At 51.7% G+C, this 53,123-nt stretch carries 74 protein-coding genes and 1 other annotated feature (2 of these 75 running past the window's edge); of the genes, 55 read left to right on the forward strand and 19 right to left on the reverse strand.

The genetic code is table 11. The annotated features are described in order from the left end of the window. On the forward strand, positions 1–370 hold the 3' portion of the coding sequence (locus WFM45_RS06400) for a hypothetical protein (protein ID WP_336954921.1). 254 nt of this gene lie to the left of the window's left edge; 370 of the gene's 624 nt are visible here — the last part of the coding sequence; the start codon falls outside the window, past its left edge; the stop codon is at positions 368–370. A gap of 349 nt (positions 371–719) precedes the next feature. Further along, positions 720–1,922 (forward strand): tyrosine-type recombinase/integrase, encoded by a 1,203-nt coding sequence (locus WFM45_RS06405; RefSeq protein WP_072274560.1) that lies wholly within the window; start codon positions 720–722, stop codon positions 1,920–1,922. Positions 1,923–2,316: 394 nt separating this feature from the next. Here WFM45_RS06405 and WFM45_RS06410 read toward each other — a convergent pair whose 3' ends face one another. The 17 genes from WFM45_RS06410 to WFM45_RS06485 all read right to left on the reverse strand — a co-directional run bounded on the left by WFM45_RS06410 (position 2,317) and on the right by WFM45_RS06485 (position 10,679). Then, entirely contained in the window at positions 2,317–2,964 is a 648-nt protein-coding gene (locus tag WFM45_RS06410) for an MT-A70 family methyltransferase (protein ID WP_336954922.1), read from the reverse strand. Continuing rightward, positions 2,961–3,149 (reverse strand): ANR family transcriptional regulator, encoded by a 189-nt coding sequence (locus WFM45_RS06415; RefSeq protein ID WP_085337251.1) that lies wholly within the window; start codon positions 3,147–3,149, stop codon positions 2,961–2,963. The genes WFM45_RS06410 and WFM45_RS06415 overlap by 4 nt, the downstream gene beginning before the upstream one ends. 14 nt (positions 3,150–3,163) lie before the next feature. Continuing rightward, positions 3,164–3,541 carry a hypothetical protein gene (locus WFM45_RS06420; protein ID WP_336954923.1) on the reverse strand — a complete coding sequence of 126 codons (378 nt, stop codon included), beginning with the start codon at positions 3,539–3,541 and terminating at the stop codon, positions 3,164–3,166. A gap of 2 nt (positions 3,542–3,543) precedes the next feature. Next, positions 3,544–3,753, reverse strand: a complete 210-nt coding sequence (locus tag WFM45_RS24640) for a ParE family toxin-like protein (protein WP_422663487.1) — start codon at positions 3,751–3,753, stop codon at positions 3,544–3,546. 12 nt (positions 3,754–3,765) lie between these two features. Then, positions 3,766–3,984, reverse strand: coding sequence for a hypothetical protein (locus WFM45_RS06425; RefSeq protein ID WP_336954924.1), 219 nt, complete (start codon positions 3,982–3,984; stop codon positions 3,766–3,768). Beyond that, a complete protein-coding gene (locus tag WFM45_RS06430) occupies positions 3,962–4,558 on the reverse strand; it encodes a hypothetical protein (protein ID WP_336954925.1) in 597 nt (198 codons plus the stop codon). Before WFM45_RS06430 ends, WFM45_RS06425 begins: the two co-directional genes overlap by 23 nt. Beyond that, the gene (locus WFM45_RS06435) at positions 4,555–4,857 is read right to left on the reverse strand and encodes a hypothetical protein (RefSeq protein ID WP_160204044.1); all 303 of its coding nucleotides are present in this window, start codon (positions 4,855–4,857) and stop codon (positions 4,555–4,557) included. Before WFM45_RS06435 ends, WFM45_RS06430 begins: the two co-directional genes overlap by 4 nt. 1 nt (position 4,858) lies before the next feature. Beyond that, entirely contained in the window at positions 4,859–5,542 is a 684-nt protein-coding gene (locus WFM45_RS06440; protein WP_336954926.1) for a hypothetical protein, read from the reverse strand. A gap of 285 nt (positions 5,543–5,827) precedes the next feature. Then, on the reverse strand, positions 5,828–6,073 hold the full coding sequence (locus tag WFM45_RS06445; RefSeq protein WP_336954927.1) for a Lar family restriction alleviation protein: 246 nt from the start codon (positions 6,071–6,073) through the stop codon (positions 5,828–5,830). Further along, complete coding sequence (locus tag WFM45_RS06450; RefSeq protein WP_336954928.1) at positions 6,070–6,603, reverse strand: hypothetical protein; 534 nt, start codon at positions 6,601–6,603, stop codon at positions 6,070–6,072. Before WFM45_RS06450 ends, WFM45_RS06445 begins: the two co-directional genes overlap by 4 nt. Beyond that, positions 6,600–7,385, reverse strand: a complete 786-nt coding sequence (locus WFM45_RS06455; RefSeq protein ID WP_336954929.1) for a ParB/RepB/Spo0J family partition protein — start codon at positions 7,383–7,385, stop codon at positions 6,600–6,602. The genes WFM45_RS06450 and WFM45_RS06455 overlap by 4 nt, the downstream gene beginning before the upstream one ends. A gap of 774 nt (positions 7,386–8,159) precedes the next feature. Continuing rightward, positions 8,160–8,348 (reverse strand): hypothetical protein, encoded by a 189-nt coding sequence (locus WFM45_RS06460; RefSeq protein ID WP_154635461.1) that lies wholly within the window; start codon positions 8,346–8,348, stop codon positions 8,160–8,162. 17 nt (positions 8,349–8,365) lie between these two features. Next, positions 8,366–8,524, reverse strand: coding sequence for a DUF1391 family protein (locus WFM45_RS06465; RefSeq protein ID WP_197763150.1), 159 nt, complete (start codon positions 8,522–8,524; stop codon positions 8,366–8,368). A 483-nt stretch (positions 8,525–9,007) separates the two neighbouring features. Beyond that, positions 9,008–9,352, reverse strand: coding sequence for a hypothetical protein (locus WFM45_RS06470; RefSeq protein WP_336954930.1), 345 nt, complete (start codon positions 9,350–9,352; stop codon positions 9,008–9,010). Between the two features lie 2 nt (positions 9,353–9,354). Beyond that, positions 9,355–9,795 (reverse strand): hypothetical protein, encoded by a 441-nt coding sequence (locus tag WFM45_RS06475; protein ID WP_336954931.1) that lies wholly within the window; start codon positions 9,793–9,795, stop codon positions 9,355–9,357. A 33-nt stretch (positions 9,796–9,828) separates the two neighbouring features. Further along, positions 9,829–9,933 carry a YoaK family small membrane protein gene (locus WFM45_RS06480; RefSeq protein ID WP_336954932.1) on the reverse strand — a complete coding sequence of 35 codons (105 nt, stop codon included), beginning with the start codon at positions 9,931–9,933 and terminating at the stop codon, positions 9,829–9,831. Positions 9,934–9,962: 29 nt separating this feature from the next. Next, positions 9,963–10,679 (reverse strand): XRE family transcriptional regulator, encoded by a 717-nt coding sequence (locus WFM45_RS06485; RefSeq protein WP_308383266.1) that lies wholly within the window; start codon positions 10,677–10,679, stop codon positions 9,963–9,965. Positions 10,680–10,783: 104 nt separating this feature from the next. On the opposite strand from WFM45_RS06485, the gene WFM45_RS06490 reads away from it, so the two are divergent. From WFM45_RS06490 to WFM45_RS06665, 36 genes are all read left to right on the forward strand, one after another. Then, positions 10,784–11,002, forward strand: coding sequence for a transcriptional regulator (locus tag WFM45_RS06490; protein ID WP_075686570.1), 219 nt, complete (start codon positions 10,784–10,786; stop codon positions 11,000–11,002). A 26-nt stretch (positions 11,003–11,028) separates the two neighbouring features. Next, on the forward strand, positions 11,029–11,322 hold the full coding sequence (locus WFM45_RS06495; RefSeq protein ID WP_060441680.1) for a CII family transcriptional regulator: 294 nt from the start codon (positions 11,029–11,031) through the stop codon (positions 11,320–11,322). Between the two features lie 8 nt (positions 11,323–11,330). Beyond that, positions 11,331–11,480, forward strand: a complete 150-nt coding sequence (locus tag WFM45_RS06500; protein ID WP_336954933.1) for a hypothetical protein — start codon at positions 11,331–11,333, stop codon at positions 11,478–11,480. A 144-nt stretch (positions 11,481–11,624) separates the two neighbouring features. Continuing rightward, positions 11,625–12,305: a phage antirepressor KilAC domain-containing protein gene (locus tag WFM45_RS06505; protein ID WP_197828892.1), complete on the forward strand. Its 681-nt coding sequence runs from the start codon at positions 11,625–11,627 to the stop codon at positions 12,303–12,305. 2 nt (positions 12,306–12,307) lie between these two features. Beyond that, a complete protein-coding gene (locus WFM45_RS06510; protein WP_065426409.1) occupies positions 12,308–12,484 on the forward strand; it encodes a DUF4222 domain-containing protein in 177 nt (58 codons plus the stop codon). Between the two features lie 8 nt (positions 12,485–12,492). Continuing rightward, complete coding sequence (locus WFM45_RS06515; protein ID WP_336954934.1) at positions 12,493–13,563, forward strand: hypothetical protein; 1,071 nt, start codon at positions 12,493–12,495, stop codon at positions 13,561–13,563. After that, positions 13,563–14,537, forward strand: a complete 975-nt coding sequence (locus WFM45_RS06520; RefSeq protein WP_336954935.1) for a DUF968 domain-containing protein — start codon at positions 13,563–13,565, stop codon at positions 14,535–14,537. Before WFM45_RS06515 ends, WFM45_RS06520 begins: the two co-directional genes overlap by 1 nt. Beyond that, positions 14,534–14,890 (forward strand): RusA family crossover junction endodeoxyribonuclease, encoded by a 357-nt coding sequence (locus WFM45_RS06525; RefSeq protein ID WP_336954936.1) that lies wholly within the window; start codon positions 14,534–14,536, stop codon positions 14,888–14,890. The genes WFM45_RS06520 and WFM45_RS06525 overlap by 4 nt, the downstream gene beginning before the upstream one ends. Continuing rightward, the gene (locus WFM45_RS06530; RefSeq protein ID WP_060706489.1) at positions 14,887–15,285 is read left to right on the forward strand and encodes an antiterminator Q family protein; all 399 of its coding nucleotides are present in this window, start codon (positions 14,887–14,889) and stop codon (positions 15,283–15,285) included. The genes WFM45_RS06525 and WFM45_RS06530 overlap by 4 nt, the downstream gene beginning before the upstream one ends. 252 nt (positions 15,286–15,537) lie before the next feature. Then, a complete protein-coding gene (locus tag WFM45_RS06535) occupies positions 15,538–16,617 on the forward strand; it encodes an XRE family transcriptional regulator (RefSeq protein WP_250601961.1) in 1,080 nt (359 codons plus the stop codon). Continuing rightward, a complete protein-coding gene (locus WFM45_RS06540) occupies positions 16,614–17,117 on the forward strand; it encodes a DUF4411 family protein (RefSeq protein ID WP_336954937.1) in 504 nt (167 codons plus the stop codon). Before WFM45_RS06535 ends, WFM45_RS06540 begins: the two co-directional genes overlap by 4 nt. Before the next feature lie 1,167 nt (positions 17,118–18,284). Further along, positions 18,285–18,512, forward strand: coding sequence for an HP1 family phage holin (locus tag WFM45_RS06545; protein WP_060424656.1), 228 nt, complete (start codon positions 18,285–18,287; stop codon positions 18,510–18,512). Positions 18,513–18,516: 4 nt separating this feature from the next. Then, positions 18,517–19,011, forward strand: a complete 495-nt coding sequence (locus WFM45_RS06550) for a lysozyme (protein WP_336954938.1) — start codon at positions 18,517–18,519, stop codon at positions 19,009–19,011. Continuing rightward, positions 19,008–19,391, forward strand: coding sequence for a hypothetical protein (locus tag WFM45_RS06555; protein WP_336954939.1), 384 nt, complete (start codon positions 19,008–19,010; stop codon positions 19,389–19,391). The genes WFM45_RS06550 and WFM45_RS06555 overlap by 4 nt, the downstream gene beginning before the upstream one ends. Next, the gene (gene lysC, locus WFM45_RS06560; protein ID WP_336954940.1) at positions 19,282–19,557 is read left to right on the forward strand and encodes an Rz1-like lysis system protein LysC; all 276 of its coding nucleotides are present in this window, start codon (positions 19,282–19,284) and stop codon (positions 19,555–19,557) included. Before WFM45_RS06555 ends, lysC begins: the two co-directional genes overlap by 110 nt. Before the next feature lie 857 nt (positions 19,558–20,414). After that, positions 20,415–20,672, forward strand: a complete 258-nt coding sequence (locus WFM45_RS06565) for a DNA polymerase III subunit theta (RefSeq protein ID WP_336954941.1) — start codon at positions 20,415–20,417, stop codon at positions 20,670–20,672. After that, positions 20,669–20,857: a hypothetical protein gene (locus WFM45_RS06570; RefSeq protein WP_336954942.1), complete on the forward strand. Its 189-nt coding sequence runs from the start codon at positions 20,669–20,671 to the stop codon at positions 20,855–20,857. Before WFM45_RS06565 ends, WFM45_RS06570 begins: the two co-directional genes overlap by 4 nt. Before the next feature lie 55 nt (positions 20,858–20,912). Next, entirely contained in the window at positions 20,913–21,563 is a 651-nt protein-coding gene (locus tag WFM45_RS06575) for a putative metallopeptidase (RefSeq protein ID WP_336954943.1), read from the forward strand. A gap of 31 nt (positions 21,564–21,594) precedes the next feature. After that, positions 21,595–22,050: a DUF2280 domain-containing protein gene (locus tag WFM45_RS06580; protein ID WP_336954944.1), complete on the forward strand. Its 456-nt coding sequence runs from the start codon at positions 21,595–21,597 to the stop codon at positions 22,048–22,050. Then, on the forward strand, positions 22,047–23,294 hold the full coding sequence (locus WFM45_RS06585) for a PBSX family phage terminase large subunit (RefSeq protein WP_336954945.1): 1,248 nt from the start codon (positions 22,047–22,049) through the stop codon (positions 23,292–23,294). The genes WFM45_RS06580 and WFM45_RS06585 overlap by 4 nt, the downstream gene beginning before the upstream one ends. A 21-nt stretch (positions 23,295–23,315) precedes the next feature. Further along, positions 23,316–24,644 (forward strand): anti-CBASS protein Acb1 family protein, encoded by a 1,329-nt coding sequence (locus WFM45_RS06590; protein ID WP_336954946.1) that lies wholly within the window; start codon positions 23,316–23,318, stop codon positions 24,642–24,644. After that, positions 24,628–25,554, forward strand: coding sequence for a phage minor head protein (locus WFM45_RS06595; protein WP_336954947.1), 927 nt, complete (start codon positions 24,628–24,630; stop codon positions 25,552–25,554). The genes WFM45_RS06590 and WFM45_RS06595 overlap by 17 nt, the downstream gene beginning before the upstream one ends. Positions 25,555–25,557: 3 nt before the next feature. Further along, a complete protein-coding gene (locus tag WFM45_RS06600) occupies positions 25,558–26,823 on the forward strand; it encodes a hypothetical protein (RefSeq protein WP_336954948.1) in 1,266 nt (421 codons plus the stop codon). Positions 26,824–26,835: 12 nt separating this feature from the next. Further along, positions 26,836–27,282, forward strand: coding sequence for a gp53 minor capsid family protein (locus tag WFM45_RS06605; protein ID WP_336954949.1), 447 nt, complete (start codon positions 26,836–26,838; stop codon positions 27,280–27,282). A 17-nt stretch (positions 27,283–27,299) separates the two neighbouring features. After that, positions 27,300–28,376: a major capsid protein gene (locus tag WFM45_RS06610; RefSeq protein ID WP_336954950.1), complete on the forward strand. Its 1,077-nt coding sequence runs from the start codon at positions 27,300–27,302 to the stop codon at positions 28,374–28,376. Positions 28,377–28,385: 9 nt separating this feature from the next. After that, positions 28,386–28,679, forward strand: a complete 294-nt coding sequence (locus WFM45_RS06615; RefSeq protein ID WP_336954951.1) for a hypothetical protein — start codon at positions 28,386–28,388, stop codon at positions 28,677–28,679. A 66-nt stretch (positions 28,680–28,745) separates the two neighbouring features. Then, positions 28,746–29,144: a DUF7370 family protein gene (locus WFM45_RS06620; RefSeq protein WP_197803591.1), complete on the forward strand. Its 399-nt coding sequence runs from the start codon at positions 28,746–28,748 to the stop codon at positions 29,142–29,144. Between the two features lie 171 nt (positions 29,145–29,315). Continuing rightward, entirely contained in the window at positions 29,316–29,663 is a 348-nt protein-coding gene (locus WFM45_RS06625; protein WP_336954952.1) for a hypothetical protein, read from the forward strand. Positions 29,664–29,665: 2 nt separating this feature from the next. Then, positions 29,666–30,076 (forward strand): HK97 gp10 family phage protein, encoded by a 411-nt coding sequence (locus WFM45_RS06630; RefSeq protein WP_336954953.1) that lies wholly within the window; start codon positions 29,666–29,668, stop codon positions 30,074–30,076. Beyond that, on the forward strand, positions 30,073–30,456 hold the full coding sequence (locus WFM45_RS06635) for a phage tail termination protein (protein WP_336954954.1): 384 nt from the start codon (positions 30,073–30,075) through the stop codon (positions 30,454–30,456). Before WFM45_RS06630 ends, WFM45_RS06635 begins: the two co-directional genes overlap by 4 nt. 60 nt (positions 30,457–30,516) lie before the next feature. Next, a complete protein-coding gene (locus WFM45_RS06640; protein WP_336954955.1) occupies positions 30,517–31,266 on the forward strand; it encodes an Ig-like domain-containing protein in 750 nt (249 codons plus the stop codon). Between the two features lie 207 nt (positions 31,267–31,473). Next, the gene (locus WFM45_RS06645; protein ID WP_060452308.1) at positions 31,474–31,983 is read left to right on the forward strand and encodes a KilA-N domain-containing protein; all 510 of its coding nucleotides are present in this window, start codon (positions 31,474–31,476) and stop codon (positions 31,981–31,983) included. A gap of 38 nt (positions 31,984–32,021) precedes the next feature. Next, entirely contained in the window at positions 32,022–32,693 is a 672-nt protein-coding gene (locus WFM45_RS06650; RefSeq protein ID WP_336954956.1) for a DUF6246 family protein, read from the forward strand. A gap of 113 nt (positions 32,694–32,806) precedes the next feature. Next, a complete protein-coding gene (locus WFM45_RS06655) occupies positions 32,807–33,181 on the forward strand; it encodes a hypothetical protein (RefSeq protein WP_336954957.1) in 375 nt (124 codons plus the stop codon). After that, positions 33,181–33,540 carry a hypothetical protein gene (locus WFM45_RS06660; protein WP_336954958.1) on the forward strand — a complete coding sequence of 120 codons (360 nt, stop codon included), beginning with the start codon at positions 33,181–33,183 and terminating at the stop codon, positions 33,538–33,540. Before WFM45_RS06655 ends, WFM45_RS06660 begins: the two co-directional genes overlap by 1 nt. A gap of 124 nt (positions 33,541–33,664) precedes the next feature. Then, positions 33,665–33,868 (forward strand): DUF551 domain-containing protein, encoded by a 204-nt coding sequence (locus WFM45_RS06665; protein WP_336954959.1) that lies wholly within the window; start codon positions 33,665–33,667, stop codon positions 33,866–33,868. Positions 33,869–33,927: 59 nt separating this feature from the next. Here the strand turns inward: WFM45_RS06665 and WFM45_RS06670 are convergent, their stop codons facing one another. Then, entirely contained in the window at positions 33,928–34,815 is an 888-nt protein-coding gene (locus WFM45_RS06670) for a phage antirepressor N-terminal domain-containing protein (protein ID WP_336954960.1), read from the reverse strand. A 153-nt stretch (positions 34,816–34,968) separates the two neighbouring features. Here WFM45_RS06670 and WFM45_RS06675 point away from each other — a divergent pair, with 153 nt between their 5' ends. The 10 genes from WFM45_RS06675 (at position 34,969) to WFM45_RS06720 (ending at position 45,884) form a co-directional block, all read left to right on the forward strand. Next, the gene (locus tag WFM45_RS06675; protein WP_072010257.1) at positions 34,969–35,247 is read left to right on the forward strand and encodes an Arc family DNA-binding protein; all 279 of its coding nucleotides are present in this window, start codon (positions 34,969–34,971) and stop codon (positions 35,245–35,247) included. A 94-nt stretch (positions 35,248–35,341) separates the two neighbouring features. After that, the gene (locus WFM45_RS06680; protein ID WP_072269798.1) at positions 35,342–35,746 is read left to right on the forward strand and encodes a hypothetical protein; all 405 of its coding nucleotides are present in this window, start codon (positions 35,342–35,344) and stop codon (positions 35,744–35,746) included. Between the two features lie 62 nt (positions 35,747–35,808). Continuing rightward, complete coding sequence (locus WFM45_RS06685) at positions 35,809–39,033, forward strand: tape measure protein (RefSeq protein ID WP_336954961.1); 3,225 nt, start codon at positions 35,809–35,811, stop codon at positions 39,031–39,033. A 74-nt stretch (positions 39,034–39,107) separates the two neighbouring features. Next, a complete protein-coding gene (locus tag WFM45_RS06690) occupies positions 39,108–39,533 on the forward strand; it encodes a hypothetical protein (RefSeq protein ID WP_336954962.1) in 426 nt (141 codons plus the stop codon). A gap of 54 nt (positions 39,534–39,587) precedes the next feature. Then, entirely contained in the window at positions 39,588–40,055 is a 468-nt protein-coding gene (locus WFM45_RS06695) for a hypothetical protein (RefSeq protein ID WP_308325513.1), read from the forward strand. Next, the gene (locus WFM45_RS06700) at positions 40,056–40,526 is read left to right on the forward strand and encodes a DUF1833 family protein (protein ID WP_128868835.1); all 471 of its coding nucleotides are present in this window, start codon (positions 40,056–40,058) and stop codon (positions 40,524–40,526) included. Next, on the forward strand, positions 40,519–40,938 hold the full coding sequence (locus tag WFM45_RS06705; protein WP_227414471.1) for an NlpC/P60 family protein: 420 nt from the start codon (positions 40,519–40,521) through the stop codon (positions 40,936–40,938). Before WFM45_RS06700 ends, WFM45_RS06705 begins: the two co-directional genes overlap by 8 nt. Then, positions 40,898–43,390 (forward strand): host specificity factor TipJ family phage tail protein, encoded by a 2,493-nt coding sequence (locus WFM45_RS06710; RefSeq protein WP_336954963.1) that lies wholly within the window; start codon positions 40,898–40,900, stop codon positions 43,388–43,390. Before WFM45_RS06705 ends, WFM45_RS06710 begins: the two co-directional genes overlap by 41 nt. Beyond that, entirely contained in the window at positions 43,391–45,163 is a 1,773-nt protein-coding gene (locus tag WFM45_RS06715; RefSeq protein WP_336954964.1) for an SGNH/GDSL hydrolase family protein, read from the forward strand. Between the two features lies 1 nt (position 45,164). Continuing rightward, complete coding sequence (locus WFM45_RS06720; RefSeq protein WP_336954965.1) at positions 45,165–45,884, forward strand: hypothetical protein; 720 nt, start codon at positions 45,165–45,167, stop codon at positions 45,882–45,884. Positions 45,885–45,905: 21 nt separating this feature from the next. Here the strand turns inward: WFM45_RS06720 and WFM45_RS06725 are convergent, their stop codons facing one another. Then, positions 45,906–46,145 carry a hypothetical protein gene (locus WFM45_RS06725; protein ID WP_311266415.1) on the reverse strand — a complete coding sequence of 80 codons (240 nt, stop codon included), beginning with the start codon at positions 46,143–46,145 and terminating at the stop codon, positions 45,906–45,908. A gap of 251 nt (positions 46,146–46,396) precedes the next feature. Between WFM45_RS06725 and thrS the strand changes: the two genes are divergently transcribed. From thrS to pheT, 7 genes are all read left to right on the forward strand, one after another. Beyond that, the gene (gene thrS, locus WFM45_RS06730) at positions 46,397–48,325 is read left to right on the forward strand and encodes a threonine--tRNA ligase (RefSeq protein WP_015377696.1); all 1,929 of its coding nucleotides are present in this window, start codon (positions 46,397–46,399) and stop codon (positions 48,323–48,325) included. 3 nt (positions 48,326–48,328) lie between these two features. After that, complete coding sequence (gene infC, locus WFM45_RS06735; protein ID WP_048233542.1) at positions 48,329–48,880, forward strand: translation initiation factor IF-3; 552 nt, start codon at positions 48,329–48,331, stop codon at positions 48,878–48,880. Positions 48,881–48,978: 98 nt separating this feature from the next. After that, positions 48,979–49,176 (forward strand): 50S ribosomal protein L35, encoded by a 198-nt coding sequence (rpmI, locus tag WFM45_RS06740; protein WP_004931418.1) that lies wholly within the window; start codon positions 48,979–48,981, stop codon positions 49,174–49,176. Positions 49,177–49,219: 43 nt separating this feature from the next. After that, entirely contained in the window at positions 49,220–49,576 is a 357-nt protein-coding gene (rplT, locus tag WFM45_RS06745; RefSeq protein ID WP_004931417.1) for a 50S ribosomal protein L20, read from the forward strand. 113 nt (positions 49,577–49,689) lie between these two features. Continuing rightward, positions 49,690–49,812: a sequence feature (Phe leader region), on the forward strand. After that, positions 49,694–49,738 carry a pheST operon leader peptide PheM gene (gene pheM, locus WFM45_RS06750; RefSeq protein ID WP_121626058.1) on the forward strand — a complete coding sequence of 15 codons (45 nt, stop codon included), beginning with the start codon at positions 49,694–49,696 and terminating at the stop codon, positions 49,736–49,738. Its footprint overlaps the feature before it by 45 nt. 187 nt (positions 49,813–49,999) lie before the next feature. Continuing rightward, a complete protein-coding gene (gene pheS / locus WFM45_RS06755) occupies positions 50,000–50,983 on the forward strand; it encodes a phenylalanine--tRNA ligase subunit alpha (protein ID WP_004931416.1) in 984 nt (327 codons plus the stop codon). Positions 50,984–50,997: 14 nt separating this feature from the next. Continuing rightward, positions 50,998–53,123 carry the 5' portion of a phenylalanine--tRNA ligase subunit beta gene (gene pheT / locus WFM45_RS06760; protein WP_336954966.1) on the forward strand. The gene runs 262 nt beyond the window's last position, so only the first 2,126 of its 2,388 coding nucleotides appear in the window; the start codon lies at positions 50,998–51,000; its stop codon lies off the right edge, out of view.

A 53,123-nucleotide genomic window follows, 5' to 3' on the forward strand; every position in this document is an offset into this window, starting at 1 on the left:
GCTGATCCGCGAGATGGACTTCGCTTTCGATGCGCTGTGGCACGGCGCCTGGGTGTGGTTCGCGCTGGCGGTCACCTTGGTCTGTCTGTGCCATGCCGCCAGGCACATTGCGGCGACGGTGCGCGGCCTGGCCGATTTCGCGACGTATCCCGGCTACGGCATGATGTGCGCCGGTCTGCTGTGCATTCTGGTGTTTTCACGCCTGTTCGGCATGAGCGCGCTGTGGCAAACGCTGATGCTGGACGGTTACAACCGGGTGGTGAAAAACATGGTGGAAGAGGGCTGCGAACTGCTGGGCTACGGCCTGTGCCTGCTGGCCACCCTCAGCTACATGAAGACCGTTTTTGCGCCGAATGAGGCGGAGGTGTGAGGGCGGCGGCGCTTTATTTATCCGGAACAATTTTAGTGATACTATTCGCTTAGCCGAATGCGGCTGAGAAGGTATGCGTTCCATTCTGTATACCCAGTGAGGTTTCAATCTGGCAATTGTGGGCGAGATCTGAAACCTGGCTGACCAAACCCAAAATCCAATTTTCGTACTGCATGTGATCTGTCGTGTAAGCAATGCTCGGCAGTTCACGTGATTCCATTCTGTTTCAAATTCCCCCATCAACTCACTGTGGTGCTTGAAAACTCCCTTGGCTAGTGATTCAATCCGTTTCATGTGATTTCAATCCAAGCCACTAAAATTGTGTACATACCTGTGTACATAATTGGAGATGTACACAGTGCTCACCGATGCCAAACTCCGCAAGCTTAATGGAAAACCCATCCCAAAACTGATCGAGATGCCTGACGGCGGCGGCCTGTCTATCCGTATAACCCCACTTGGGCTGATTGTCTTCCAGTATCGATACCGGTACGCAGGTAAGGCACGCCGCATGACGCTTGGAAGTTACGACGAAATTTCGCTCAAAGAAGCGCGCGATATGGTTCAAGAGGCCAAGCGCGTCTTGGCCGAAGGGAAAGACCCCATCACAGTGAAATCCATGACGCTCGAGGAGATCGCTGGCGCAGCCTCCGTGAAAGACTGTCTATCACATTGGACTGCCAGCGCTCAGGCTCAGCGCCTTGTGAAATTGCAGTATTGGGAGAGGGCATTTGAGCGGCATGTAATCCCATATGTTGGCGATATGATTGTGGATGAAATGCAGATATCTCACTGGCAGCCAGTTTTCAAAAGGATGAGAACGAATGGGGCGGAAACCTTTGCTGGGATCATGCTTTCAAAGCTAAAGCAGGTGTTTTCGTATTGCTTGAGAACGGAGAAGATTCGCGTTAATCCTATCGCCGCATTGAGAATTAGCGACGTTGGAAAACCTGTTGGCGTGGTTAAACGGTATTTCAGCGATGATGAGATAGGAGCTTTTTGGTTGGCTCTTGAAGGTTCTCGGATTGTTCACCAGAACAAGATCTTCATTAAATTGTTGCTGCTTACAGGGTGTCGGGGAGTTGAGCTAAGGAAGGCAAAGAAGGGTGAGTTTGATGTGAAAAACAGAACGTGGCGCGTTCCTGCGGAAAATTCAAAAACGCGCCAGCCGTTTGTGAGAGGACTATCAGGGGATGCCGCAAAGCTAATTGAGGAGGCTATGTCGCTATACCCGAACATATCGCAATTGTTCCCGCCGGCGATTGTGCAGGGCGATCGGCCTATGTCAGCAGGTGTTCTATTGAACATGGCGGAACAGCTTAGGAATGAGATGGGTGTTCATGACTGGGCAATGCATGATCTACGCCGCACTGCAAAAACTAAAATGAGCGAATTAGGGATTGAGCCCCACGTATCCGAAAAGGTGCTGGGGCATAAACTCGGTGGTGTGCTGGCGGTATATGACCAGCATTCATATCTCAAAGAGCAGCAAAATGCGCTGGATATTTGGGCCGCTCATGTAGCGTCCTGCGTTTCATCAATGAGGCCTTGAGCGCGGAAAAATCGTATCACGTCGCAATATCTATACTGCTCGCCGCCATGGATTGGATTGGTGCCAGGCGCTGGTTTAGGGAACGGTGTACCAGCCTTTTCCCACTGCTTTTTCCGGCGCCAAAAGGTGGTTCGTGATATACCGCCCAACTGTTGCTGTATACCTTCGCGGGTGATCAATACTGGCTGAATTGGCAAGTTGCTTTTAGTCATGGCTTATCTCTCTGTAAAACGCCCATTCAGCATGCCGATCGTGTAGTTGAATCGCGGCAAAGAAATGCCGAGCAGTTCGACCTGTGCGAAATGCTTCATGATGATTGGGCGGGATAGGGTGTCGAAAGGGGTTTTCGGGTGTTGCTTAATCGCGGCGTGGAGTTCGTCGTTACAGCGTTTAGCTACTGATCTGAGTGCGTTTTGCTGAACGCTGCCGGCAGCAATTGCAGGCTGTTTACTGGGCATTGATTCCCCCAATGATCCCAGCCAGGCGCATCGCCACGGCTGAATAGTTCGATTCGTGACACGTCGCCGTATAAGAGCTCAAGGCGCCGGCGGACTTCCCAGGGTTTCGCGCTGTGCTCGCCGAGACAGCTGAACACAACCTGCTTTACTGATGCGCTTGCGCGCTCGATTCCCTGGCCGCGAACGGCGATCAACACGTCTTCGGAGTTGGCGCGCGTGTAATTGCCGCCATTCATCCGGGTTTCGGCGTTAATCATGTCGAGCAGGTCGGTGAAGTCGAAGATGGTTTGCTGCTTCAGCGCTTTATTGAACCGAATTTCGGCCTGCTGGTTCAACTTCACCCAAGTGAAAGCCTTCATCGTTCTGACGCTGAATTCCCAAGCCTCCGCCAGCTCGATCGCCTCTTGGCTGTGGTTTCCGGTGTACCACATTGCGAGCACGCTATCTTGCGAAGCAATAGCCCATACCGGAAGACGCTTCAAATCTGCCATGCTCATCGTGCTGTAGTGATTGCCGGCGGCGCCATTGCTGATCGTGTTGCCGTAACTCCAGGGCGGATCTGCATAGATGAGTTGATAGGTCATTGAGCGTTACCCCAGCAGCGCGCGGCCGCGTTGACACAAAACTCTATGCGGACATTAACCCATACGACATCCGCCGCCCGTGCCTCATCGAACGCCTGACGCCACAGTTCTGCAGCGTCCGCAAAATGGGCGCGACGTTCCGCCTCGGCTGCCTGATGAGCCAAAGATTTGTATTTGAATGACATGATTATCTCCGGGATTAGTAGGCGCGCTGGTGGATTACGGGGGCAAGCAGCTGGTTAAACCATTTAACACGCTTGATGCATTCGACAACTGAGCGTGGTTCCTCATTCAGCCATGCATTAGCCACTACCTCTGGACGATCAACGCGAGCTCGCGAATAGCGCTTGTACTCCGGATCGACTGAAAGGACTTTTATTTTTCTGCCTTGCGGCTTCACATCCTCGACCACCGCTTTAACAAATGGAGATGTAGCCATTGATTGACGGATAGAGGTTACTTTCGATTCGGTAATATCCAGCTCTGGAAAGTTTTGTTGAAGCAGGGTGATATGCTGCTCTCGGGTGTACTGGCCGCCATCTTTAATCAGCCATTCAATGATTTCGAAATTGGTCATTTTTAAATCCTGATTTGGTTGTTGTAGCGCTCGTGGGACATAACCTCCCATGAGTTGCCGTTGTCTTTCGAAAGCATTCGCCAGCAGCGGGCCACTGGCAGCGTTAAATACTTATGTTGGTAGGTTTGGTTGGGTTTCTTTTTGCCCTCCCTGTAGGCGCATAGAACCCCCTCAGCTTTGATGCTGATTCGTTGCGGAATTCGTGGTTTCATATTTTCGGTGGGTTATTTGGTGATTGGCGCCCAGCACGTGGTTCGGATGCCAGGGCGGCGGACTTTCTCAACAGCTTTTTCTTTTTCGAGCTTCATCAATCGCTGGCGGATGGCTTTCCCGGTCATGCCGCTGTAGCCGGCACAGCGGAGGAGGCTTGCGACAGAATCCGGCGTTGAACCGGCAATGCTGAGCCGCGAGATGATTTCGTTATCGTCGGGTATTGTGATCATTCCCACCCTCCGGCGCTGCTGCCAGCATTGCCCTGTACGCGGTACGTATGGATAAAGCTCCAGATGCTAACGCTGCATTTATCATTTCCGTTGTCGGCTCAATAGGAACCAGCTTCCAGCCCTCCGGCAACTTGTAACCGCCACTTACAGGTTGAGCCAGCATTGCGGCGCGGCAGGCGTTCCATCCTTCCCATCTTTCCTTGAAATCATGAGCACCCCAAGCAGAATAAGCCGTAACGGCATATCCGGTGCCGCAACGAACTACATATTTTGGCATCGGGAACACAGATTCAAACGCATCGCGAGGATCTGATTCATCCGGCACTGCTGGCGCTGGCGGGGCGGTAATGTTGCACAACGCACCACTCAGGCCGACTTTGATTTCCTCCAGATCAGCCTCACCAATACCGCCGTCGTTCAACGCTCGGTGGAATGCTAGCGCCATTTCGTCGGTAACTTGCACCGGCTGCGCCTCCCGGTTAGCCAGGAGTTCGCGCGCCATTAATTTTGCGTCGCCGTGTTCCAAGAATCCATCCTCTGCGATTTCACGCAGTCTCTCAGTCGTTAGTGTCATGCATCCCCCTCAAGCAGTGCTTCGCCTTTGTCGGTCAAGTGAATGAAGTGCGTGTCATCTGCAAACCCAGAAAGGCCAGCGTCAAAAATGGTATGCATATGGACATCAGCAGTTGGATAATGCGATTCACGTTCGTCACCGGTGATCTCGTCTACGTATTTCCCGTTGTAGCCGTGTACCGACTCAAGCACCGAATAGAATGCACCACCGGCTTTTTTGAAGGCTTTCACCCCTGATTCAATCTGTTTCCACGCTTTAAGCTGCGCCGGGGTTAGTTCGAGAAGGTCTTCTAATGTCATCCTACTCATCCCCCGCAAACTTGAATCCAGCCGCGCTAATGGCTCGCTCAACTGCACGGTCGAACTTTGCCACCTGGAACACGCCATCGAACCAGAACTCGTCGTCGCTCTTGTTCGGCAACCGCACCGGCGTAGCCAGCTTGGCGCGGAGAGATTCATTTTCGAGAACTATGGCCTGCGCCGCTTTTATGGAATCGTAATCACCATGCACGAAAAGGTTTCCATTCCCACTGCCGACGCCCATAGTCATTGCTGTTTTGGCTTCCAGCTCGGCTACTCGTTGTTCCGCGTTCTCTGCTCGTTCTTCTTGTGCGAGTGCTTCGGGCGTGAAGCCAGATTGCAACTGACCTTCCAGCTCGGCGATGCGCTTCTCTGCGTCCTCGGCGCGCTTCTTCCATCCGGCAGACTCTCCAATCCAAAATTGAGCCACCTTATCCAGGGCGGAGACGTACTCTTGCGAGTATAGGGGTTCAACGATTGGGTCTTGTGACGGATCGCGAACGCTAATTATCTTGCCGTCATCTTGCGTTACATACCGTGTGCCAAGTCCATACGCTTTGGCTTTCTCCAGCGTAGAGAAAGTAGTGCTGGCGTTGATGTTTTTATCAGGCTCGCCATTCATATTCCGAAATCGCAGTGAATACGCCACCGGCTTGCTCAGTTCGCTCAGCTTCTCAGTGCTCATAATGCTTTCTCCTGGGCCTATGGACAGCAACGGTCACTGCCGTAGCAGTAGAATCCGCCGTCCTTCTGATTTGACTCGCCGCTCTTTCCGCATCCGGGACATGTTGCCGTTTCGGGCTCCTGGGTATCGGCCCGTTCGCGTTCTTCGCGCAGAATTTCGTTAATTATTTTCTCTGCGATTAAGTTTCTGATCAGGCGGCGACTCGGCATGTGCTTGTACTTCCCTCTCGCACCGCGACGCTGGCATCGCTGAGCATGCATAACCTGACATTTGTTGATCGATTTGTTAGCCACGCTCCACCTCCCTAGCGCTGTCACCGTCCCGTTGGTTCCATGCAGCAACAAGCAGCGCCTCAGTGTTGCGGGTCATGGTGATTACAGTTCGATCGGCGCAGATATGGCGCAACGTATACGAGTGAATTGCGTAGCGCATGCCAGTCCAGTTTTGATTTGGAGCGACAAACGTTTCACCCGCACCGCAGAACGGGCACGGCTTCAGTTCATTTGCTGGCATCACTGGGCGCTTTTTCATGTGGCTTCCCCGATTGCTGGAAGAACCGTTGTGCGCAGATAAACCGCAGCCGCCCGAAAGTTTGCCTGGGTTGTAGCTGACGCTGATTGAGCGGAAAGGACATCAAGTGCTGCTGCAGCCATCTCCACTCCCTGCGCCTGGATAGCTGCAAGTGCTGCGTCAGTGGCTGGGGTTTCGGCATTGAACAGTTCGTCATTGGCAATCATTGCCACTACGCCTGCCTGCCCTTTATCGGTAACATCTACATGTTCCAAAATGACGGAAAGCGCATGCTTAAAGCCTGCATTCTCCACAGCCAGCGCATTAACTCGCTGCAATGCTTCCTGCTCACCCCAGATGGCATTTCCAAGATTTTGAGCCAGCATCTCAACCCGTTGTGCCAGCGCATCGCGCTCAGCCTCCAGGGAGCTCACTACCTGCTGGTGGGCATCAAACCGAACATATTCACCGTGCTCAGCTTCACGTGCGAAAGCCTCAAAGCGAACTGCATGCATTTTATAGTCAGGGGTAAACCGCTTGATGGTTGTCATGCTTCGTCTCCCAGCACCCAGCGGAGTGCCTGAGCGTAATCACCGCTCGCACCTTCCAGGGCTTTGGTGATTTCTTTTCGGGACTTCATGCGGGGTTTGGCATCGCCAATCACCTGGCGCTGCCGGCGTGCCTTTTCATGGCCTTTGGTGCCGGCGGTTGCCGCTTCAACCTCCTTCACTTTTTCGCGCTGTTCGTCGGGTGTGAGGTTCGCCAGATGGCGCGCCTGGGTAACTGTAATGTCGCCAGACTCAACCGCATCTTTAACGGCCTGAGTGGCATCGAGTAGGGCGAGTGTGGCGCGGATCGTCTGCACACCGACGCCAAACATCAGCGCTAAATCTTTTTCGTCGTGGCCCCGCGTCAGCGCATCAGCCATTTTCTTGGCGCGGCCCAGCGGCGTATCTGCCTGAAAGATTTCATTGGCGCTAATCATCACCTCAGCGACGTTAAACGGTGATCCACGTCTGACGACCGCCGGCACCAGAAGAGGTTTTTTGCCTTCTTCTCGCAGACGTTTATTTGCTTCAAGAGTGTTTTTAACCCGCTGACGACCTTCAACTACGCATGAGCGGCCTGTCTCTGGGTCTTTCCAGATAACGATCGGCTCAATCACCCCCAACTTCATGATGCTAAGCACTGTCGGCTCATGGAGAGGAAGGTGGATGCGCTCGTCGTAAAGCGGGTGCGTTTTATCGGATACCAGGTGCAGATTTTCCGGCTCGAACATCAGCACGTTGGTTTTACCGCTGGCGCCATAGGCTTCCTTTGAGTTTTTGGCCATGCATCAACTCCAGACTGCGCCAGCGGTGAGCAGGCACAGGGTAAAAATGAGAAGGTAGAAGAGGTGTTTGCCGTGGTGGCGTTTAGGGGCGAAATCGCCCCCGGTCAGGTCGTATTTGTGCTGAATACGAGCGTTTAGGCTTACCATGTCGGCCTCCGCTGTTGGGTGTGCAGGCGGCGCTGCAGTGTTCTGATGTTCTGGCGGACGACGTACACCGGCGCACAGGTATCGGAGCAGACAAGGATTCTCACGGCCTTATATCTGCCGTCTTCGTAGCGCTGAATGCTCACGGCCTGTTTGGCTACGTCGCGCGTTTGTCCGCAGTGTTCACAGCGTTGGGTGGTGGTTTGCATAACATGTCCTCTCAATGAAATTCACATGGGTAAAGGCGCTGCCTGAGTTGATGCACGCGCTCGCTTTCGCTACGGTTCCGGCACTTCCGGAGCGGCGGGCACCGCCTTTACTGATGTGAAAAAAAGAGCCCCGGCGAGCGGGGCAAAGGATGTGACAAGGGAAGTGGTACTGAGCAGGCTTGTGATTTCTCACGCACCTGGTGGCGCATCGAACCGGGGATTTATACTGTGTAGATATAAATTAGGAACCGAAACGATACGCCACCAGATAGGTGAGACGCCGGCGTTAACCGGCGACGTATACGCAGCCCGCTATGGATACAGCCCATAGGCACAGGCCAGCAGCGACGCTGTAAACCAGCGCCTTCCATCCGTTTAAGCTCATGATTGCCTCAGTGCGCCCCGTAGGGCGCGGTGGAGGTTATTTGGTTGCGGCCAATTTTCTGGCATAACCCAGGAATCGCCGTGATTGTTCAGGCGTTATACCTTTCTCCGGCCATGCTGCTGCCTTAGCGTTGTTGCGCAGTGACCGACGTATCCTGCGGTAGTCAAATTTGCCAGATGGGCGACGCAGGCCGGAAAGGCGTTTTTCTGATTGCTGTAATTTCATCGTGTAACCCTCTGCTGTTAGTCGGCCATCTGACGAGCAAACCAGCGTTGCGCGCCTGCTGCGGTTTTAAAATCCCGGCTCTTGGTGAACGTCATCGCGGTAAACGTGCCGTCGCTGTTCGGGAAAACGCCAGTCTTTACTGTTTCGTTGTTGCCCATATCGTGAGTAGTGTTCATCGCTAATCCTCAGTGGTTTCATGCCTACCGCCCCAAACTGGCAGCGGCAGGGTAAATCCACTCCTTCCCTAAAGAACTTTGCCGGTCGATCCCTCTCGGGGCCGGGGAGTGATTGCATCGCTCACCCCTGGGCGTCTTACCTGTGTGGCTTCCTGCCGGTGACGTTGTTGCTGTCGATGGAGTCATTAAAAATCATGGTTGTTTTTGTGTCAACAACGATAGTTGTTTTCATTGTTTGATTTGGTTTTATTTGGTTGTTTTTGATGGTGATTTAATTTTCATTTTTTCGTGATGGTTGGATAAGTGGCTGGAGGCGTTGTGAATGTGAGTGAAATTTGTACGTAAGTGTGCATGGTGGAGCCAGATTCAGATCCGGCATATGAGAGGCGTGCAAGATAGTGGATGATGTTGGTGTAGGGCGGCGAATGAATGGAAAGGGGCAGAGTTGTAGGCACAAAAAACCCGGCGCGGTGGCCGGGTTGTTCAAGAATGGGCAAACTTAATTATTATCCCTGACGCTATGCTAATAATGGCGATCATTGAGCCAATTATGGTAAGGGCTTGTAGTCTAAGGGCACTATGCAAATCAGCTTTTGCGTTAGCCACCTCAGTTTTAACCGCCGCCACATCGCTTCCTGTAGCGTAATTTGATTTGATGACCGCAATATCAATAGCTAGCGTAGATAGCTTGTCTTCTAGTTTTTTTACTCGTTCTAGCATGTCGTTGCCTCCGCCACCATTACCATCATCGAACGAATTATGCGGCGAGACTGGATTTTGTTCAATAAGATTTCCATCCAAGGGGACGGAATAAAGTCTTCTGGACAATGTCAAATCCTCATCGGTGTAGCTGCAATGATCGAACACGACTTCTCATCAAGGACATTACTTAATGTTCCGTTCAAGTCTTCATACACTTTGAAAATAATGTCATAAACGCCGGGGTTTTCTAGTGTAACGTCCTTCACCAAAAGCGAAGAACCAACCAGGGTCGAATTATCGTCTACATGACTAAATATGAAGGACTCCATAGGGTTATCATCTTCATTATCATTGTCATTATTTAATACAGACTTCCCATCAAAAAATATATCTAACTCAGTTGTATATCTTTTCCCAGATTCAAGATACATCAGTGATGTTAGATAAAATGAACAATGAGATGGATATTTTTCATTAAACATGACCACGTCAGGCGGCATGTAATGTGAAATAACTAACCCCGGTTTAACCAGGGTGGGATAAAGCATAATTATTTTTTCTTTTCTCATAATATTTGCCTCATTAAGCCTTACCCATGATACTTAACCTACATTATTAGGCATCGCATACCCACCGATGATGAACCAAGCTAGGAGGACTACAGCTGCAACAATGATGGTGACAGGGAACAGGTATCCGATCTTCATTTTTTTCTCGTTGTTTTACAGAGTGTTGCTTACCACAGAGTGGAAGTCCAGAACATGCGTCCAAGGATCTCTATCTGATCAATGTCAGCCTCTTCATCGTCGTACTCTGCACTATTGAAGCTACGAATTATCACCTTATTCGGCCCTGAGCGATGAAGGGCTTTGAGACGTTTCCAACCATCCTGATTGATGGCATAAACTTTGCCATCGACGATTTTCTTATCGAGCAGGTTAATAGCAACGGTGGAACCCTCAGGGATTAGTGGTTCCATGCTGTTACCATGCGCAGGGAAACATAAGACGCTTCCTTTTTGAGCTCCAACACGCTTTAGTGTTGCCTTCGAAAAACGCAACATAAAGCCGTTGTAGTCGTCTTCTCCGTAGCTGCCGTCTCCGCAGGCCAACTCTATATCCTTTAAGAATGGCACTTCTACCTCATCTTCAGGTAAGGGGGTGCTGCCATCCCATGCATCTACAGTTCCCCAATTGCGCTCAGGAGGGATGCTGGATTCTCGATCTGTCTTCGATGGGGTCTCTCGCATCTCCCCATATCCAGAAGAGAGCCATTCTGGCCGTACTCCAAGAGCATTTGCTAGATCAAGAATCTTTGTCGTTTCCTTGGCTTTGCCTACCTCGATTTTTTGGATGGCAGCCTGGCTAACGCCGATCAACTCCCCAAGAGCTTTCTGAGAAAGCCCCTGTTCTTTTCTGGCTAGCTTTAGCCTTTCAGCAAGTGTCGTTTTCATCTTATCAATTTACAACCTCGGTTGTATAGGTTCAAACGAATGTGGTTGTTGACTTAAAACAACCATGGTTTTACTATCAATCAAAATGACGATGAGGGTTGTTTATGAATGAAGTGATAAAAACCGCTATCGCTTTGGTTGGGTCGCAAAAAAAACTTGGTTCTGCCTGCGGGGTATCTCAACAGGCTGTTTATAAATGGCTCCACAACAAGGCGAAAGTTTCACCTGAACACGTAGGCCACATCGAGCGAGTAACCAATGGGGTGGTACCTGGACACATGATTCGCCCCGATCTGCCGCACATGTTCAAAAAACCAAACTAATCACTATTACACAACGGAAATTGTAAATGGAATCAGTCGCAACAACACGCAACGAAGCTCAGGCGATTCAGAGCGACATCATGAGCCGCATTGCAGCTATCGGGGTGACAAGCCTGGCCGGCGCGATCGGCGTTGATAAATCTCAGGTTAGCCGCTGGCAGAGCAAAGGGGGGCTGGTGGAGAAAGCGAGCCTGCTGCTGGCCGCTACCGGCTTCAAGCGTTCGGAAACAATGCTGACGTTCAGGGGCGAGGAAACCGCAGAGCTGGCGCGCGGGTTAATGGCGATGCTGGAGCACATCCGGGAACCAAAGACGGAATAGGGGGCTTTATGGCCTGGGCCACGTTTGTTTACGACAACATCAAGAAGCAGCTGGTGAAAGAGGGATTCAGCGAAGCGCTGGCTCAGGGGGGGGGCATCACACGGAGCCGACCTTTACCGGCGGAAGTCGCAGGCGAGCAGGAAGGGGATGATTTATGACGACTGTCTCACGCTTGCGCGCCAGTACGTTCTTGCGAGCTGCACCAAGGAAGAGAAGCCGGAATCAGGGAAGAAGAAAAGCCGAACAGCTGCAACTGCTCGGCCATCACTTTTCTAAAACCTAACCTGAGAGGTCGATTCATTATGGCAAACGTAGCGATCGGTGGCAACAGCCCGAAAATGACGAGCCGTGAAATTGCCGAGCTGACTGGCAAGCAACACGGCCACGTCATGCGCGACATCGAAATCATGCTGGAACAGCTGGGCGAAGGCTTGGATGGGTATATCCAGATTTGGAGACACCCCCAGAACGGCCAGCAATACCGGGAATACGCGCTCGACAGGGAGCATACCGAATGTTTGGTGACCGGATACAGCGCCAGCCTGCGCATGAGGGTGATTAAGCGCCTGCACGAACTGGAAGAGCAAAACTCACCTGTCCCGCAGACGCTCCCTGAAGCGCTGCGCCTGGCTGCTGATATGGCCGAACAGAAGGCGATGTTGGAGCAGAAGGTTCAGGCCGACGCACCAAAGGTGGCCTTTGTCGATCACTACGTAGACGCATCAGGTTCAAAAAGCCTGCGCGCCACGGCAAAGGTTTTGAACATGCCAGAGAAAGCGATGATTGACGCGCTGATCCGCGACAAGGTTTTGTTCCGCCAGTCCGGGAATCTGCTTCCCCATGCACTACGCCAGCGGGACGGGTTATTCACCGTCAAAACTGGCACGTCTGATTTTGGTCACGCCTTCACGCAAACCAGGGTAACGCCGCGTGGCATCCAGTGGATTGCTGAACGTTACGCCTCTGAGCTGATGGCGAGCTAACCATGAGCCAATCAACCCCGCTGGATAGGAAATATGTCGATGACCACGGCAACCCCGTGAAGGTCATCCGGTGGGAACGTGTAGAGCGTCAGGTGATTTTTATGAGAGAGGGCTATCCGCATGAATGCATGCAACCTCTTGAGAGATTTAAAGAGAAATTTAAGCGAGTGGACATATGAGCGCCTTAATGCAGCTTCTTGATCGGCCCATAGCTTACCAGCCGTCTTTCGTCGGCTTGGGGGTTGGGGTGACCGGCGCCGTTCTGCTGTCGCAGTTGGTTTACTGGCATAACCGAATGGATGCCGGCTGGTTCTACAAAACCCAGAAAGAGATCCGCGATGAAACAGGCCTTACGCGTGAGGAACAGGAAACGGCACGCCGTCGCCTTATCTCCGCCGGGGTGCTTGAAGAGGATCGCCGTGGTGTACCAGCAAAGCTCTATTTTCGGGTTAAAGCCGATGCTCTTGAGTTGCTTCTTCTGAAGAAAATCAAAGAGAAAACCCAGAATGCTGGAAACCCTCATTCCAGTATGCGGGAATCCCGCATTCAAGAGTGCGGTAATGCCTCAGACAAGAATGCGGAAAACCCTCAGACAAGTATGCGGGAAAGCAGCGCGCCAGATTGCGGGAATCCCGCAGACATTCATACAGGAGATTACACAGAGATTACTTCAGAGACTACAGCAGAGATAAAACCTGTACGTCTGCCGGCTGCGCCGACAGACCAGCCGCAAGAGGATTCTTTGAAAATCGATTGCGACGAAGTGCTTCGCATCTTCCGCGCCACGCTGCCAGAACTTCCTGACGTCTTGAAAATGACCGACGGGCGCCGCAAGGCACTGCGCAAGCTCTGGAAGGACTACGAGATGGACATGGAGCGCTGGGGCGCTTACCTGCGGTACATCTCGAAAAAATGCCGCTGGATGCTGGAAGACCGCCCAGACACGAACAGCGGCAAGACCTGGCGCAAAAAGGACTTCGACTACCTGATCACTGAGAAATGCTACCTGAAGGTCAAGGAAGAGCGGGCTGATGACCTCCCGAAAGTACAGCGCCAGGATAGTGCCGCCCGCGAAGAGGCCTATGTCCGTCTTGTATCCCAGCGCCAGCAGCCACGGAACGAGATTGAGAGGCTTGCGAAGGAGATGGCCGGATCCCTTGGCCGCATGACCGATTACGACGCCCGCCGAGCATGGACGGGGATTTGGGCTCAGGCAGTTGCCAAGGCCAGCGAGAACGATTTAGCGAGGATTGCCTGATGAGAGCGATAGTAAAAGCAGCGGTACAGCGTGATCTGGGTATTGTGCTGATCCCAGTTACTGAAGAGATGGCGTTTCACATGAACGGGCGCCTGATGATTTCAACAATTCCTCGTAAATTTGTGGACACGCCAGAAGGGGTTCTGCCGCCGGTGGAGCATGAGATCGCCAGCGACCCGCGGCTGCAGGCTTTCTTCCAGCACGAGCGCGTCATAAACGCCTGCGGCGGGATTAACGCAATCGAAGCCTGGGCTACGCAGTTCACCAAGTGCCAGTACAACAAACACGATCGGCCTTCGACGATTCTGGACACTGAGCGAGTGGGGCATTCCGCCGTTCGCATTTGCCCCCAGTGTTACAAACAAAGCTGTGGCTCATCGCCGAAGCTGGAAAAAATTGCAGCTCGTAATACTGCTCGCTGGATAGCTGAGACGGCAAAGCACCGCTTGAAGTCGGAAGGCCCGTTAACCATTCCTGAGCTGCTGCTGTGGTCGATGCTGGCCGGGGTATTCGATCTGATCCCCGAAGAGGTAGCGCGCACGGTGACAGATAGGCCGGAACCAAAGGTAATCAGCGGCACCCGAAGGGAGTCCGACATGGATTGTCTGCCGGCGGTTAAAGAGCTCATCGCTAAGCAGGCGGTCAAGTGCTTCACCGTAGACCCGGCGCCACAAAAGGCCTTCATGCTGCGGCCAAAGCTCACCCGCGTTGAGGACAGCAAATATACGCGCTGGGTTAAGACTCGTCCTTGCTGCGGATGCGGCGGCCGAGCTGATGACCCTCATCACATCATCGGCCACGGTCTGGGCGGAATGGGAACCAAGCCCAGCGACTACCTGACAATCCCGCTGTGTCGTACTTGTCACCGCAAACTGCATGACGACCCTGCAGCTTGGGAAGCGGAACATGGTAGCCAAACCGATTTGCTGGCGCAGTTCCTGGATTATTCCATTGGCATCGGGGCGATCGCATGAAAACGTACCCGATCACGCCAATACCTAAGCCACGCATGACACAAAAAGACCGGTGGGCCAAGCGCCCGCCAGTTCTCCGCTATCGGGCATTCTGCGACGAGGTGAAATTGAATCGAATCTTGCTGCCTGAGAGCGGATATCACGTGACGTTTGTTTTACCCATGCCTGAGAGCTGGAGCAAGAAGAAACGCGCTGAGATGGCCGGGAAACCGCATCAGCAGAAGCCAGATGCAGACAACTTACTAAAAGCTCTTATGGACGCAATCTACTATGAAGATTGTGCCGTTTGGGATGTCCGCGTAACCAAACGCTGGGGAAATGCCGGCGAGATAATCATCAAGGAAATTATATGAGAGATATCCAGTTGGTATTAGAGCGTTGGGGTCAATGGGCGAAAGATAACAGCGGCGTGGACTACTCTCCGATCGCTGCAGGGTTTAAGGGGCTTCTGCCTAACACTAGCAAGAGTAAGCCTTCATGCTGCGATAATGATGGCCTGATTGTTGATGGCGCCGTGGGTAGATTGAAGAAGGTGCGCGACGAAAGAGAGCTTGGAGTAATCATGCTGCACTACCGATACGGGGTGTCAAAGTCGGAGATAGCCCGTAGATGGAAGGTTTCAGAAGGGAACATAAGGCAGAAGCTGATGATGGCAGAAAGCTTTATAGAAGGCTGTTTGGCTATGACCGGGGCGACGCTTGAGATGGACGCTTGGACAAGCAGATCAGAAATTTCTGCTGTCGCGTAAATTTCCGCTTTTCGTTACGAATTTTACTGGCTATTGTGATAAGAGTGGTTACGCAGTGACGTAGCTTATCTCAACTAAAAACCTCGCCAGTGCGGTTTTTTTGTGGAAAAAAATACGCCTCTACGTTAGTCTTACCTAAATGGTAATGGATAAGATTGGTTTTTTCTCAACCAGTTGAAAAACCTAAATAAAATGGCTGAATTTGCGTTAATCAATCCACAAATACTTTCCTGGGCAAGGGCGAGAGCTCAGATGTCTGAGGATGCTTTGTCCGCAGGTATTGGGGTTAAAGTAGAAAAAGTAATCAGTTGGGAGGATGGTAATGCTAATCCTACTTTTGCGCAGGCACAAAAATTAGCCAATAAATTGCATATTCCGTTTGCGTACTTTTTCCTTGCACAACCACCTGTTGAGCCAATACCTATACCTGACTTAAGAACGGTCCGAAACTTTGAACTTCAAAATGCTAGCATAGATATGCTTGATACCATTCGCTCTGTTATTCGTAAACAAGAGTGGTATAGGGACTACTTGATCGATCAGGATGCACAGCCACTAAATTTCATTGGTACGGTTAAGCTAAGTGATCACCCAGTAAATGTAGCGAACGACATACGTAACGTATTGGGGCTAAATGATCTCAATCCAAGAGGACTTACTTGGGAAGAGTACCAGCGAAAAATTGTGGAGTCTGCGGAAGAAGCTGGTATTCTTGTGATGAGAAGCGGGATCGTAGGGAATAACACCCATCGCCCTTTGAACGTCGAAGAGTTTAGAGGTTTTGCAATTAGTGATCCTTACGCACCTGTTGTATTCGTTAATCTAACAGATGCTCCTGCTGCTAGATTGTTTACCTTGTTGCATGAAATTGCACATCTTTGGATCGGTTCTAGCGGAATATCTACAGCCAGTACTCATGAGGATCGCAAAGAAGAGCGATTCTGTAATGCCGTCGCTGGTGAGTTTCTTGCATCTGAAAGGGTGATGCATATTCATTGGGATAAAGATAAATCTCTCAGTCAGAACGCGGTTGATCTAGCAAAAATGCTCCATGTTAGCCGTTATGTTATTGCCCGCAGAGCTTATGATCTTGGTTTTATTGATGTGCATGCCTACAATGAGTACTATCAAGAATTAATGGCAGAGTTTCGAGCCAAAGAAGGTGGCGGCGGAAATTTCTATGCTATAGCCCAGAACAAGAATAGTGTACGCTTCAGCAAAGCCATACTTAACGAGACGCTAAGTGGTAGGGTATTGTTAAGAGATGCTGGTAGATTGTTGGGCATGGCCCCGGCAAAGCTTAGGAAATATGCAACGGAAATAGACGCATGACGTACCTGATTGATGCCAACGTGTTAATAGAGGCAAAAAACAAGTATTATCATATGGATTTTTGCCCTGCATTTTGGGATTGGTTGTTACGTTGTTCTGCTGGTGGGAAGATATTCAGCATAAAAAATGTTTATGATGAATTAATAAGCGGTAACGATGAGCTTAAGGACTGGGCTTTACGGAACCGCGATCTATTCTTACCAGTAAGTGATAAACAAACACAAACTAATCTAGCAACTATCGTTCAACATGTTGCTCAACAACAAGTTTCAGCACCTATGTCTGTTGGTGCAATGGATGAGTTTTTACGAGGGGCTGATACATGGTTAATTGCTAAGGCAATGACAATGGGCGGTACAATAGTTACGCATGAGAGACTTGATGTACGGTGTAAAAAAAAGTTTCTGATCCCTAACGTTTGTGCGCAATTTAATGTTCCTTATATTAATACCTTCGATCTACTATTAGCTTTGAATGCATCATTTATATTAGCTGCTTAACTGATTAAACCAATTAACTTTTAGAGCCCTAGCGCAACCGCTGGGGCTTTTGCATTTCAGCCCCAGTCAATGGACGACACACACGGTACACCCTCTAACCGACAGCGTTTACGGCTGGTGGCTATCCCTATGGGTATGTGAAACAAAAAGACCCCGCTCGGAGCCTCATCTATGGCATCAACGAAAGCATGACCGACGGTGAACCAACCAGTAAGGCGAACAAGATGACGCTGCCAATGGCGACAGCTGCTGCTAAGTCTTTTTTCATATCATTATCCCCGATTAATGTATTGGTATTACTGCGAACTCTGTCGGTTCGATGTTTCTTCTAATCGCCAGGGCTAATCTGGATAAGATGCCCGCGTGTGCGGGCTAGAGAAGCCATTCTGGTGTTTCAAGTGTTACAAAGTCCATATAAGAGATTGCTAACTCTATATGACATTTTCAACTTAGGACTATTCCGAAGTGGGGGCAAGTTTTACGAGGAAGTAATACATCCTTTTAGGACAAACCTCAGAAAAAAACCCGCACAGCGGCGGGTTGAAAGGATGATTGCTACATGATTTTTGTGTAAACGATGAGGTGCTGTGTGTGTCGTCTTTTGGCGACACTACAACAATGCTTTTAAGCGGGCAAGCCGATTTCCCAAAAAGTAAGAAAATTCTGTAATTCGGCGTTATACCGAGTAGATAACGTAATTCCAGTATGTTTTTAGACAATCTTACGGGTGTTCATAAACACAAGTATGTGATTGAATAGAATGATAATGTTGTCATGTTTCTGATGAATGCTACTCATCAGACGGAGGTACTCACTTGATACTCGTTATCTAATCCCCCCGGATTATGTGAGTACCTCTCTCGATGGGATGCTGCACTAATCGGAGCGCAACGGAAAGAGTGCTTGAGTCCTTTAACGGGCGATCGGCACAGCAATAGTACTCTTTTCGTTGTGGTGAATTGCAGTCCTCCGAGACAAGCCGAAGATAAGCACCGGCCGCCACGACACCCTGCCAAGCCTCAGCCTAATTGCTGGGGCTTTTCGTTTTCGCCTCCTTGCTAAATCAGTCAATCACACTGCAAACATATCCTGATCTTGAGTGACTAGGCGGGAGGCTAAACCATTCCTATCACCCGGTACCGGGACAGATCCCCGGAAGGGGGAGGTATGAAGATGGACAAATACAGCTCCCAGCTCTCGTACTGGGTTGCTTCACTGTTGGCCGCAGCTGGCGCCATGACATTGCAAGATTGGGCTGTATTAGTGGGGATCCTCGTTGCCGTTTTTACGGCGGGGGTGAACTGGTATTACAAACGCAAATTGGTCAACAAACTCACAGCCGTCGGTTATGACAAAGAGCGAGCAAAAGCAGCCTATAAAGCGATGAGCGAGTGATGCCATGAACTCACAATTGAGAAATAAAATCGTCGCTGCCATAACCGGTGGCGGCGGGGCGATTGCGATCGCCACTGCAATGCTCGGCGGCCACGATGGGTTAGAGGGGCGGCGGTATGTGGCCTATCGCGACGTCGTCGGCGTTCTGACGGTCTGCGATGGACATACCGGCGCTGATATTATCCTCGGCAAGCGATACAGCGACGCAGAATGCGATGCGCTGTTGAAATCTGACTTGCAGAAAGTCGCACGGATTGTCGATCCCGCGATCAAGGTGAAAACCACGGAAACCCAGCGCGCCGCTATTTACTCGTTTTCGTACAACGTCGGCCCGTATGCGTTTATCGGCTCCACGATGCTGAAAAAATTGAATGCCGGCGACCCGGCCGGTGCGTGCGGTGAACTGAAGCGCTGGAAGTATGCCGGTGGCAAAGAGTGGAAAGGGCTGATCACCCGGCGTGAGGTCGAAAACACTGTCTGCGCCTGGGCCCAATCATGAATGATTGGATGAGCAAGATCGCCGGCGGTAGCATGGTGCTTCTGTTGCTGGTGGCTATCTTTCTTAGCGGTTACAGCTCGCTGTTGTCGTACCGGTTGCAGCTGGCACGCCAGCAGGCTGCAGAACAGCAGAAGACGCTGGCGCAGCAGTCAGGACTGATCTCAGCCCTGCAAGCACAAGACCGGAAGAACAGAGCCTTGGCTGCGGAGCAACGACAAAGAGAGCAGCTACTACGCCAGCGCGAAGAAACCTACCAGAGGAAATTGCGTGATGCACTTAAAGGCAGTAAATGTGGGAATAGTCCTATGCCTGCCGCTGTTGTTGAGCTCCTGCAGCAAAACGCCACTGGCACCCCAGCAAATCGTCCTGTTACCCCCTGAATCAGTATTCACTCCATGCGAGCAGCCTAGCCTACAAGGCGACACCTGGGGCGACGCGGTGAGTTACACGCTAAAACTACAAACAGCGCTCAATATCTGCGCAGGACAAGTGGAAACACTTCAAAAGTGGAGGTCAGTTATCCACAATGGCGAACGCTTGAAGTAAAACGTAATTTGGATATTATCTTACTGTTAGCCCACGGAAAGTTCATGGAGGTCTGTTTGACCCAGTTTTTGGACTTCCCCTTAAGCAGCCGCTGATCGTTACGTCAGGGTTCCTGAGCCAGGGGTAACAGAATAGAGAGGATAGTGAGCAGGGAGGATTTCCGAGGTAGGCGACTATCTCGAGGCTTTAATACCCGCGTCTGGGACGTTGGAGTTGCCTCCCGCCTTGTCTGTAACGGGGCAAGGTTAATACATGAAAAGCCAAGGGGCTCAGGTGACGCTGCCATTCTCGAACCCCACGCTGGCCACGGTGTCAGTAGGGATACTTGGAAATGATGGTAATCCGCAATTAGCTTGGCCTGCCTTTCACCTACACCAACCGCCTACGGGCGGTTTTTTATTGCCTATCACAGAGCAGCTTTACGAGGCTGCTGCGTGATGAAGAATTCCCCCGACAAGGAATAAGACTGTGTTACCTAGCAGGAGGTGATCACGTCTTGGCAGCCGGAAAGACGGAAGTGGCGAGGCAACTCCGCGAGGAGTGGCTGATGCTGCGGTTATTTTGGGAGCGGGAATTTGCGTTTGATGAGATGACATGCGATGTAAGCGAGCTGTGTAAGCAGCTTGAATAAAGCGGCTACAGCCAGATAAAACTCTGGTGGATAGTTCATAAAACCTCCTAGTAACGTTATGTGCTCTTATAGGGAACCCAATCACAGCGGAATTGCTGTGTTCTATTGTGTCGGCTATTGCCTATAGTCGGGGTTTACCGCTGTTAGGCGTTATGCCTATAGTGAGTGGTTAATGCTTACATGCAGTTGGGAGCTGGCGTATCATCCTCTTAATCAGGAGGGTTTCATGTCATACAATCTCGGCAATCTGCCAAAAGAAGAAATGGACAAGGTGAACGTAGACCTTGCGGCCTCTGGCGTGGCGTACAAAGAGCGCATGAACATGCCGATCGTACCGGCGCAGGTGGAGGCGGAGCAGCCTGAGCATCTGCGCGAGCTTTTCCGCGAGCGCCTGCAGCATTACCGCAGCCAGAGCCACAAATTCCCAGGACCAAACGACCCGCGCTATCAGCAGATGGCAGAGGCCAACGGCAAGAAAATATGAACACGACAAATAGAAAATGGTTTGTCTCTTATGAGATAGAAAGAAGAGATATGGCAATTAAATTGCATACCTTTATTGATGGGGAAGATGCAGAGGACGCATTAAGTCGTTGGTTACAGAATAAGGCTGAGCGGCTGGGTATAGAAATCGAAAGGATTAACGTAATTTCGATGAGTAAAGTATAAGGTTTTCATTATCTTAAAAAACCCACTTCAGTGGGTTTTTTTATTGGGAGAAATCATGGCTAAAACAGCACAGGAAGAGAGCCATGATAGGCGGCCATACCCACCGCTACGGTTTATCGAAGACCATCAGCTAACGCCATACATTGGCCTGGTTCCTGCAAATGAAGTGCATGAGTGGATGAAGCGTCAAATTATCGACGAAGCCGGCAGCCTGTTTAATCCAGACCACGGACACCTTGCAGACGCCGATCTACGCTTCATGTGGGCATCGTCCGCGTTTGAGAAGAAAGGACGCTATGTGCTCGGCCAAGCTGAAGAGGTGGCGATGCGCGCCGGCGGCTGGCAGAAGGCCAGGATGGAACAGCAGATGCATGAGTGGTTCGGCGAGGTGCCGAAATTCATCATCACGCTGGCTGCCGACTACTGCTCACAGTGTTCTGATGCTGAGTTCTGCGCCCTGGTTGAGCATGAGCTGTACCACATAGCGCAGGCGACTGACGATTTCGGCGCACCAAAATTCAACAAGAAAGGCCAGCCGGTGCTGAAGCTGCGCGGCCACGACGTCGAAGAGTTCGTTGGCGTAGTTCGCCGGTATGGCGCCAGCGTGGAAGTTCAAGAACTGGTTGATGCGGCCAACAGGCCTGCGGAGGTGGCACAACTAAACATTGCCAGGGCGTGCGGTAACTGCATGTTGAGGCTGGCGTAAAGCTGTATTCAGATTGTCATGGAGGTGACCAATGGCAGCATTATCGACAGAGGTTAAAGCCTTCATTGTTCAATCACTTGCATGTTTCGAGTCGCCAACAAAAGTCATTGAGCTTGTAAAGGCTGAATATGGCATCAATGTCTCACGGCAGCAGGTGTCACAATACACGCCCGGCAACGCAATGGCGTCCAAGTTGAGCCAGAAGTGGATCGGCCTGTTCAATGCCACTCGTAAACGATTCCAGAATGAGATCGCCGACATCCCGATCGCAAACAAAGCATACCGGTTGCGCGTTCTTGACCGAATGGCGACCAATGCTGAAAAGATGAAGAACTTCGGTATGACCTCGCAACTTATCGAGCAGGCAGCCAAAGAAATGGGTGACGCCTATACCAATCGCCAGAAAGTAGAGCACACAAGTCCTGATGGCAGCATGACCCCGAAACCTACCATCATCCAGTTACTGCCCGTTGAGCCGAAAGCATGAGTGAAGCCGTTCAACTACCGATCCCAGCAAAGCTAGCTCCCCTGTTCACCGTAATGGATAAGCGCTATCGCTGCTCACACGGTGGCCGCGGTAGTGCTAAGACACGCACTTTTGCCATGATGACGGCAGTTAAAGCCTATCAGGCGATGATGAATGGCGAAGCTGGAGTGATCTTGTGTGCTCGTGAGTTCATGAACTCACTGGAAGAGTCGAGCATGCAGGAGGTTAAGCAGGCGATCCTATCTGTGCCATGGTTAGCAGCCAACTTCGATATTGGTGAGAAGTACATCCGAACCATCGATAAGAGCGTGAATTATGTGTTCTGTGGTCTGCGGCATAACCTCGATAGCATCAAGTCGAAGGCGCGGATTTTGCTTTGCTGGGTTGATGAGGCTGAATCAGTCAGCGAAATTGCCTGGCAGAAGCTGAGCCCTACCGTTCGTGAGGAAGGCTCAGAGATTTGGGTGACGTGGAACCCAGAGCGCGACGGTAGCGCCACTGATAAGCGTTTTCGCAAAGAGGCTGGCGATGACTGCATTACCGTTGAGATGAACTACACGGATAATCCCTGGTTCCCCGATGTGCTGGAAGGTGAACGGCTGAACGATGAGCGCCGTCTTGACCCGGCAACATACGCATGGGTATGGGAAGGGGCTTACCTCGAAAACTCGGATAAGCAGGTACTGGCCGGCAAATATCGGATTGCTGAATTTTCCGACAACCTCTGGAAAGAGGCGGAGCGCCTGTTCTTCGGTGCCGACTTCGGTTTCGCTAAAGACCCGAATACGTTGGTGCGTTCATTCATTCTGCATAACCGCCTTTACATCGAATATGAGGCATATGGTCAGCATACCGAACTTGACCACATGCCTGAGCTGTACGACACCATCCCCGGTGTGCGTGACTGGCCCATTAAGGCCGACTCAGCGCGCCCGGAGACAATCAGTTATCTCAAGAGACAGGGATTCAATATTTCAGCTGCTGAAAAGTGGCAGGGAAGCGTTGAGGACGGGATCGCCCATTTCCGTGGCTTTGACGAAATAATCATTCATCCTCGCTGCAAGAACGTGGCGCGCGAGGCACGGCTCTGGTCTTACAAAACTGACCGTATCACCGGTGAAGTGTTACCAAAACTGGCAGATGGCAATGAGCACTGTTGGGATGGGATACGTTACAGCTTGGATGGACATATCAAACGCAAATCTCAGGCCGTCGGGATGCTGATCCCTAAGCGACTTCGGTAAACCCTTCCAAACGGAAACCACATGAACAAAAATCTCCAACTGGCCGTCAACCACGCGTTGAACGACGCCAGGATTGAGCGTGCTCGTATGGCGATGCTTGGGCCATCTATGGGCCTGGATAATAAACGCGGCTCCGCATGGTGCGAATACGGCTTTCCTGAGCAGATCACTTACGACAACCTTTATTCACTGTATCGCCGCGGTGGTATTGCGCATGGCGCCGTGGAAAAGCTGGTGGGCAAATGCTGGCAGACCAACCCGGAGATCATCGAGGGTGATAAGGCCGACGAGAAGCGCACGGAAACTGCCTGGGAGAAAAAACTCAAACCGGTATTCACGAACCGGTTATGGCGCGCTTTTGCAGAGGCTGACCGCCGGCGGCTTGTCGGGCGTTACTCTGGCATTTTGCTGCACATCCGCGACAACAAACCATGGAATACCGAAGTAACCAGAGGCCGAGGGCTCGAAAAAGTCACGGTAGCCTGGGCTGGTTCACTAAACGTGAGCGAGTGGGATATCGGGCTTAACTCGCAAACATACGGCCAGCCGAAGATGTGGCAATACACAGAGCGGCTTTCAAATGGCTCCACGCGCCGTGTCGAAATTCATCCAGACCGAATTTTTATCCTCGGAGATTACACCGACGACGCTATCGGGTTCCTTGAGCCAGCATACAACGCATTCGTCAGCCTGGAAAAAGTAGAGGGCGGTTCCGGTGAGTCATTCCTGAAGAACGCAGCGCGGCAGTTGGCGCTTAGCTTCGACAAAGAGATCGACTTCGGCAGTTTGGCGTCTATGTATGACGTCAGCGTTGACGAATTGCAGGACAAGTTCAACGAAGCCGCGCGCGAGATGAACCGCGGCAATGATGTGCTGATGAGCCTGCAGGGCGCCGCTGTTACCTCCCTTGTTTCCCCTGTGTCTGACCCAAGTCCAACCTATGCCGTGAACCTGCAGACGGCTTCTGCCGGCGTTGATATTCCTTCGCGGATACTGGTAGGCAACCAACAGGCTGAGCGCTCAAGCACCGAAGACCAGAAGTACATGAACGGCCGCTGCCAGAGTCGCCGCGGTGATCTGTCGTTCGAAATTGAGGACTTCTGCGACAAGCTGATCGACCTGAGAATTATCGATTCTGTCGGCCAGAAAACGGTTATCTGGGACGATCTCAATCAACAGACTCGAGCTGAGCGCCTGGCGGACTCCAAGGCCATGGCAGAGGTGAACAAGGCTATGGTTGAAAGCGGTGATACGGCGCCATTCAGCGGCGAGGAAATACGCACTGCTGCAGGATTCGAAACTGAAGGCGGCGACCCGCTTGGAGAGGCAGGGGATGACGACGAAACCTAAGCCTCCAATCCTGCCGAGCAACATTAAAGATCCCACAGGAGTTGATAAGTTAGAGCGTGGCGCCATGCGTGAGTTTGCAAAGCGCATGAAGCTGATAACGAAAGGCTATGTCGACATCCTCAACCGCATCCCCGCCGAACCTGTCGTAAACGAGCGCTACACCTTCCGTCTTGAGCAGGGGCTTCTGTCGATGCTGTTGCAGAACGGTGAAGCGCTGGTGGAAGAAATTCTGCTGGAGGGCGGGGAGTTCAATCTGTGGTTCTTTGGCCGCTATGTGTCCGTGGCTTACCAGCGAGGAACGGCGCAGGAGTATTACAACCTCTCTCAGCAATCCTCCGCTTATGCCGCCGGCCAGCAGGATGTTCCCAGAATCTTGTTGAGTGAGCCCTATCAGCTGCGGCTGATTCTGGTCAGAGCGCGTGAATTCGAAGAGATGAAAGGGCTCAGCGCTCAGGTTAAGAGCGATATGGCGCGAATTCTGACGGATGGTATTGCCAGGGGGCTCAACCCGCGTGAGGTAGCCAAAAACCTCAATGAGCAAACCGGCATTGAAACCCGACGCGCGAATCGCATTGCCAGGACTGAGATCACGACCGCACTGCGGCGCGCGCGGTGGGATGAAGCTCAGGATGCGCAAGATCGCTATGGCATCAAAACAAAGCTGCTTCACATCTCTGCGTTAAGCCCTACCACCCGAGCAACGCACGCCGCCAGGCATGCTCACCTATACACGCAGGATGAAGTTAGGGAGTGGTACACGAAGAATGGCAACGCCATCAACTGCAAATGCTCGCAGCTTTCCGTGCTGGTGGATGACAAGGGGAACCCTCTCACTCCTTCGATCATCGACAAGGCCAAGCAGACGTTCAACGACATGAAGGAGAGAGGCTACAAATGGGCAGAGGGTTAATCCATGAAAGTTCAAGTTAACGTCACTACGAAGGTCAACAGCCAGGCAATTCGCCGGGAGTCATACAACGGCCGCGAGCATCTTGTTTTGCCGAGCTACACACTGCCGGCAAACGTGGTAATGAATGATGGGCTGTATACGGCCAGCGAAATCGATGCTCACTATCAAGGCCTGGAAGGCACGCTGGCACCTTTGGGGCATCCTCAGCTAAATGGCGCATTCATCTCTGCCTTTTCTCCTGAAGGTATCAACCAGGGCCATATCGGTGCCTGGAATCGCAATGTGAAGAAATCGGGCAACCGAATCTACCTGGAGAAGTGGGTTGATACCCAGATCGCTAACCAGAGCGAGGGAGGTAGGGAGCTTATCTCCCGCGTAGAGGCCATTGAGCGCGGCGAAGATGTTCCACCTATTCACACCAGCGTTGCGGTGTTTCTCGACCAGCTTGAGCCCAATGAGCAACAGAAGGCCACAGGTGCCAAGTGGGTGGCGAAGATTCACGGCATGGATCATGACGCAATCTTGCTGCATGAAGTGGGCGCAGCGACGCCTGAGCAGGGTGTTGGGCTGATGGTTAACGCTGACCTTGCTACGCCGTTAAAGGCCAACTCTGGCGCGCTGATTGGCGAATCCTACCGGGATCGTGAGCAACGCCTAGACCGCGCTGCAAAAGATAAATTTGCTCCCGGCGAAAATGAATATGCCTGGGTGGCAGACTTCACCGACTCACAGGTTGTGATCATCCGCAACGGCGGCGCTGCCCAGGTTTATGGCTACACATCGGAGGGCGGAAAAATCACCTTTGATGAAACCGGCACGCCGGTTGCGCGTCAGGAATCCTGGGTGACGGTCGTCGCCAACAAAGTTAAATCCCTTTTCAATCCGCAGGAACAACCTGCAACCAACCACCAAACGGAGGGCGACATGCCTTTAACCACTGAAGAGAAACAAGAGCTGATCACTGAAATCGGCAAAGGCCTGGCCGCCAACTTCGCCGAGGCGCTCAAGCCTATCACCGATAAAGTTGATGCGCTGCAGGCCAACCATAACCAACTGGCCGAAACCTTAACCGCCAACTCCCGCGCAGAAGAGAAAACCAAGCGTGAAGCGGTGGCGAAAGTTCACGGCGAAATCGTGGCAAACGCGCTGCAAGGCGAAGCGCTGGAAGCGATGTTTAAAACGCTGGGCGAATCGGCGCCGCTGGCAGGTAACTCAGGCCAGCATCAGCAAGAATCCGGCGCACCCGCCGCAGATGCATACTTCAAATAAGGGGGCTATCCAATGCCACGTTATCGTCGCGTAAACATCGACGGAAAGTCGCTGTATAAGACCGAAACCCGCACCACTGCCGCGGCACTTCTGCCAGGCACTGCTGCAGTCATCAACGCCAGCGATGAATTCGCTCAGGCTACCGCGCTAAATGGCCGGATCTACATCATCGACGTTGCCTACCATCAAGGGCTGAAAATCACCGAGGCGGTTCCTGCTGGCGACTCTGCTGTAGGCAACTACGTGGAAGAAGGCCGTGAATTGGCGCTGCTCTGCGTACCTGGCACGTACAAGAAAGACAGCCCGATCAAGCTTGGCGCTGACGGCCAATTCACCCTGGCAACTGCTGACACTGATTCAGTGATCGGTTACAGCCAGGACGAAGCCACCATCGCCGCCGGCGCTTCCGATTTCATCCGCGTGCGTATGCGCGTTGGCACTGTCGCCGCTGGCGCTTAAAAGAAGGATAAACGCACATGTATTTCTCCAAAGAGACATTGGCTGCTAATAGCCGCCTCGGCGGTCACTGGAATGAGCTGTGGGCGAACCGCAATATGTGGAACGCCAACCATAACGCCATGATCGCCGCAAACCGTGCGCATATGACGCCTGAAATGCTGGCGTGTAATGCGGTAGGTGGTTTCGCTCGCGAATTCTGGGCTGAAATCGATAACCAGATCCTGCAGTTGCGCGACCAGGAAGACGGTATGGAAATCATCAATGATTTGATGGGTGTCCAGACTATTCTTTCTGTTGGTAAAACTGCAAAACTCTATAACGTTGTTGGTGATATTGCTGATGATGTCTCAGTAAGCATTGACGGCCAGGCGCCGTTCTCATTCGATCACACTGAATATGATAGCGACGGTGACCCGATCCCTGTATTCACTGCAGGTTATGGGGTTAATTGGCGTCACGCTGCCGGCCTTAATTCCGTGGGTGTTGATCTGGTTCTGGATTCTCAGTCTGCTAAGTTGCGTAAAGTCAATAAGCGCCGGGTGGCTTATTACCTTGGCGGTGATGAAAAAATTCAGGTTCAGGGCTATCCGGCTCAAGGACTAAAGAATCACCGCAACAGCAAAAAGCTCAACTTGGGGGCTGGTGCTGGCGGCGCTAACATCGACCTGACCACAGCGACGATGACTCAATTGTTCGAGTTCTTCGGCAAGGGGGCTTTCGGTACGTTAGCTCGCGTTAACAAAGTTTCGCAGTATGACGTGATGTGGGTATCCCCAGAAATCTGGGCTAACCTGGCTCAGCCATACGTGGTCAACGGTGTAGTGAGCGGTAATGTATTGCAAGCGGTAATGCCATTCGCGCCGGTGAAAGAAATTCGCCAGACGTTCGCACTGAAAGACAACGAGTTCATTGCGTACGTTCGCCGCAAAGATGTGGTCTCCCCACTGGTTGGCATGGCTCAGGGCGTTATTCCTTTGCCGCGCCCAATGCCGAACGTTAACTACAACTTCCAGATCATGTCTGCTGAAGGTCTGCAAATCACTGCGGACGATCAGGGGCTTTCCGGTGTTGTCTACGGCGCCAATCTGGCGTAAGGGGGAAGCATGGCTAAATACGAAGTTATTCGCCCATGGAATGGCGTAGAGATCGGGGATGTGTTGGAACTGGAAAAGCTTCACCCAGCGCTGAAATCTAACGTTCGGTTGATGCGTGGCGCGGCCGGCGGTGAACTGACCCCGGCCACCCCGGATGCCGGCAACGAAGCAAAGTCGCGCAAGGATGCTATCAAGGCGCGGCTCACTGATCTGGGGATTGAGTTCAAAGGCAACCTCGGCGAAGAAAAGCTCGCTGAACTGTTGCCGGAAGGCGAGCTCGAAAATCTGTTCCCTGCTGAATAACAGCCGCCGCCAAGGCGGTTTTTTTATGCCCCGTTCCGGCGGGGTATCTTCTTACAGGAATCAGCCATGGTGACTAAAGAAAAGGCCAAAGAATATCTGGAGTCACAGGGTATCACTTTGCCTGATTTCGTCCTGGATGCGCTGGTGGAGCAGGTGAACAGCATTCAGGAATGTCTGGATGCTAATTACCCAGCATCAACAGCGTTACTCATCCAACTCTATCTTCTCGGGCTCATGGGATTAGGCCAGGGTGATAAATACATCAGCTCTCAAACGGCGCCAAGCGGAGCATCGCGTTCGTTCCGCTATCAGTCATTTAGCGATCGCTGGAAGGGTGCGCTGAACCTGCTGCGCGGGCTGGACAAAAAAGGGTGCGCTACAGGCCTGATTCCACCTGACCCAACAAACAAGGCTTTTGCCGGTGTTTGGATCGGCAAGGGTGGCTGCATGTGCGGTGGTGGTTGATGGCATGGATACCTGTCACCGAACGATTACCAAAGCCTTTTGAGCGCGTCTGGGTGAAGACTGATACGGCCAGGCAAACCACGGGATTCGTTAACGACCGCGGTGAGTGGAAATTTAATTGCCCGAAAATCGCGGCAGAACGGCCTGCGGTGATTAGCTGGAGAGAATGACATGTCATCAATAGCCAACTGGTCATACACGGCTGAGGCCACCATCTGGCGCAATCTTGGCAATAGCGAAGCGGGCGATCCTCTTGGCTGGGCTCCGCCTGAAATTATCATGTGCGATTACCAGGGCGGACTCTCGGCGAAGCTGAACAATATCGGTTCGGAAATAACCGTTAAAAACACTGTGTGGACTGAATTCACCGAAGCAAAGAAAGGCGACTATCTGCTTATCGGCGCGTCTACCATGGTAGACCCGATCGCCGCGGGTGCCGATGAGGTGGTACAGGTGATCCGCGATGCTGATACGTTTGAACGCCTGGCGGAGGATATAGTCATTCTGACGGGAGCATAGCGATGGGCGTAAAAATAAAAGGCATCAAAGAGGCCCAGCGGCGCCTTGATTCCGTGGTTGAGGATGCCAGGACGAGAAAGGCGGTCAGGGCTATCAAAACAGCGCTGTTTATCATCGGAAATGAAGCTGCCCTGATGACCCCAATAGGTAAAACCTCGGTACTGCTTAACTCGCAATACCAGGACACCCCCGCAGTGAATGGAACACGCATCACTGGGCGTATCGGGTATTCGGCCAACTATGCGGTCTATGTTCATAACGCCAGTGGCATCCTAAAAGGGCTGCCGCGTCCTAAGTCGCAAGGTGGCGGTAATTATTGGGATCCATCTGGTGAACCTAAATTCCTCACCAAGGCCGCAGATAAAACCCGCCGGCAGGTGGACGAGATAATCAGGAAGGAGATGATGCTGTGACACCTCCAATGTATCTCCGCCTACGAAATCTTTTCGAGAGTGCAGGCCTAACCGCGGGGCTCATCATCCAAACGCTGATGTGGAACGACACGGGCAAGTTATCCGATGCTTTCATCGTGTTCCGTCCTGGCGGTGGTTCAGATATTCAATACGACCGCGGCGGAGATTTCTTCGTAATGGTCGATGTTGTCGGGGCCAAAGGGAAGAACGCAGAAGCAGATGCATCGGCGAACAAAATCGCCGACTACATTAGCGGCCAACAGGGCGCTGATAGCTGTGTTGGCGCCATGCGTCTTCTCGGAGGTTATCCAGCGCCAATCTCATCGGCAGAGGGACGATTAATCTACCGGCTTTTAGTCTGCTGCACCTACGGCGAATAACGCACATATCTATCCATCAGGCTGCCTCTGGGCGGCCTTTTTTATTTGAAGAGGTAACACATGCAAGGTTGTGCAAATGATACCGGCAAGCTGATCGGTAAAGTCGCGGTGCTACGTATGGCTTTCGGCTGTGCTGACACGCTGCCGGCACTGAGTGACTGGAAGCGCCTCGGCGCGCTGACCACCAAGGGCTTCGACTTCTCGCCAAACTCCGTGACGTCTGAAGCGGACGATGCGAAAGGGCTTGTGGAGAACCTGGTAACCAATATGGACTTCACCATTTCCGGTGAAGGTGAATTCCGCCGCAAAGACAAAACCACTGAGATCGGCGCGCTCAACATCTCCAAGTACATTTTCGATGAAGTGCAGGCTGGCCGGCAGCCGTCGATTTGGGTTCGATTCGATTTCGTCGGCGAAGATTCCGGCACCTACATCATGGGCTACTTCAACACTACATCGTGGTCTGGTGATTTTGGCACGAGCGACATCTCCACTTTCTCCGGCGAGTGGAAAGTTGCTGATGCCGATACTGTCGTGTTTGAAGTCGCCTCGGATGTACCGGTTACCGGTGTGACAGTGGCGCCAGCAACAGCAAGCATTGCTGTAGGGGCTACTCAACAGCTTACCGCCACCGTGGCGCCGGCTGATGCAAGCGACAAAACCGGCACCTGGTCATCCTCGGCAACCGGTAAGGCTACCGTCAATCAGTCAGGTCTCGTTACTGGCGTTTCTGCCGGCGCAGCCACAATCACGTTTACCACCAACGATGGCGCCAAAACATCAACCAGCGCGATCACTGTGACCGCATAGCAAATGGTCGGGAAACCGACCGTCGATCTGACAAAGACTAGCCCTGCTCATGCGGGGCTTTTTTGTACCTGAAATACATCGCGCACCGCACGCGCAGTAATCAAACCAAGAACCTTTCAGGATGACCCTTGAGGAACCGGCTGGCTGTCGGAGCCTTCTTGGGGCCGTTTCCTGTGCGACAAGGTTCATCACTAAAAGGTAATCCGAATGAACTATCCAACCGTGGCAGTAAATGGCGTCTCCGTTCGTGTTGATGAAGAAGGTCGCTATAACCTTAATGACCTGCATGCCGCTGCTGTCTCCAATGGAGATGCAACGGAAAACCAGAGACCAAGCCAGTTTATGCGAAGCCGACAGGTTCGTAACTTTGTCGATACTTTGAGCAGAGTGCAAAAATGCACGGCGGTGCAAACGATTAATGGCGGGCTACATCATGGTGTATGGGCGCTAGAGCTTGTGGCAATCCGCTATGCGGCGTGGCTCAGTGCAGAATTTGAGATTCGTGTTTACCAGACTTTTCAAGCATTGGTCAGAAAAGGTTTTGATGCCATGTCGCGTCTGAACAAAATAGACCACATCATCAAGACCGAATCTAAGGAAATAAGCCAGTGCGCCAGCCAAATGGCGAAGTGGGGTGTCGGCGGTCGAAAACGCCTCCTTCACACTGCCCGAGAACGTATTGCTGATGAAGTGCAGATGTACCTTCCTGGCTTTTGACTGAAGATTGGCAGGGATGCCATCGTTTTGAGGTTTAAATGACACCAATCACTGAATTAGGCGAGATGGTCATCACCGATGCCGATCGCGATTACTTCCTTCGACCTTCGTTCGCAAACATGACCCGCATAGGCTCGCCAGCGGAGATTGTAGAGCGATTTGCTGAACTCCATACCAGTGAGGCACCACGGTTACTTGAAGCCGCTGCTGAGGCATACGGTGAGATTCCTGGGTGGTTGCTGGCATACATCAACGCTCCGTCATTCAGTAGCTCAGCAATATTCGCCGGGATGATCGTCATGCAGGCATGCTGTGATGATGACCTTAGCGCGCTGGTGGGAGAGTTGCGGCCAAGCAAACGAGGGAAGAGGGCTTTCGTGTTTCGCCGCGGCAAGATGCCGGCGAGCGATATCATCGTAATCGGCCAATCACTGATCACTCACGGTATCATCGGTAAAGCAAAGATCCGCAAGCTGCAGCGACACGAGTCGAACAGCTACGTGAACGAGTTCAACGCCTTCGAGTACATCAGCGCAGCACGGAATCACTTCAACATGCCTCGCGCCGAAGCAGAGCGCCTTTCGATGACTGAGTTTCAGTTGCTGCTCGCGGCCAAGTACCCAGAGCAGAAAGGTTTCACGCGCGAAGAGTACGATCAGGTGATGGACGAAGATGAGAAGCGCTGGCAGGCGATGATGACTCTTGCATGACTTCGCCTATTTATACAGTCAGTTGACCGCGAGCTGCACAGTGTTTTTCTATTTGTTCGATGGTATAATTTCATGCCTAATGTCAGGGTTAGTGTTAGTTGAGAGTGTAAAATATGTTGATCACAGCAACGGGGAATGGACGAAAGCTAGTTGAGTCTGGTACGTTTCATTTTGTTTGTGGAGAAGGTGAACAGGGATTGAAGTTAAATTACGGTGGTTTGGATATAATTATCGTAACCAATGTTTTAACTGATGGAAAAGAAGCGAAAACAATTTTAAGTGTTGATGTAAATGGTAATAACATTACATTTACTCATAATTTTATTAAAAATCCTTTCGGCACGCCAAAAGGTTTAATTATCCCTCATGAGATCGGTACTAAAAAAGATGGGGGTAGGATTTACATTACTTGGCTTACGTTTGTACAAGAGACAACCGCTGACCAAACGGTGCTAATAACGACGTATTCCTTGTACGAGGATGCATAATGTCAGACCAGATTACACCCGCTGTCGAGCCAATAAAAAGCCAAGAGAATACTGCTAACCGGCCATCTATCAAAAGTGGTGGTGTATCCGGTGTAAGTACAACAGGGACCATTGCAGCTCAAATAGGAACTGGAGAGCATGCAAGAGACTCTTTCATATGGATGACCTTAAAGTATTGCTTTTATCTTGGTGCCACCCTCAGTATTTGCATCATGTTGGCATATTTTCATTTTGTATTTGATAAAAACGAGCCGGATAAAATTGACATTATTTCTGCGTTAAAAGATGTCTGGTCAATATTTACACCTATACTTACGCTGGCCCTTGGGTATGCGTTTGGTAAGCGTGAGCAGAGATAAAGTTAATTCTTTAACAATAATTGCATCACTTTGGATTTTTCATAAGGTTAGCTCACTCAATAGGTGGGTTTTTGCTTTCTGCGGGTGCTATAGTGCTCAATCATCCTTAACAATGGTGATTGCTATGAAATGGATATCTGTAGAAGAAAGGCTACCTGAGACGACGTTGCAGTTCGAAAAAGTTATTATTGCATCTGACAAAGGGGTTGGGATCGCTGATTATGATGAGATAAATGGATTTAATGGGGTGATTCTGAGCGGAAGTACGCAACATTCTCATCATAAAATAAGCCATTGGATGCCTCTCCCCCAACGCCCTAGAACGTGATGGACAAGCCCACCGAAGTGGGCTTTTTGCTTTCTAGCCCCCAAAATGAGGGCTATTAATCAGTGAAGTGCTGACTGCATACGCGTTATCTCAAGTTTCCAGTTCAACGGTGGGCTAACCTGTTTAGCTATATGACTGCTCTCACGCAGAAGCAACAGGCCGGCGCTGCGTATAAACCCATCCAGATCGTTGGCGTTTGCGTTCACCTTAACTGCTATTGGAAGTCCAAGAGGTGCAAGGGCTTCAGTTATCTTCTGGGTATCCTGTCTTATCAATAGAGCCACGCTCCAGAGGCAAACAAGTTGGTAGAGTTCGCTATCGTCGAATTGTCTGGCTGGCATCTGTAGTTCTATTTGTTTACCCAGATATTCGCCATCAAGCACGACGCGGTGAACGTACTCTATAGCCTGCGGGATCTGCTCAGGCGTTAAGTCCTCTATGCTCTCTACGGCGAAGCGCTGGTGGATGATGGAGTAAGCTTCCGGGTACATCAGGTGCTTCTTGCTGACGAGCATGTTTACCGCATCGCGCAGTGGTGTTCTCTCATCAACGGTTGTTCCTGACTTCCGAACGGCGGACCCTTTCGTCCAGTAGTCGTGCAGAACGGTGAAGCATTCTTCCTGATAGGCGATCAGCTTGTCTCGGATGTCTGCGCGTACCTTTGATGGGTTGATGCTGAACAGCCAGCCGTTGAGCTTCTTCAGTGGGATGCATCCCATGAGGCGCTTTTTACCATCATTGGCAACCATATCGATATCGATATAGTTGTATTTATCTTTGCTTTGCATCAGCTTCTGTTGCTGAGAACCCCAAGCTAACCCGATGTTCTCGGCGATCTGCTTCATGGCTACATAAGCCACACCGGCGGCCATGGCAGTGATGATTGGTTGTCCATGGAACTGGACGGATGAAGTGTTAACAGCTTCAAGAATTGATATACTGTTCATGTCTTTTATCCTTGTGGGGATGGGGGACAAATCAGAAGCCCTGACTGTTACCGCAGTTGGGGCTTCGCTCTTTGGTAGCCATTGGCTACCTTGCTTGAAAAGGTAATAGCAGTTGGCTACTATGTCAACATTGTTTTTCTTTAGGTGACTGCTATGAGTCGTGATCCACAGATTAATGTCCGATTGCCACAGGACTTGAAAGAAGCTGTTCAGAACATGGCTGCCGATAACAAGCGCTCGGTTAACGCGGAGATTGTCGCCGTTCTGCTTGATGCGGTTCGGAAGCACAACCTTTCCCCCATCGATGGTACAGAAGGGATGCTCGCGCGAGCAAAAGAGTACCTATTGCCGAGTGAGATTTTTGAGGCGATCGCTATCAGAGCGGCAGAGCAAGCTGTGAAGCTTGAGCGAGAGAGCAAAGATAAAAAGTGACGGAGTGGTGATTTATTCACGCATTACGTTTTTTGCCCCTACTGAGTCTGCTACCATGTAACGACTTGTTACTTGTCTATGGGAATAGGACTAAATGAAGAAGATTGCAGTTGTTGGGGCCATTCTGGCGTCACTTGCTATGTCTGGTTGTTCATCACAGCAACCGCCTAGCCAGGCTCAAATATCCTCTGCTAGTTACGGTGAACTTCCGAAAGATTATCAAGAGAAAATTAAAAATCATTTTAACTCCACATTAAAAGATCCCTATTCGGCTCAATATAAGTTCATGCCAACCTTCAAGGGGTACTCTCAGGATGGCCAATGGTCACCATCTGGCGGGAAGGTAACTTTTGGGTGGGTATCACCCGTTCTAGTTAATGCCAAGAATAGCTATGGTGGTTATACCGGAGATCAGAAGTATGTGTTTATCTTCTCTGGTGGCGAGATGTATGACGTTACGGCCATGAGCCAATTTGGTATGGTTCATCCAGTCAAGTAAAGTAATAATTTAACGATAAAACCTCGCTCAGGCGGGGTTTTTTTATGCCCGGAGAACACTAAATGGCAGAACAAGACGGCGGCAGCCTCGTTTATCAGGTCGATATCGACACTGCTAAAATGATCACTGGTAGCCGTAAGGCATCTACCGTGCTCGGAGAAATGGAGAAGCAGTCAGGAAAAGCAGATGCCAGTTTGTCAAAATTGGAACGCCAGGCAGCTTCTACAGGTTCTGCTTTTGGAACGCTTTCGCGTGTGGCTGCGGCTGTTACTGCCGCTTTATCGTTCCGTGAGGTAATGTCATACGCCGATGCATGGACAACACTCAACAACAAACTGGCGAACGCAGTAAGGGTCAATGAAACTCTTGCGGATGTAACTGAGAGAGTTTTTCAGATCACCCAAGATACTCGCTCCAGCTTGAACGGTACTGCGACGCTTTATTCTCGCCTTGAACGCGCTACACGAAGCTATAACACCTCAGCGGACGATCTCGCGAAGTTAACGACGATTATCAACCAGGGGTTTGTCGTATCCGGCGCGACAGCTCAAGAGGCTGAGGGAGCGATTGTTCAATTATCTCAGGGCTTGGCTTCTGGCGTGCTGAGAGGGCAGGAGTATAACTCTGTTGCCGAGCAGGGTAGCCGCCTGTCTATTGCTCTTGCTGATTCTCTTGGCGTTAGTATCGGTCAGCTTCGTGCGATGGCTGCACAAGGTAAATTGACTACGGATGTGGTAGTGAAAGGATTGCTATCTCAAGGGGATGCGATCGGTAGAGAGTTTGCCAAAACTACAATGACGGCCGCCCAGGCAAGCCAAATTGCCGGCAACAACATCACCAAATTTATCGGGGCTTCAACAACGGTAAAAACTGGCGTGATGGTCTTCAATGATGCTGTCATCACCCTGAGCGAGAATCTTACAACTGTATCCAACGTTATATTGGCAATTACTGCGGTGATTGGTTCGCGGTATGTTTCTGCATTAACGGCTGCAACAGCAGCAACGATAGCGAATACGGCCGCAGCGGTTAGGGCAGCCATAGCACAAGGATCGCTTAGAGCGGCATTGGTCACAGCCTTAACCCCTCTGGGTGGGCTAGTTGGAGCTGCAACCCTTGCGTCTGCGGCTATCTTCTATTTTTATCAGAGGGCGCAGCAAGCCAAACAAGAGGCAATAGATTTTGCCGATAAACTCGATGGTGTAATCGCAAAAATGCGCACCATGAGTAGCGTTCAGTTAGCCGCAGAAATAGACAAAGCCAGCAAGTCAATCAGGCTTCAATCCGAAGAGTTAAAAGGTAGTGAGGCACAACTAACTGATCTTACATCCAGATTGGAGAGCGCAAAGGCTGCCGTTGCAGGTTTAGGCCAGAATAACCTGCTCTATTCAGATGCAGTATCGAAAGTTAACCAGTTAGAAAGTGAGCATATTCAGTTAACTGCTCGGGTAGATTCAGAACAAACAAAGTTAAGTCAAACAATCAGTAAGACCGGAATTTTGCGCGCCCAAATGAACGGGACATTCCAACAGGGCATAGACTTGCTGAAGCGTGATGGACATGAGGCGAGTGTTACAGCGGGCCTGTTTGGCCAGCTTGGAGACGCTATTAACTTTGCTGGAAGAGCTAAAGAAAAGTTCAACTCGCAAAGCCTCATCGTTGAACGGCCTAAAAACGTTCAGGACTATCTGGATAAGCTGAATGATCAGGTTGAGATTCAAAGCGAACTTAACGACAGGAAGCGCGCCCAGCTTAAGGCCGAGAAGGACATCAGAACACTCGGCGGTAGCGAGCAAGACGTCATGCTGGCACGCGATAGGGCTGGTGCAGAGTTCGACGCAACCAAGGCGATTCAGGAGCAGAAGCAGGCAACCAAGGAAGGAATAGCGGAGAGCAAGAAGTCAGCCAATCAGGCGGAAAGCGCTGCACAGAAAGTCGCCAATCTCAAACAGCAGTCTGAGCTGGCTGCAGGTTCTACTCAAGAGCTAACCCGTGAGCAAGCCATACTGCAGGCCCAACTTTCTCTTGGTAAAGGAGCGACGAAAGAACAGATTAAGCTTGCGGGGCAATATCGAGCTGAAATCTGGGATACTGCAGCGGCACTGAAAGCTCAGAACGCTGTTCCAGAACTGAAGGAAAACGCAAACTACGCCTCTCAGAAAGCTCAACTGCAAATGTTGAAAGAGGCGAAGGATGCTCAGGGTAACCTACTTATCAGTCAAAAGCAGTTCAGCCAACTTTCCGAGCAGCTTGAACGTGAACACCAGGTAAACCTTGCCAAAATCCGAGCGCAACAGGCTACGTCCAATCCGATAGCTGATGCGCGCGGACAGGTTGACCCTATTCAGCAGATGGCTAATGAGAACAGTCAGAAACTGGCTTTGATGAAGGAATATCAGGCTCAGGAGCTGGCGATTATCAAACAATCTTATGATGCCAATAAGATCACCTACGAGCAGTTCATAGCTGCAAAACGCGCCACGGATGATCAGTACCTGGCTTTGCGCACTGCCCATGAGAAGCAATACCAGGAGCAGCAGACGGCGGCGCAATGGCAGCTGTTGAGCCAGCAGAGCCTTGGTTACGACATGCTGACGAGTGCTGTTGATGCTTTCTCTGGTAATGCCTCAAACGCTATTACAGGGCTGCTTACCGGCACCATGTCGGCACAAGAGGCGATGCGGTCGCTTGGAAACACCATTCTGAACAGTGTGATAAACAGCATCGTTCAGGTGGGTGTGGAGGCGTTGAAAAACTACATCCTCGGCCAGACGCTTGGCGCCGCCTCCGTGGCGTCATCTGTGGGTATGGCTGCCACAACGGCTTCAGCCTGGGCACCGGCAGCCGCAATGGCATCGCTGGCAACTCTTGGCGCTAACGCAGCTCCAGCGGCTGCTGGAATAACCTCAACCGTGGGATTGGCTGGTGGGCTGGCTTTGGCCGGCGCGCGTTATAACGGTGGCCCCGTGAGCGCTGGCGCGATGTACCAGGTAGGTGAGCGAGGCAAGCCAGAGATTTACCAGGCGAGCACTGGTAAGCAGTACATGATCCCCGGTGACAACGGCAAGGTGATTAGCAACAAGCAGATGACCGGCGGCGGCAGTGCGGCGCCAACCATCATTATCGAAAACTACTCATCCGGCGCTGGTGTAATGGATACCCAGGCCAGCAAAGGTGCTGATGGTAGCGATGTGGTGCGCATTGTGCTGGCTGATCTACAGCAGGGAGGGCAAATCAGCCAGGGTATATCCCAGTATCACCAGGCGCCTCGCCGAGCGACGGAGTGATTAGCAAGCTATGAGACAGTTTCTGTATTGGCTGATAATATAATCTCTCCCTACATCTATGAAAGGTTTTTTAAATGGCAAATTCAGAAAACACCCCTATCCCTCAAGAGGTAATAACTTCAAAATATAAAGACTCCTATATTGATGATTATGCCTCGTGGGCAAATAGAGGAATCAATATGGGATTAACAATCTCTGTTAGTGGTATCGTTTATACAGGGGTTTTGATAGGTGTTAACGAGTGGTGCGACAAAATGATATCTCAAATAGAAGCATCAAATAACACTGATGAAGCAAAGGAGGCTATCACGTCATACTATACTCAGATGAAAGAGAGTTTCTACTCTGATATTGATGAGGTGAACTCAAATATTAACTTTGTTCACATGAAGAATGTTAGGATCGTAACAGGTGACTCTATAAGTAAAGTGTCTTCTATTTGGCGATTTAAAATCGATGAGATTGATGGCTTTAGTGTTGGAGTATGGCAAGAAAGCTAAGTTAATTTTATTAAGAAACCCGCTTCGGCGGGTTTTTTTATGCCTGGAGAGACCATGGCAATACCTTATCCCGAATGGCTATCACTTCCCCAGAAGGCCAACAAGAGCCGCACGATTGATGCCGGGTTCCGCACCGATCAGCCGGCAGTGGGCGCGCCTATCTTCCAACGCCTGACAGATGACCTCAAAACTACCTGGTCGCTGACGTGGATTTTCACGCTGCAAGAAGATCGGGCATTCGAGCAGTGGTATCGCAGCCCTCGTTACCTGGATAACGGCAATCAGTGGTTCACGATGCTTTGCAATCTGGGTGGCTCTGGCCTGCAACTGCAGGAACTGCATTTTGTGGCACCGCCGGTGCAAACGAGCATCAACGGCAACACGACCACATGGACGGCGAGCGTAATCACCCGGAAAGTCTACAACCCGGATGACGAGTTCTCAGACGTCATTGTTGAGCTGCCGCCATATCAGTGGGGGATCATTGATGAAGTGGTTAACCGCGACATGCCGGAGTATTGAATGCCTACCTTACGAGAATTTCAGTCACAGCGGCCTAACCGGATCATCTACGACACGATGACGTTTAGTCATCCGGCATTTGGCGTTATCCGGCTGGTGGCAAACCAGATATACCCGAAGACATTCGCCGGTCAGGTGTTTTCAGCGTGTCGAATGGAGGTCGCAGAGAGCCAGCAGAGCAGCACGCCGGTGATCAACTCAACGGTGAAGTTCGGGCGCCTGGCGCAGGACTTTAAGCAGCAGTTGAAGTTGTGGCGCGCGCACTCACGCATAACACCGATCTCTGCCACGTATCAGCGTTTCGATGCGGCGGACATGAACACACCGCTGAAGTCGTGGACGCTGTATGTGAAAGACGCCTCTCTCGATGAGGCTGACGTAACGTGCTCTCTCACGCTGCAGAACCCGCTAAACAACAACATCGGCTTTCTCTACAACACCACTGAATTCCCAGGACTCGCCAATGCATAAACCTGACTTCATTCACGCCATGGAGGGTAAGCCGTGGCGCGATAGAGCGTGCTCGTTTGATGCGGCTGATTGCTGGGGACTGGTGGTGCTGTATTACCGGCATGTTCTCGGCATAGAGATACACCAAACGCCGGACTACGAAGCCGGTAGCGACTTCCTGACGTGTTTTTCCGGTGATGTTGTGTTCTGGCATCAGGCCGAGAAAGCGGCCGACGGTAGCATTTTTATCGCGTATTACGGCGGTCAGCCAGCCCACGTTGGTTTGGTCATTGATGGGCAAGCATTCCATAGCCGTGGCGAAGCGGGGCATGTGCGCTTTGACAAGCTGCGGACGCTGGAGCGAGTTTTCACCAAATTGGAGTTTTACGACTATGCCGTTGATCGAAGTTCAGCGCGTGCCGGGGTTGCCTAAAGAACGTCATAACCTTCCCGCCGGCAGCATGTTCTATCCCTGGCTGAAATCGGCCAACCTTCACTGTGATGTTGAAATTCTGCGTAATGGCGTAAAGCTGAAGCCTGATGATGAGCTGAATTTCCCGCTCAACGATGGCGACGTGATCAGCGTGTTCGACCAGCCGAAAAGCGGCACCATTGGGAAGGTTCTCAGCCCAATTTTTGCCCCGATAAAGTTCGTCCAAAAAATCCTGACGTCATTGCTCGGTCAGCCAAGCGCGGGCGTGGCGACAAGCAGCAACGCAAAGACATCACCTAATAACAGCCTGAAAGGGCAAACCAACATTGCGCGAAACGGCGAGGCAAAGCCTGACAACTACGGCCAGGTGCGCGCGTATCCTGACCTGATTCAAGAGTCGCTGTTTGAGTACGACAACAACATCAAGAAAGTCACAGAGTGGATGAACTTCGGGCTGGGCCGGTATGACGTCACGTCTGTTAGATACTCTGAATCGAACCTTGGCGCGCTGGCCGGTGCTTCATACCGCATCTACCAGCCAGGCGAGAACATCCCGCTGATCAATGAGGGGTTCGCTTTCGACGACATCGACGGGCAAGAGCTGCCGGGGCCGAACGAGAGCGGTGATTTTCCTGCAGAAACGGCAACGACAACCACCGACATGGTTTCTGGCGAGTTCATCGCCGGACAGGCAAAGGTGAAAATCAAGCAGAACAGCGATTTTGATTACTTCTATGACCTGTCTAAGCCTCATTCTGTATCATTCGTGGTCAATGTCACCTACAACACTGTATCAGGCCCAGTAACACGCGATATCACTGTATTTGCCGATCTCTTCAGTGCTACGACAACAGACGATGGCGCCCCGGTAAACCCGCAGTATTTCTACGAGTTCACGTTTGTAAATCTGAGCGGCAACGATATCAGCCAGATCCCCGACGACGCGGTAATCAACACGTCGATATTCACGCTTAACGATAATGAACCGCTGGTAATTGGCCCATCCTTCTCTCCGGTTGAAGGGACTCAGCTTTGGGTTCACCTGCAGGCGCAGTTGGGCCATGGCGATTATGCCCGAACCAATGTCACCTTCTACAAGGTCGATGATGATAACAACCAGATCCCGGGCACGTTAGAGAGTTACAACGTAGGGCTCAACAATGACGATGAAAACGCAGATACAAAATATCAGACGTTTAAATTCACACCTGCAGCCGGCAATGGTCGTTACGCGATTTCTTTCATCCGATCGAACAACAGCAATGATCACTCAATCCTGAAGGTCGAAGCCGTTCACATCGTCAGGACGCGCTCCAACGTTGCTTACCCGAATGACACCCTCGTAACTGTCACTGTTACTGCGACAGAGCGAGCAACCAGCGCGCGGGAGCGCAAATATAACGCACTGATCACGCGCCACGTCATCAGCTACGATCTGGCTACACAGACCGTAGATTACACTGAAAGGCCGTCACGTTCGTTTGCAGACGCTGTATTGCACACCTGGCTAAAAATGGGAGGTCAGCCAGAGTCGAGCATCGACATCTACGAGCTTTACTCTATCGCGGCATCGCTGCCGGATCAGCGCCTGGGTTATTTCGATTATACCTTCGATGACGAAGATATCTCGCTTGGCTCTCGGATTCAGACGATCTGTGATGCGGCCACCGTGACGGCGTTCTGGGATGGCGGGGTGTTGTCTTTCACGCGTGATGAACGAAAACCGAATGCGACGACGGTATTCAACCGCGCCAACATGAAAGCGGAGGATTACAGCCTTTCCTACGACATGACTCTACCAGGTGGTTTTGATGGGGTTGAGGTCAAGTATCGAAACCCGATCACGAATAAACAGGCATTCATCCGCTACCGGATCGTCGGCAACTCGATTGAAGAGGGGGAGCCGGTAAAGGCGAAGAAATTCGACATGTTGTTTATCCGCAATTCGTACCAAGCGCGCGATCGGGCATTGAAAGAAGTCCGGCGCCTGCTGTACTCGCGACAAACGATGTCCATTCGTGCGCTGGCTGATGGGGAGTGGGTTAATGTCGGGCAAATGGTTCAGGTAGCTGATATCTACGACGCGAATCAGCAGGACGGTTATATCGTCGCGCGAAACGGCAATAATTTTGATACCAGCGAACGGATCGAGTGGGTAGGGGATATGTTTGTCGTCGTCACCGATGCGAATGGCTCACCCACAGATCGCATTCAGGCATACCCGCGCAGCGATACGACATTCGGTTTTATCGCTGCAGTGCCAGCAATCAACCTCAACATATTTGACGGCTACAACGTCCAGTCGCCGTCTCGCTACGTCATCGCCTCGCAGGTAGAGATGGACGCGACAAAATGGACGATCACCGAAAAGAAACCAAATGGCGACGGGACTACCTCGTTAACCATGTCTGAATACAACGATGAAATGTATAATTACGAGGTAACTGAATAGATGGCTACCACACCAACGAACAATCCAATCCCAAGCGAAGCTGTTCAGGATTTAAAGTTCAATACAGGTAAGATTGACCAAATCGTTAACTCTGAAGAAAAGACGTACACCGACAGATTTGGTGTTGTGCGTTATACGTGGTCAGGTGCACTTGCAAACATTGCCCCTCTCGGACACCCATGGACATTGGAAGAGGCAAGCGCAGCGATTTCAAGCGGAGAAATTAAAAATGATGCGTATTTCTTTGTTTGGTCTGATGATGAAAAAAATATCGCGGATGTATATCAAAACATCAGTGGGGTGGCAGTAAAAACTGATAAAAGCTATCCAAGCTCTGAATTTGTAAATCAGACTAGTAAGGTGGCAAATACCGCAGATATCCGAACAAAAGGAATTCGCACGCTGAACTATTCAACGGCTCCCGAGTTCCGTCTGGAGCATTTTTCCTCAAATGGTGTGAGATATATGTTCCAAGACCAATTTGGCAAGTCTTACTTCCCGCTCGGAGTAGATATTAAGGACGCAGCAGCAAGGAGTATTTCTCTTGAAAATGGAACGCTAATTCGATCAGGTGTTGGGGCAAAGTACGACTTTGCCGAGGCTGGTTCCGATGGTAACACGATCTTCGCTACGGATGATAAGGGGTATAAGATTTACCGTAATCGCCGTTTGTTCAATAATCCTGGCCAGATTTTTGGCGATGCAGCAATTTGCGGTGATTCTATCACTGCACGCGGCGAGTTCAACGGAAGCTGGAAACCACTCAGTTGGCATATGTGGGCATCGTTAAACCTTAATGGTAAGTTTAAGGTAAGTGGGATGTACGCAACTAGCGGATTTACCATTACCCAAATAGAACAGACTCACATCCCAAATGTTATAAATTCAGGTAGTACAATTTGTGTTTTGATGGCGGGCAGAAATGATATTCAGCAAGGTATAGATTTAAAAACAGTCACAATCCCAACTTTTAAAAGAGTTATTGCGAAACTGTTGAGAGCTGGAATTATTCCTGTGATTTGTACAATGGCAGCTCAAAACAACAACGATGCAAATAGAGCAAGGGAGCATGAACTCAACGCAGTCTTAAGAGGTATTTCGCAATCTGAGCGTTTGCCGTTTGTTGACTTGCATGCAGCAACCGTAGACCCAGCCACAGGAAATTGGTTACCCGGTTACAATGCCGTTGATGAAAATGGCGATCCAGATCCGTCACATCCATCTGAAACCGGATGTAAGGCTATGGGGCTGGCATTGTCTGATGCCTTGAGCTCCTGGCTTGCTAATGTGTATCCGACAATGGCGGAAGAGCAGATCACCGCTGGATTGACGAACAACATTCTGTCAAACCCGCTTTTCCTTACGCTTAACGGTGCCGGAGATACCCCAGATGGTTGGACAACCGTCACTGCTGGTAGCAGTGCTATAACTACAGACCCATCCGTAAAAGGGAATGTCTGGAAATTGAGAAATGCAAAATTTAGCAAACCAATTTCACTAACTCCCGGAAAAAAAATGGGGTTTGGTTTCTATATTAAAGCCTCTCAACAAGACGCACAGCAAGTTGAATTTTACATCGCAAACGGCGATGCAAGTTCAACTAATTACCTGACCGGAATGCGGACATGGAATAGAAGCGTCGATGGTTTTAGTTATTTTTATCACGAATTCATTGTACCAATCGGCGTCACCACAGCAACGCTGGTTGCAAGTGCTGGAGATGTGGATTTGTTTGTGGCTCAAAATGGTCTTTTTGAATTATCAGGGGAATAAAATGATTATTGTTCACAACACAGTGTTTGATCTCGACTATAAAGATATCGTTGATCCTCGGATTGCCTTAATTACAGACACTATGATGGCTGGCTATGATTGCCTATCAAACAGGGATTTTAGCGGGCGTGATAATCATTTTTCCTGGGGCGGAGGATACAACTTACAAGGCGCGATTCTCGCTGATGATGCCAACCATGTCATTCAAACCCCCGTAATTGAAGAGGATGAAATGACAATCATCACGTGTTGGAATTTAAGTTCGGGTAGCACTCAGGCATCGTTGATAAATAATCTGGATACGTCAACAACTGCTTATCGTGGCACTCGACTTTCTCGATTAAGTGGGAGCCAGGGACAGTTTGACATCGCCACAGGTATTGCAACACCACCTGTAACTTCGTCTCCAATTGGTGTAGCTGGCGCATGGACAATCCGCGCCATGACGTGGAACAAAACCACATATCGAGAGATTTTCCACAGCGGCACAATCTCGCGAGAAACTCCATTAACAAATGGGCGCGCAAAGAATGTGTCCCGTGGGTTTGCTGTAAACGGTGTCCCTGCAGGTGTTCCAGGTGGTGGCATCACAGCAGGAGTCACTGGCACTCTTGGGTTCCTCCTATTCTACAACGAGTACATCGACCCGGCAGTTGCAAAATCCCGCATGGATGCAGTGACTGACATCATGAACTATCAGCGGGCGGTCATCGTTCCATGAGTTATTGCCGGTAGGGATCAGCTATTTGTACAGCGTGGCAAAGTCGAATGAGAGCGCGGCATCAACGGCTTTGCCCTCTGTTTCAAACGGCGTTTCTGAGACGAGCGGCCAGCGCCCTTTATGCCACACATAAAGCCAGTGCTGCTGCTCTTCGTCTTCGCGTATCGCGAACATCGGTGGGCTGTTCTGCTGTGGCTCAGGGTATCGGTCGTTTTCGTTGAGAATGAAGATCTGCCGGCCGGCGAGGGTGATGCTGCCCATTGCTTTGCTCCGCTGGTGGGTGTGCAGTAATGGTAGCCCACATCGTACCTAGCCGTTTCACTTCTCATGGTGATACAATCACATTTCCGTTATGGCGTAACAACATAGTACATTTCAAATTGTGTACATATGAGTGTACATATCTGGCAGGGTAAAGCTGGATAGCGTCGATAACATCATGTAGTTAAACAATATTGTATTTCTTCATGTGATCTGTCGTGTGGGTCACCACTGTAGATAAGGAATTATTAATGCCTGTTATTACTCTTCCTGACGGTAGTCAGCGTCATTTCGACCACCCCGTTTCCCCGATGGATGTCGCGCGCGATATCGGCCCTGGCCTGGCGAAAGCCTGTATCGCCGGTCGCGTCAATGGCGAACTGGTTGATGCCAGCGATCTGATCGAATCGGATGCGCAGCTGGCCATCATCACCATCAAAGACGAAGACGGTCTGGAAATCATGCGCCACTCCTGCGCGCACCTGCTGGGTCATGCGATCAAGCAGCTGTGGCCGGATACCAAAATGGCGATCGGTCCTGTTATCGACAACGGTTTCTATTATGATGTGGATATCGACCGCACCCTGACGCAGGAAGACCTGGATCTGCTGGAAAAGCGGATGCACGAGTTGGCCGATAAGGATTACGACGTCATCAAGAAGAAGGTCAGCTGGCAAGAAGCCCGCGACACCTTCGCTGAGCGCGGCGAAATCTATAAAGTGGCGATCCTGGATGAGAACATCAGCCATGACGATCGTCCTGGCCTGTATCACCACGAAGAATACATCGACATGTGCCGCGGCCCGCACGTGCCGAACATGCGTTTCTGCCACCATTTCAAGCTGCAGAAAACCTCCGGCGCTTACTGGCGCGGTGACAGCAAAAACAAAATGCTGCAGCGTATCTACGGTACCGCCTGGGCAGACAAGAAGCAGCTGAACGCCTACCTGCAACGCCTGGAAGAGGCGGCCAAACGCGATCACCGCAAGATCGGCAAACAGCTCGACCTGTATCACATGCAGGAAGAAGCGCCGGGCATGGTGTTCTGGCACAACGACGGTTGGACTATCTTCCGCGAGCTGGAAGCCTTCGTGCGCATGAAGCTCAAAGAGTACCAGTACCAGGAAGTGAAAGGTCCGTTCATGATGGACCGCGTGCTGTGGGAAAAAACCGGCCACTGGGAAAACTACAAAGACGCCATGTTCACCACCGCGTCGGAGAACCGTGAATACTGCATCAAGCCGATGAACTGCCCGGGTCACGTGCAGATCTTCAACCAGGGCCTGAAGTCGTACCGCGATCTGCCGCTGCGAATGGGCGAATTCGGCAGCTGCCACCGCAACGAGCCTTCGGGTTCCCTGCACGGCCTGATGCGCGTGCGCGGCTTCACGCAGGATGACGCCCACATCTTCTGTACCGAAGAGCAGGTGCGCGCCGAAGTGAACGAATGCATTCGCATGGTCTATGACGTGTACGGCACCTTCGGCTTCGACAAGATCGCCGTCAAGCTGTCGACTCGTCCGGAAAAACGCATCGGTACCGACGACATGTGGACCCGTGCGGAAGAGGACCTGGCCGCCGCGCTGACCGAGAACGGCATTCCGTTCGAGTACCAGCCGGGCGAGGGCGCCTTCTACGGACCGAAAATTGAATTTACCCTGCATGATTGTTTGGATCGCGCATGGCAATGTGGTACCGTGCAGCTCGATTTCTTCTTGCCGGGCCGTTTGGGCGCTTCGTATGTTGGCGAAAACAACGATCGCGTCGTGCCGGTAATGATTCACCGCGCCATTTTGGGCTCCATGGAACGCTTCATCGGTATCCTGACCGAAGAATACGCCGGGTTCTACCCGACCTGGATCGCTCCGGTGCAGGTGGTGGTGATGAATATCACCGACAGCCAGTCTGATTACGTCCAGCAATTGACCAAAAAACTGCAGGATGCAGGTATTCGCGTGAAAGCGGACTTGAGAAATGAGAAGATTGGCTTTAAAATTCGCGAACATACTTTACGTCGAGTCCCTTACATGTTGGTGTGCGGCGACAAAGAGGTCGAAGCCGGCAAAGTTGCCGTTCGTACCCGCCGTGGCAAAGACCTGGGAAGCCTGGACGTAAACGAAGTCGTAGACAAGCTGCTGAAAGAGATTCGCAGCCGTAGTCTTCATCAACTGGAGGAATAAAGTATTAAAGGCGGAAAACGAGTTCAACCGGCGCGTCCTAATCGCATTAACAGAGAAATTCGCGCGCAAGAAGTTCGCCTAACCGGCGTCGATGGCGAGCAGATTGGTATTGTCAGTCTGAATGAAGCTCTTGAAAAAGCTGAGGAAGCGGGCGTTGATTTAGTAGAAATCAGCCCAAATGCCGAACCGCCAGTTTGCCGAATCATGGATTACGGCAAATTCCTCTACGAGAAGAGCAAGTCGACGAAAGAACAGAAGAAGAAGCAAAAAGTTATTCAGGTCAAGGAAATCAAATTCCGTCCTGGCACCGATGATGGCGACTATCAGGTCAAACTACGCAACCTGATTCGCTTTCTGGAAGATGGCGATAAAGCCAAAATCACCCTGCGTTTCCGTGGGCGTGAGATGGCGCACCAGCAGATCGGTATGGAAGTGCTTAACCGCGTCCGTAAAGACCTGTGTGAAGATATGGATCTGGCAGTGGTCGAATCCTTCCCTACGAAGATCGAAGGCCGCCAGATGATTATGGTGCTCGCTCCTAAGAAGAAACAGTAAGGCTTACAAGTAATGGAACCCGCGCGGCGCTTGCGCTGTGTGGGTTTTATTCGCCCAACTGATTCGTTGTTTAACAATGCGAAGTGGATTTAATTAAAATGCCAAAGATTAAAACTGTACGTGGTGCAGCCAAGCGCTTCAAAAAAACCGGCAGCGGTGGTTTTAAGCGTAAACATGCCAACCTGCGTCATATTCTGACCAAAAAAGCAACCAAGCGTAAACGTCACCTGCGTCCGAAAGGCATGGTGTCTAAAAACGATCTGGTCCTGGTTACCGCGTGCCTGCCGTACGCATAAGCCATTTTTTTTGAATTTAGAATAAGACTTTAGGAGAGAGCATATGGCTCGCGTAAAACGTGGTGTAATTGCACGCGCACGTCACAAGAAAATCATGAAGCAGGCGAAAGGTTACTACGGTGCCCGTTCGCGCGTATATCGTGTTGCCTTCCAGGCAGTAATCAAAGCAGGTCAGTATGCTTACCGTGACCGTCGTCAACGTAAGCGTCAGTTCCGTCAGCTGTGGATTGCACGTATCAACGCAGCTGCTCGTCAGAACGGTCTGTCTTACAGCAAGTTCATCAACGGCTTGAAAAAAGCCTCGATCGAAATTGACCGTAAGATCCTGGCTGACATCGCAGTCTTCGACAAAGTGGCCTTCGGCGCACTGGTTGAGAAAGCGAAAGCAGCTCTGGCGTAAGTCAGTTGAAGAGGGAGCTTGCTCCCTCTTTTAATCTTTGTTTTCAGCGACAAATATTGACTTTTATTGCCCGCCGCTATATCACTGGTGGACAATTATCGACAAGGTACCGCAATCATGCACGCAGCTATTTTTCGTTTCTTTTTTTACTTTAGCGCCTGATTTCAGGAGGCTTTGCGCGTAAGAAAAGAAACGAAAAGTAGCGCCTAAGCCTCCCTCGTGGAGGCTTTTTTGTTTTTGGCCATCGCCTTGCCTTGCACATTGCTGTGGCGAGGGCGGCAGACACTCAGTCGGCCCTGTGCCGCGCAGGTGAGTCGCTTGGCCGACAACGCATTGAAAAGTCTTTGAAGATTGCTCAAAGGCGTGTTCGAATAATAGATAACAATTACTTAGGGCCATCCCGGCCAGAGGAAGAGGAAAGCAATGCCACATCTCGCAGAGCTGGTTGCCAATGCCAAGGCAGCCGTAGAAGATGCCCAGGATGTTGCCGCGTTAGATTTGGTACGCGTCGAATATTTTGGCAAGAAAGGTCATTTCACCTTGCAGATGCAGTCTCTGCGTGACGTACCGGCGGAAGACCGTCCGGCGGCCGGCGCGGTGATCAACCAGGCCAAGCAAGAGGTGCAGGACGCCCTGAACGCGCGTAAGAACGCGCTGGAAAGCGCCGCGCTGAACGCGCGCCTGGCGGCTGAAACCATCGACGTTTCCCTGCCGGGCCGTCGCATGGAGAACGGCGGCCTGCATCCGGTGACCCGCACCATCGACCGTATCGAAACCTTCTTCGGCGAGTTGGGCTTTTCCGTTGCCACCGGCCCGGAGATTGAAGACGATTACCATAACTTCGACGCGCTGAACATTCCAGGGCATCACCCGGCGCGCGCCGACCACGATACCTTCTGGTTCGACGCCACACGCCTGCTGCGCACCCAGACTTCCGGCGTGCAGATCCGCACCATGAAGAACCAACAGCCGCCGATCCGTATCATTGCGCCGGGCCGCGTTTACCGTAACGACTACGATCAGACTCACACCCCGATGTTCCACCAGATGGAAGGGCTGATCGTCGATAAAGACATCAGCTTCACCAACCTGAAGGGCACGCTGCACGATTTCCTGAACAACTTCTTTGAAGAAGACCTGCAGGTCCGTTTCCGTCCGTCCTACTTCCCATTCACCGAGCCGTCCGCTGAAGTGGACGTGATGGGCAAGAACGGCAAGTGGCTGGAAGTGCTGGGCTGCGGCATGGTGCATCCGAACGTGCTGCGCAACGTCGGCATCGATCCGGAAGTTTACTCCGGCTTCGCCTTTGGCATGGGCATGGAGCGCCTGACGATGCTGCGTTACGGCGTCACCGACCTGCGCGCATTCTTCGAAAACGATCTGCGTTTCCTCAAACAGTTTAAGTAAGGCGGGAATATCACATGAAATTCAGTGAACTCTGGTTGCGCGAGTGGGTAAACCCGGCCATCAGCAGCGAAGCATTATCCGATCAAATCACCATGGCCGGCCTGGAAGTGGACGGCGTGGATCCGGTTGCCGGCGCGTTTAACGGCGTTGTGGTGGGGGAAGTGGTCGAGTGCGGTCAGCACCCGAACGCCGACAAACTGCGTGTCACCAAGGTCAACGTTGGCGGCGACCGCTTGCTCGACATCGTTTGCGGCGCGCCGAACTGCCGTACCGGCCTGAAAGTAGCGGTCGCCACCGTGGGCGCGGTGCTGCCGGGCGATTTCAAAATCAAAGCCGCCAAGCTGCGCGGCGAGCCTTCGGAAGGCATGCTGTGCTCGTTCTCCGAGCTGGGCATTTCCGACGATCATGACGGCATCATCGAGTTGCCGCTGGATGCGCCGATCGGCACCGACATCCGTGACTACCTGAAACTGAACGACAACACCATCGAGATCAGCGTTACCCCGAACCGCGCCGACTGCCTGGGCATCATCGGCGTTGCGCGCGACGTGGGCGTACTGAACCAGGTGGCGCTGACCGAGCCGGATATGAGCCCGGTGGCTGCCACCATCGACGCCACGCTGCCGATCCGCGTTGACGCGCCGCAGGCCTGCCCGCGTTATCTGGGCCGTGTGGTGAAAGGCATCGACGTCACCGCGCCAACCCCGCTGTGGATGCGTGAAAAGCTGCGTCGCTGCGGCATCCGCTCCATTGATGCGGTGGTTGACGTCACCAACTATGTGCTGCTGGAGCTTGGCCAGCCGATGCACGCTTTCGATCTGAGCCGCATCGACGGCGGCATCGTGGTGCGCATGGCGGAAGAAGGCGAAACGCTGAGGCTGCTGGACGGCAGTGAAGCCAAACTGAACGCCGACACCTTAGTGATCGCCGATCATCAAAAAGCGTTGGCGATGGGTGGCATCTTCGGCGGCGAGCATTCTGGCGTCAACGGGGAAACTCAGGACGTGCTGCTGGAATGCGCCTTCTTCAGCCCGCTGTCGATCACCGGCCGCGCGCGTCGTCACGGCCTGCACACCGATGCTTCTCACCGCTATGAGCGCGGTGTCGATCCGGCGCTGCAGTACAAAGCGATGGAACGCGCCACGCGCCTGCTGCTCGATATTTGCGGCGGTCAGGCCGGCCCAATTATCGACGTGACCCACGAGAACGAACTGCCGAAGCGCGCCACCATCACGCTGCGCCGCGAGAAACTGGATCGCCTGATCGGCCACGTGGTGCCAAGCGAGCAGGTCAGTGACATTCTGCGCCGCCTGGGTTGCCAGGTGACCGAGCAGGGCGACAGCTGGCAAGCGGTCGCGCCAAGCTGGCGTTTCGATATGGAGCTCGAAGAGGATCTGGTGGAAGAAGTGGCGCGCGTTTACGGCTACGACAACATCCCGGATGTGCCGGTGCGCGCCGATCTGGTGATGACCCAGCATCGCGAAGCCGATCTGACGCTGAAGCGCGTGAAGACCATGCTGGTCGATCACGGTTATCAGGAAGCGATCACCTACAGCTTCGTCGATCCGAAGGTGCAGGCGCTGCTGCACCCGAATGAAGAAGCGCTGATCCTGCCAAGCCCGATTTCGGTAGAAATGTCGGCGATGCGCCTGTCGCTGTGGACCGGCCTGCTGTCTGCGGTGGTGTATAACCAGAACCGCCAGCAGACGCGTCTGCGCCTGTTCGAAAGCGGCCTGCGCTTTGTGCCTGATAGTGCGGCAGATCTGGGTATCCGTCAGGATGTCATGCTGGCGGGCGTGATCGCCGGTCATACGCACGATGAACATTGGGATCTGGCGCGCAAGCCCGTCGACTTCTATGATTTAAAAGGGGATCTGGAGTCCGTCCTCGAGCTGACCGGTAAATTATCCGAAATTCAGTTCCGGGCGGAAGCCAATCCGGCCCTGCATCCAGGGCAAAGTGCGGCGATTTATTTGCACGGCGAACGCGTAGGTTTCATCGGTGTGGTTCACCCGGAACTTGAACGTAAACTGGATCTTAACGGCCGCACCGTGGTGTTTGAACTGGAGTGGAACAAGCTTGCGAGCCGCGTCGTGCCTCAGGCGCGGGAGATTTCGCGCTTCCCGGCAAACCGCCGTGA

This window comes from Serratia sp. KG1D (genome assembly GCF_037150675.1).
Taxonomy (GTDB): domain Bacteria; phylum Pseudomonadota; class Gammaproteobacteria; order Enterobacterales; family Enterobacteriaceae; genus Serratia; species Serratia nematodiphila.

Bases quoted from the DNA above. Each gene is read 5' to 3' on its own strand.
- WFM45_RS06405 (WP_072274560.1), top strand. From the start codon at position 720: ATGTACACAGTGCTCACCGATGCCAAACTCCGCAAGCTTAATGGAAAA.
- WFM45_RS06410 (WP_336954922.1), bottom strand. From the start codon at position 2,964: ATGACCTATCAACTCATCTATGCAGATCCGCCCTGGAGTTACGGCAAC.
- WFM45_RS06415 (WP_085337251.1), bottom strand. From the start codon at position 3,149: ATGTCATTCAAATACAAATCTTTGGCTCATCAGGCAGCCGAGGCGGAA.
- WFM45_RS06420 (WP_336954923.1), bottom strand. From the start codon at position 3,541: ATGACCAATTTCGAAATCATTGAATGGCTGATTAAAGATGGCGGCCAG.
- WFM45_RS24640 (WP_422663487.1), bottom strand. From the start codon at position 3,753: ATGAAACCACGAATTCCGCAACGAATCAGCATCAAAGCTGAGGGGGTT.
- WFM45_RS06425 (WP_336954924.1), bottom strand. From the start codon at position 3,984: ATGATCACAATACCCGACGATAACGAAATCATCTCGCGGCTCAGCATT.
- WFM45_RS06430 (WP_336954925.1), bottom strand. From the start codon at position 4,558: ATGACACTAACGACTGAGAGACTGCGTGAAATCGCAGAGGATGGATTC.
- WFM45_RS06435 (WP_160204044.1), bottom strand. From the start codon at position 4,857: ATGACATTAGAAGACCTTCTCGAACTAACCCCGGCGCAGCTTAAAGCG.
- WFM45_RS06440 (WP_336954926.1), bottom strand. From the start codon at position 5,542: ATGAGCACTGAGAAGCTGAGCGAACTGAGCAAGCCGGTGGCGTATTCA.
- WFM45_RS06445 (WP_336954927.1), bottom strand. From the start codon at position 6,073: ATGAAAAAGCGCCCAGTGATGCCAGCAAATGAACTGAAGCCGTGCCCG.
- WFM45_RS06450 (WP_336954928.1), bottom strand. From the start codon at position 6,603: ATGACAACCATCAAGCGGTTTACCCCTGACTATAAAATGCATGCAGTT.
- WFM45_RS06455 (WP_336954929.1), bottom strand. From the start codon at position 7,385: ATGGCCAAAAACTCAAAGGAAGCCTATGGCGCCAGCGGTAAAACCAAC.
- WFM45_RS06460 (WP_154635461.1), bottom strand. From the start codon at position 8,348: ATGAAATTACAGCAATCAGAAAAACGCCTTTCCGGCCTGCGTCGCCCA.
- WFM45_RS06465 (WP_197763150.1), bottom strand. From the start codon at position 8,524: ATGAACACTACTCACGATATGGGCAACAACGAAACAGTAAAGACTGGC.
- WFM45_RS06475 (WP_336954931.1), bottom strand. From the start codon at position 9,795: ATGAGAAAAGAAAAAATAATTATGCTTTATCCCACCCTGGTTAAACCG.
- WFM45_RS06480 (WP_336954932.1), bottom strand. From the start codon at position 9,933: ATGAAGATCGGATACCTGTTCCCTGTCACCATCATTGTTGCAGCTGTA.
- WFM45_RS06485 (WP_308383266.1), bottom strand. From the start codon at position 10,679: ATGAAAACGACACTTGCTGAAAGGCTAAAGCTAGCCAGAAAAGAACAG.
- WFM45_RS06490 (WP_075686570.1), top strand. From the start codon at position 10,784: ATGAATGAAGTGATAAAAACCGCTATCGCTTTGGTTGGGTCGCAAAAA.
- WFM45_RS06495 (WP_060441680.1), top strand. From the start codon at position 11,029: ATGGAATCAGTCGCAACAACACGCAACGAAGCTCAGGCGATTCAGAGC.
- WFM45_RS06500 (WP_336954933.1), top strand. From the start codon at position 11,331: ATGGCCTGGGCCACGTTTGTTTACGACAACATCAAGAAGCAGCTGGTG.
- WFM45_RS06505 (WP_197828892.1), top strand. From the start codon at position 11,625: ATGGCAAACGTAGCGATCGGTGGCAACAGCCCGAAAATGACGAGCCGT.
- WFM45_RS06510 (WP_065426409.1), top strand. From the start codon at position 12,308: ATGAGCCAATCAACCCCGCTGGATAGGAAATATGTCGATGACCACGGC.
- WFM45_RS06515 (WP_336954934.1), top strand. From the start codon at position 12,493: ATGCAGCTTCTTGATCGGCCCATAGCTTACCAGCCGTCTTTCGTCGGC.
- WFM45_RS06520 (WP_336954935.1), top strand. From the start codon at position 13,563: ATGAGAGCGATAGTAAAAGCAGCGGTACAGCGTGATCTGGGTATTGTG.
- WFM45_RS06525 (WP_336954936.1), top strand. From the start codon at position 14,534: ATGAAAACGTACCCGATCACGCCAATACCTAAGCCACGCATGACACAA.
- WFM45_RS06530 (WP_060706489.1), top strand. From the start codon at position 14,887: ATGAGAGATATCCAGTTGGTATTAGAGCGTTGGGGTCAATGGGCGAAA.
- WFM45_RS06535 (WP_250601961.1), top strand. From the start codon at position 15,538: ATGTCTGAGGATGCTTTGTCCGCAGGTATTGGGGTTAAAGTAGAAAAA.
- WFM45_RS06540 (WP_336954937.1), top strand. From the start codon at position 16,614: ATGACGTACCTGATTGATGCCAACGTGTTAATAGAGGCAAAAAACAAG.
- WFM45_RS06545 (WP_060424656.1), top strand. From the start codon at position 18,285: ATGAAGATGGACAAATACAGCTCCCAGCTCTCGTACTGGGTTGCTTCA.
- WFM45_RS06550 (WP_336954938.1), top strand. From the start codon at position 18,517: ATGAACTCACAATTGAGAAATAAAATCGTCGCTGCCATAACCGGTGGC.
- WFM45_RS06555 (WP_336954939.1), top strand. From the start codon at position 19,008: ATGAATGATTGGATGAGCAAGATCGCCGGCGGTAGCATGGTGCTTCTG.
- lysC (WP_336954940.1), top strand. From the start codon at position 19,282: ATGCACTTAAAGGCAGTAAATGTGGGAATAGTCCTATGCCTGCCGCTG.
- WFM45_RS06565 (WP_336954941.1), top strand. From the start codon at position 20,415: ATGTCATACAATCTCGGCAATCTGCCAAAAGAAGAAATGGACAAGGTG.
- WFM45_RS06570 (WP_336954942.1), top strand. From the start codon at position 20,669: ATGAACACGACAAATAGAAAATGGTTTGTCTCTTATGAGATAGAAAGA.
- WFM45_RS06575 (WP_336954943.1), top strand. From the start codon at position 20,913: ATGGCTAAAACAGCACAGGAAGAGAGCCATGATAGGCGGCCATACCCA.
- WFM45_RS06580 (WP_336954944.1), top strand. From the start codon at position 21,595: ATGGCAGCATTATCGACAGAGGTTAAAGCCTTCATTGTTCAATCACTT.
- WFM45_RS06585 (WP_336954945.1), top strand. From the start codon at position 22,047: ATGAGTGAAGCCGTTCAACTACCGATCCCAGCAAAGCTAGCTCCCCTG.
- WFM45_RS06590 (WP_336954946.1), top strand. From the start codon at position 23,316: ATGAACAAAAATCTCCAACTGGCCGTCAACCACGCGTTGAACGACGCC.
- WFM45_RS06595 (WP_336954947.1), top strand. From the start codon at position 24,628: ATGACGACGAAACCTAAGCCTCCAATCCTGCCGAGCAACATTAAAGAT.
- WFM45_RS06600 (WP_336954948.1), top strand. From the start codon at position 25,558: ATGAAAGTTCAAGTTAACGTCACTACGAAGGTCAACAGCCAGGCAATT.
- WFM45_RS06605 (WP_336954949.1), top strand. From the start codon at position 26,836: ATGCCACGTTATCGTCGCGTAAACATCGACGGAAAGTCGCTGTATAAG.
- WFM45_RS06610 (WP_336954950.1), top strand. From the start codon at position 27,300: ATGTATTTCTCCAAAGAGACATTGGCTGCTAATAGCCGCCTCGGCGGT.
- WFM45_RS06615 (WP_336954951.1), top strand. From the start codon at position 28,386: ATGGCTAAATACGAAGTTATTCGCCCATGGAATGGCGTAGAGATCGGG.
- WFM45_RS06620 (WP_197803591.1), top strand. From the start codon at position 28,746: ATGGTGACTAAAGAAAAGGCCAAAGAATATCTGGAGTCACAGGGTATC.
- WFM45_RS06625 (WP_336954952.1), top strand. From the start codon at position 29,316: ATGTCATCAATAGCCAACTGGTCATACACGGCTGAGGCCACCATCTGG.
- WFM45_RS06630 (WP_336954953.1), top strand. From the start codon at position 29,666: ATGGGCGTAAAAATAAAAGGCATCAAAGAGGCCCAGCGGCGCCTTGAT.
- WFM45_RS06640 (WP_336954955.1), top strand. From the start codon at position 30,517: ATGCAAGGTTGTGCAAATGATACCGGCAAGCTGATCGGTAAAGTCGCG.
- WFM45_RS06645 (WP_060452308.1), top strand. From the start codon at position 31,474: ATGAACTATCCAACCGTGGCAGTAAATGGCGTCTCCGTTCGTGTTGAT.
- WFM45_RS06650 (WP_336954956.1), top strand. From the start codon at position 32,022: ATGACACCAATCACTGAATTAGGCGAGATGGTCATCACCGATGCCGAT.
- WFM45_RS06655 (WP_336954957.1), top strand. From the start codon at position 32,807: ATGTTGATCACAGCAACGGGGAATGGACGAAAGCTAGTTGAGTCTGGT.
- WFM45_RS06660 (WP_336954958.1), top strand. From the start codon at position 33,181: ATGTCAGACCAGATTACACCCGCTGTCGAGCCAATAAAAAGCCAAGAG.
- WFM45_RS06665 (WP_336954959.1), top strand. From the start codon at position 33,665: ATGAAATGGATATCTGTAGAAGAAAGGCTACCTGAGACGACGTTGCAG.
- WFM45_RS06670 (WP_336954960.1), bottom strand. From the start codon at position 34,815: ATGAACAGTATATCAATTCTTGAAGCTGTTAACACTTCATCCGTCCAG.
- WFM45_RS06675 (WP_072010257.1), top strand. From the start codon at position 34,969: ATGAGTCGTGATCCACAGATTAATGTCCGATTGCCACAGGACTTGAAA.
- WFM45_RS06680 (WP_072269798.1), top strand. From the start codon at position 35,342: ATGAAGAAGATTGCAGTTGTTGGGGCCATTCTGGCGTCACTTGCTATG.
- WFM45_RS06685 (WP_336954961.1), top strand. From the start codon at position 35,809: ATGGCAGAACAAGACGGCGGCAGCCTCGTTTATCAGGTCGATATCGAC.
- WFM45_RS06690 (WP_336954962.1), top strand. From the start codon at position 39,108: ATGGCAAATTCAGAAAACACCCCTATCCCTCAAGAGGTAATAACTTCA.
- WFM45_RS06695 (WP_308325513.1), top strand. From the start codon at position 39,588: ATGGCAATACCTTATCCCGAATGGCTATCACTTCCCCAGAAGGCCAAC.
- WFM45_RS06700 (WP_128868835.1), top strand. From the start codon at position 40,056: ATGCCTACCTTACGAGAATTTCAGTCACAGCGGCCTAACCGGATCATC.
- WFM45_RS06705 (WP_227414471.1), top strand. From the start codon at position 40,519: ATGCATAAACCTGACTTCATTCACGCCATGGAGGGTAAGCCGTGGCGC.
- WFM45_RS06710 (WP_336954963.1), top strand. From the start codon at position 40,898: ATGCCGTTGATCGAAGTTCAGCGCGTGCCGGGGTTGCCTAAAGAACGT.
- WFM45_RS06715 (WP_336954964.1), top strand. From the start codon at position 43,391: ATGGCTACCACACCAACGAACAATCCAATCCCAAGCGAAGCTGTTCAG.
- WFM45_RS06720 (WP_336954965.1), top strand. From the start codon at position 45,165: ATGATTATTGTTCACAACACAGTGTTTGATCTCGACTATAAAGATATC.
- WFM45_RS06725 (WP_311266415.1), bottom strand. From the start codon at position 46,145: ATGGGCAGCATCACCCTCGCCGGCCGGCAGATCTTCATTCTCAACGAA.
- thrS (WP_015377696.1), top strand. From the start codon at position 46,397: ATGCCTGTTATTACTCTTCCTGACGGTAGTCAGCGTCATTTCGACCAC.
- rpmI (WP_004931418.1), top strand. From the start codon at position 48,979: ATGCCAAAGATTAAAACTGTACGTGGTGCAGCCAAGCGCTTCAAAAAA.
- rplT (WP_004931417.1), top strand. From the start codon at position 49,220: ATGGCTCGCGTAAAACGTGGTGTAATTGCACGCGCACGTCACAAGAAA.
- pheS (WP_004931416.1), top strand. From the start codon at position 50,000: ATGCCACATCTCGCAGAGCTGGTTGCCAATGCCAAGGCAGCCGTAGAA.